Genomic DNA, 56,473 nt, shown 5'->3' with positions numbered 1-56,473 from the left:
GGAGCCGATCGACCAGCACTACGGCGTCCGGGACTGCGCCTTCCGCGACCCCGCCGGCAACATGATCCGCTTCAGCCAGCCGAGCAAGTAGCCCGACACCCTGCGGACCCCGGCCTGCCACCTCGGTCGGGGTCCGCCCGCACGAGCCGGTTCCTCCCCGGGCCGAACCGACTTGGATACCTTGGTCCCGCACCGGGCGCGACACCGACGGGGACCGCGCGGGCGGTCCCGCGCAGACAGACGCAGACGGATGGAGACACGATGAGCAGGGCCAAGAGGACGGACGCGCAGCCGTCTGCGCCGCACGTTGCCGACAGCCACGATCTGATCCGCGTGCACGGCGCGCGCGTGAACAATCTCAAGGATGTCAGCATCGAGATCCCCAAGCGTCGGCTCACGGTGTTCACCGGCGTCTCGGGATCGGGCAAGAGCTCGCTGGTGTTCGGCACGATCGCGGCGGAGTCGCAGCGGTTGATCAACGAGACGTACAGCGCCTTCGTGCAGGGCTTCATGCCGACGCTGGCCCGGCCCGAGGTCGACGTCCTCGAAGGGCTGACCACTGCGATCATCGTCGACCAGGAACGGCTGGGCGCGGACCCCCGCTCCACCGTCGGCACCGCCACCGACGCCAACGCGATGCTGCGCATCCTGTTCAGCCGGCTCGGGAAGCCTCACATCGGCTCGCCCCAGGCGTTCTCCTTCAACGTGGCCTCGGTCAGCGGGGCCGGTGCGATCACCACCGAGCGTGCCGGACAGACCGTCAAGGAGCGCCGCAGCTTCACCGTCACCGGCGGCATGTGCCCGCGCTGCGAGGGCCGGGGATCGGTCTCCGACGTGGACCTCACGCAGTTGTACGACGACTCCAAGTCGCTCGCCGAGGGCGCGCTGACCATCCCTGGCTACAAGCCGGGTGGCTGGAACTACCGGCTCTACAGCGAGTCGGGCTTCTTCGCCGCGGACAAGCCGATCCGCAAGTTCACCAAGAAGGAGCTGCAGGACTTCCTGCACCGCGAGCCGACCAGGATGAAGATCGCGGGCATCAACATGACCTACGAGGGACTGATCCCCCGGATCCAGAAGTCCTTCCTGGCCAAGGACCGCGAAGGGATGCAGCCGCACATCCGGGAGTTCGTGGACCGGGCGGTCACCTTCACCACCTGCCCGGACTGCGACGGCACCCGGCTCAGTGCGGGCGCCCGGTCCTCGAAGATCAAGCGGATCAGCATCGCCGACGCCTGTGCGATGCAGATCAGCGATCTGGCCAAGTGGGTGAGCGGACTCGACGAACCGTCCGTGGCGCCGCTGCTCACCGCGCTCCGGCAGACCCTCGACTCCTTCGTCGAGATCGGCCTCGGCTACCTCGCGCTCGACCGGCCGTCGGGGACCCTGTCGGGCGGCGAGGCGCAGCGCGTCAAGATGATCCGTCACCTGGGCTCCTCGCTGACCGACACCACCTACGTCTTCGACGAGCCGACCATCGGTCTGCACCCGCACGACATCCAGCGGATGAACGACCTGCTGCTGCGACTGCGGGACAAGGGCAACACGGTGCTGGTCGTGGAGCACAAGCCGGAGGCGATCGCGATCGCCGACCACGTCGTCGACCTCGGCCCCGGCGCGGGGACGGCGGGCGGCACCGTCTGCTTCGAGGGCACCGTCGAGGAGCTGCGGGCGGCCGGCACCCTGACCGGCCGTCACCTGGACGACCGGGCCGCGCTCAAGGAGACGGTGCGCAAGCCCACCGGCGCGCTGGAGATCCGTGGCGCGACGGCGAACAACCTGCACGACGTCGATGTCGACATCCCGCTCGGGGTGCTGACCGTCATCACCGGCGTGGCCGGCTCGGGCAAGAGCTCGCTGGTGCACGGCTCGATCCCCGAGGGCGCGGGGGTGGTGTCGATCGACCAGGGCGCGATCCGCGGCTCGCGGCGGAGCAACCCGGCGACGTACACCGGGCTGCTGGAGCCGATCCGCAAGGCCTTCGCGAAAGCGAACGGTGTGAAACCGGCGCTGTTCAGCGCCAACTCCGAGGGGGCCTGCCCCAACTGCAACGGCGCCGGTGTCATCTACACCGACCTCGGGATGATGGCCGGGGTCGCCTCCACCTGCGAGGAGTGCGAGGGCAGGCGGTTCGACGCCTCGGTGCTGGAGCACCGCCTCGGCGGCCGTGACATCAGCGAGGTGCTCGCGATGTCGGTGACCGAGGCCGAGGAGTTCTTCGGCAGCGGAGAGGCGCGCACGCCTGCCGCGCACGCCATCCTCCAGCGGCTCGTGGATGTCGGCCTCGGCTACCTGACCCTCGGCCAGCCGCTGCCCACCCTCTCCGGCGGCGAGCGGCAACGAGTCAAGCTGGCCACCCACATGGCGGAGAAGGGCGTGATCTACGTCCTCGACGAGCCGACCACAGGACTCCACCTCGCCGACGTCGAGCACCTGCTCGGCCTGCTGGACCGACTGGTCGACTCCGGCAGGTCGGTCATCGTCATCGAGCACCACCAGGCGGTCATGGCCCACGCCGACTGGATCATCGACCTCGGGCCCGGCGCCGGGCACGACGGTGGCCGGATCGTCTTCGAGGGCACCCCGGCCGACCTGGTGGCGGCCCGCTCCACCCTCACCGGCGAGCACCTCGCGGCGTACGTCGGCGCCTGACCGGGCCTGCCGCCGCGCCGGGGCGGCCCGTGCACGGTCTGCCCGCACCGCACCGTCCCGCCGGGGCGGCGGTGCGGGCAGACCGGGTGATGCGGGCGGAGTGTGCGGGCGGGTCGCCGACTCACCCGGCCACTCCGCCGGGCGCGATCCTCTCCGGTTCCTCATCCGAACTCCCTTTGATGACGGGTGAATTCGCTTCTGAGGTGCTGGGGAAGGCGGCCTCAGCCCGGCAGCTTCCACTCGGGGCTGAGCGCGATGGCCTTCAACTGCTCGGTGGTGAGCACCGGGGTCTGACGGGTGGCGGCCTGACCGAGCCCGCCGCTGTTGTACGCGATCACCACGACGCGCAGACCGTCCGCCCGCAGCACCTCTGCGGTCCAGTGACCGGGATTCTGTCCTTCCTGGCTCTCGACCAGGCGGCTGCCGTCCGGCAGGACCTGCCCGTTGGCGTACTGACCGGAGATGGTACTGCCCGAGGGCTGCGCGAGGTCCTGGCGCCAGTCCTGGACGTTGATCTCCACCAGGCTCGCGCCCTTGCCGTCGTTGATGGCGAAGTTGGCGTAGCCGTCCGTGTCCGTATTGGTGTCGGCGGGTGCGAGTCCGGCTGGGAGGAGCCTGGCTGCGGTGGCGACGATCTGCTCAGCCGGGAACTTGACCTGGCCTACGGGCGCCTGGCCCACGACTGCGGGAAGCTCGGACACGATCGCGTCCCAAGTGCGTGACGTCGCCACGGCGGTCAGCTGATCGGTCGTCAGCGGTGGTGTGGGACGGGTGCTCGGGGCTCCCATGTCCTCGGCGGCGTTCCACTCGGTGACCTCGATCAGCCGACCGTCCTTCCCGGACAGCGTCGCCGACCACCGCTTGGTGTCCGCCGGGCCCTTCGGGTACTCCCGACCCTGGAAGAGGGTCAGCACCGATCCATCGGCGAGTGTGGTGGTCTGGCAGGCCTCGTACGGCTCGATCTTCTGGTCCGGGCACTTGAGCCCGGGGGCTGAGGCGAGCGTCTGCCGGGTCAGGTGCCTCACCGAGACCGCCAGCCGGCCGATGCCCTTGCCGTCGTCGAAGCGGATCCGGACCATCGCGCCGTCCACCGGGACGCCCCGGCCCTCCATGCCCTGGACGCCGCTGACCGAGCCCGCGGGTAGCGCCGCCTGCAAGGCCGTCAGCACCCGCTCGGTGGGCACCAACACCTGACCGGCCGTCCCGGTGCTCCCGCCGGCTGACGCGGCCGCAGCTCCGGACGCCGGCGTCAGACCTGACGGAACGACGGAGACGGCGGGATCGAACGAGGAGGCGGGACCGCTGCCCGCCGCCACCAGGAACGTGCCCCCGCCGGCCAGGGCGAGCGCGGTCGCGCCGCCAGCCAGCACCGCTGTGCTGCGGCGCCGCCAGGCACGGCGGCCGCGCTCGAGACCGACCAGGTCGAGCTGGGTCGTCTCCGTGCGGAACGCCTCTCCGGCGCGCGACATGGCGTAGGTCAGATCCTCTTCGAACTGCTGGTCACTGGACACGCGAAAGCCTCGTCACTGTCGTCATGGTCTTCCTCGGGGCCCGATGAGCGGGGCCTGATAACCGGGCCGGTTGGGTGGGCCGGAACGGCCCGTGTGCTGGAGCGCCGTCAGCGGGACGCAAGCTCGGCGAGCGAATCGCCGAGCAGCGGACGCAGCCGGGCCAGCGCCCGCGTCGTCCTGGTCCGTACCGCACCCGGGGTCGACCGCATCATCTCGGCGGTCTCCTCGATGCTCCGGTCCTCCCAGTGCCGCAGCACCAGCACGGCGCGGTCCTGCGGGCTGAGCTGTGCGAGTGCCTGAAGCAACGTCAGCCGCAGGGCGCTGTCCCGGCCCTGATCACCCGTCTCCGGCAGCTCGCCGGTCGGCATCTCGCCGCTGGATCGTCGTCTGCGGTGGGCGAGGAACATGCGCACCAGCACCTGGTGCGCGTACGCACTCGGATTCTCGATCCGCGAGCGGCCCATCAGCCAGGAATTCTGCCGCCGCCAGATCATGTACATCCGGGCCAGCGTGTCCTGGACCAGATCCTCCGCCAGGTGCGTGTCTCCGCCGGTCAGCAGGCAGGCCGTGCGGTACAGCTGCGCCGTCCGCCCGGCTGTCAGCTCCAGGAACCCGGCGTCCCTGGTCTCTGCAGCGGTATGGCTGGCAGCCATGGTCACTCCCCCCTCACGGTACGTACAACTATCAAGAGTCACCGGGGGCGTCCGAATGTTACACACGACTTTTCGAAGTGCCCTGACCCCCTGCGGCTGAACACCTGTCAGGCTGCGCCCGCGCGGTGAGCTAGGCGAGCTCGGCGAGCTGCCGCCGCAACCGGTCGGCGGCCGCCCGGCGGCCCCGGGCGTCCTTCGCGGCGCGTTCCGCGCGGGCCCGGGCCGGTCCGACCGCGGCATCCGCTGCCCGCCGGGCCTGCTCGGCCGTCGCGAGCTCGGCCTCGGCCTCCGCCAGCGCGGCCCGGGCGGTCTCGACAGCCGCCTTGGCGTGGTGCTCGTGCCGCACGGCCTCGGCTCGGTCGCGCTCCGCACCTTCCGCCTGCTCCTGCGCCTCGGTCGCCGACTCCTCGCACCGGCGAGCCGCTTCCTGTGCTTGGCCGGCCTCCTCCCGCAGCCGATCGGCCTTCCGGCGCAGCCGCTCCGTTTCGCGGTGCCGCCCGGCCGTCCCCTCAACCGGGGTGGGCTCGGCGGTCCTACGGGTCCTGGTCTTCGGCCCGGCTGCTACCGGCGGAGCCAAGGAGATGACGATGTCGGGCAGTGCGACGCCCGGGTGAAGGGCCGTCGTCAACCGGCCGGTCAGCAACGCTCGGGCAGCCTCGGGGTCGGCGAGTGCGGCGAGCAGCGTCCCGGTCAGCTCCTGCTCCGCGGATTCGCTGAGATTCACCCCCGCGTCCCGGGCCAGCGCCTTGGCCTGGTTCACCAGAGCCGCCACCACCTGCCTCCGCTGAACCAGCAGGTCCTTCAGCTGCTCGCCCTCCAGGTGCTGCTGGGCCTGCCGCAACGACTCTCCGAGAGCGGTGAACCGTTCCATCGCCGGGCGGTCCTCGCGGACGAGCTGGTCGGCCACCCAGGCGGCCGTGTTCGGCTTGCGGAGCTTCTTGATCCGTTCGGCCAGGGTTCGGTCGCCGCCGCGCCGGGCGTTCAGCGCGGCCTCGTCGCGGGCTCGGGTGAAGTCACCCGGCGGCAGCGCGTACAGCCCGTCAATCACCTGCTCGGGGTCGGCTGGCACCCGCCCTGCGCCGGGTGCCGGGTTACGCCGCGCCATCGGCCGACCCGAGCGGGTCCGGCACCGGCTCCAGCAGTTCGGGGCCGTTGCTGCGGACGGAATTGACGGCGGTCGACACCGCCCGGACGGCGAGTTCGTCCCCGGCCGGGGTGTGAAGCAGGTGGCGGGCGCCGGCCGGGTCGGTCAGCTCCGGATCCAGCCAGGCGTCCACGTCGGTGCGGCTGATGGTCAGCGGCATCCGGTCGTGCACCCGCCCGGCCGCGTCGCTGGCGGCGGTGGTGATCACCGTGGCGGTCGCCAGCCACCCCGCCGGATCGTCGTCCGGTACCGAACGGTCCCGCCAGAACTCGTACAGCCCGGCCATCAGCAGCGGACCACCCGACACCGGAGACAGGTAGTACGGCTGCCGGTACGGCTTGCCACCCGCAACGGTGGGAGCGGCCACCCATTCGTAGAAGCCGTCCGCAGGAATGACGCACCGGCGGTTGGCGAACGCCTTCCGGAACGCGGGCTTGGCATGGACGGTCTCGGCTCGGGCGTTGATCATCCGCGCGGCCCCCGCCGCGTCCTTCGACCAGGACGGTACGAGCCCCCAGCGCAGCACCCTGGCCTGCCGCACCACCTCCCCGGTGCCCTTGTCCACGCGCTCCAGCACCGCCGGGACCGGATCGGTCGGAGCCACGTTCCAGCTCGGCGCCAGTTCCTCCAGGGCCGTCCACCGGGTCACCCCGAGCAGCTCGACCAGATCCATCGGCGAGGTGGTGGAGACGAATCGACCGCACATGGATCAACCGTGCCACTCCCGGGCTGCAACAGCATCCTTCGACAGGCAGACGGCTCGGAGTGGCCTGACGACGCGTCATGCACGCTCGACGCGGAAGGCCGCCCGCCGCCCGCCCGCCGCCCGCCCGCCGCCCGCCGCCCGCCGATGGTTGTCGGTATCCGCCGAGAACGGGACCCGAGCGGACGCTTCCGTCAACGGGGCCCGACCGGGCGGCAGCAGGTCAGGTCGCCCCGGGACGGGCCTTGCTCATCTTCACGGCCCTGGCCTGTACCCAGCGCAGCAGCAGGACGGCCACCACCACCGCCATCAGGGCGGCCTTGGCGACCGGTACGGCCGTCCCGGCGCGCAGCGCCGAGGAGAACATCGGGGTCAGCACCGCCACGCCCACGGCAGGCCCGGCCGCGTACCAGGCGGCGAACAGCAGCGGGCCGCTCCCCCCGCCCGCGCCCTGGGCCGGGGAGTACATCAGGTCCTTGCGCAGCACGCCCCGGCAGGCGTTCACCAGTCCCGCGGCGACCAGCGCCGGGGCCGCGGCCGGGGCCAGCCAGGCCGCCGGGCCCGTACCAGCCGCCAGCAGCGCCACGGCGCAGGCCAGCCCGAGCAGGGCGCCGACCAGCGTGGGGACGATCGCATGACGCAGCATCAGAGCGCCGAACGGGTACGGCGACCAGGACGCCCGCCGGACGTCGTCCGTCTCGATCCGGGCCGGCTCCAGCAGCTGCGCCACGGCCAGGTAGGCGAACACCAACGCCACGGCGGTGGCCAGCCAGGAGAGCGCACCTGCGGAGCCGTGCGCGAGGACGGCGCAGAGCAGTGCGGGCACCGTCAGCACCACCGCGCGCCCCAGCCGGGCCGGGGCGCGGAGCAGCGCGAGGGTGTCGCGCCACGGCACCACCTGCCAGGGCCGCCGAGGCGCGGGCAGCCGGACCCGGCGCTGCCGGTCGCTGCCGTTGGCGCTGTTCACCGCCAGCCGCGCGCTGCGCAGCTCGACCGTCCGGAGCGCGGCCAGCACTCCGGCGGCCGTCCTGGCCCGCTCCCGCAGCCGGGCCGGCGGCACCGTCGCGGCGGCCCGGTCGGCGCATACCAGCGCGGCCCCGGTCGACACCAGCAGGAGCGCGGCGGCCACCCAACCGCCCGTCACCGCGGCCGGGGTCGGCGCCAGCGCGGCGATCGCGGCCCAGCCCCACGGGCCCGACCACAGTTCGGCCGACTCCAGCCAGTGCACCGGGTGACCGGCGACGGCCAGCCCGCTCTGCAGCGCCAGCGCGATGATCAGCACCGTCAGGTACGGCGTGAGCCGGCGCACCCACCGGGCTGCCCGGTCGCTGCGCTCCACCACCAGCGCGGCGCAGGTGGCCAGCAGCGGCACGCCGAGCCCGCCGAGCAGACACCAGCCGAGCGCGGCCGGCAGGCCGACCCGGACGGTCAGCCCGAGCGCGACCATGCCGCCGACCGCCGCCACCAGACCGGGGAAGGCGGCCACCGCGCAGGACAGCCAGAACCAGGGCCGGAGCACCGGACGTGGCCGGACGGGGTGGATCAGCAGCCAGTCGGCCGCCGCCCGGGGCGGCACCACGGGCCCACGCCACAGGCCGTCCCGGACCAGCAGCAGGAAGGTGGCCAGCCCGATCGCGGTGATGCCGGCGGGCATCGCGGCGAGCAGATCGCCGCCGTGGCCGGTGTAGTCGGCGCCCATCGACGCCTGCAGGAAGAGGCCGAGGCTGGGCACCCCACCCCAGATGACCAGGATGAGCACCACGCAGTAGAGCGCGAAGCCGACCGATTTGGCGCGGCTGCGGCGGTGCGGGGCGCGCAGGGCGCGGAGCAGGGCGAGCGTCTCGTCGGTCCAGTCGTCGTCGTCCGTCCACTCCCCGACGGCGGGGTCGTCCTGGACGACGGGGTCGATGTCCCGGGCAGGCACGGCCTCGACTGCGGGCTCGGCCCCGGGGCTGGTGGTGGTCACCGGGCACCCACCGGGCTCGCGGTGGCACGGGCTGCGAACTCCGCAGCCAGCACCTTGCGGGTCGCGCCCTGCTTCAGGATCTTGCCGTCCTCCAGCACCACCACCCGGTCGGCCACGTCCAGCGCGAGATCGGTGTGGTGGGTGACCAGCAACACCGCGACGCCGTCCGCCAGTTCACCCTTGAGCAGCTCGGCGAGCCGGCGGCGGGCGTCCGGGTCGAGCCGCTGCTCGGGTTCGTCCAGCAGCAGCAGATCGCGCGGGCGCACCAGCGCGCACGCGAGCAGCAGGGCCTGCATCTGCCCGGAGGAGAGGGCCGAGGGCAGCGCGTCGGCCCGTTCGGCGAGCATCCGGTCGGTCAGGACCTGCGCGACCCACTCGGCGGCGTCGGCGACCCCGTGCGCGACCGCGACCAGCAGCAGGTGCTCGCGGACGGTCAGGTCCGGGTAGCAGGCGACGGTGTCGCCGACCACGGCCACCCTGGCCCGGATCCTGGGGTCGCTCTCGTCCATCGGGAGGCCGTCGAAGCGCACGGTCCCTTTACTGGGCACGTCGCGGCCGGCCGCGACCCTGAGCAGGGTCGACTTGCCCGATCCGTTGTGCCCGAGCAGCGCGACACACTCGCCTGCGGCCAGCGACAGGCTCATGGGGTGCAGCACCTCGCGCTCGCCGTACGAGCGGCTGACGCCGGTCAACTGCAGCAGGGCCTTACGGGCTGCGGCACGTGGTTCGGCGGCGTTCTTGGCCATGGGGAGGGTGCCTCTCGACGGGTTGTCCGCCCACAGTACCGACCGGCCCGCACCCGACCGGCCCGCGCCTGCCCCGAACCGGCAAGCGCGGTCAGCGCAGCAGGACGGCCAGCAGTTCGGCGAGCGTCGGGCCGTTGTCCGCGGGATGCCGCAGCGGCATGCCGTCGCTGACGCTGTAGTGGTTGGTACGCCCTTCGCGTCGGTGGCTGAGGTAACCGGCCTCTTCGAGGTCGACGATGATCCGCTGGACCGCACGTTCGGTGAGCAGGCAACGGGTGGCGATGTCACGGACGCGGATGCCGGGGTCGCGCGCGATCTGGACCAGGACCCGGGCGTGGTTGGTCAGGAAGGTCCACTGTCGCATCGTCTCCGCGTTGTTCATGACCAAAGGATAGGAGGCGGTTTCACGACGGTTAAAGCACGACTTTGGTTTCACGTATACCTTGACATGCCACGCCGGTCGGCGAAGAGTGGACCCGGTCCAGGACAACGGCTGCCCTCATGCGGCCCCGTGCAGGAGGTGCCGCAAATGGTGCGCATGACCCGCGAAAGCCTGGACGAGCTCGCGGCGTTCCTCGCGGAGCGGATCGGCGAACCCGCGGAGGATGGCACCGACCCCCAGCGGGTCGAGCCGCTCCGTCGCCAATTGCGGCACGCCGTCGTCGGCATCGAGGCCTACCTGGCCGCCGTCGACGCCGGCAGCAGCGCCGTCGTCCACCTCCGCCGACAGGCGGACGACCTGTGGGACACCCTGGAGCAGATCGCCGCCAGATGGCCGCGCACCACCGTCCTACCGGCAGTGCCGGCCATACCGGGCCCTGCGGCCTGAAACTTCCGGCCGGCTCGGCGAGTCACCCGTGCCCCCGGCCGCGCTCAGGCGTTGAACCGGCTATGAAGAAGCGCAGCCTGCTCGCCGCCGCATCCCTCGCCACCGGCGTCGCCCTCTCCCTGACCGCACCGCCCGCCCACGCCACCGCTACCGCCACCACCGGTCCGGCCGGCGCCACCGGCACCCAGGCCGTCACGGCGGCGCTCCCCATCGGCGACGCCGACACCCTCCGGGGCACCGGCACGGCCACCACCCTGCTGGCGCCCACTCGGCTCGCACCGGCCGCCGGCTAGGTCCTGTCCGGCGGTGCGCTCACCGTCCGTGCCCCGGACGCCGTGCCGAGCACCGTGACAGCTGCTCGCTGCTTGAGCCCCGAACTCCTGACGTACCGAGGGGAGTTCGGGGCTCTCTGACGCACGTCTACCAGATCGCGTCGACCCACTCCGGGTGGTCGATGAACGGGTTGCGGTTCTTCTGGAACGTGTCGAAGATGACCTGGTTGCGCTTCTCCTCGAAGGCGCTCGGCGGGTCCTGCTGGTTCCACTGCTTCAGCACGGACAGCCGGCCCATGTACGGGACGCTCCCGTTGGGGACCGTGTTGTTGGGCTCCAGGTCGGCCCAGCCGTCGCCGCCCTCGTAGCGGACGGCCATATAGAGGATCATGCGGGCCACGTCGCCCTTGTCCGCGTCGCGCGGCTCGAACGAGTCGGCATCCGTGAAACTGCCGGGTGCGCCGCTGACCGCGCTGCCGCCGTTGTCGAAGTCCTTGTTTCCGCGGATGCTGTTCACCTGAACGTCCGCCGGGCGCAGGTGGTGCAGGTCGGTGCCGGGGCCGGCCGAGGTTCCGAAGTTGCCGTGGGACTGGGCCCACACGTGCTCACGGTTCCAGTCGCCCACGTCGCCGCCGTTGAGGGACTTGCTGCGGGACGTGCCGCTGTACAGCAGGATCACGTTGTTGCTGTTGGCCGGGTCCTGGTCGGTGACCTTGAGCGCGTTCCAGACCGCGTCGTAGGAGATCTTGTTCTGGCTGCTGATGATCGTGTGCAGCGAGGCCTTGAGGCTGGCACCGGTCTTGCCGATCGCGTTCTTGTAGTACGTGCTGTCGTACGCGGTGGTCGTGGCGCTCGCCGGAGTCGCGGCGACCGTCGGAAAGGTGAGGCCGACGAGGACGGCGGATATGGTTGCCGCCAGGACCTTCCATCTGGCTTTCTGCGCAACGGACATGGGGGTGCCCTTTCCCGGGAACCGGCACGCGCCGGAACGTGACCCCTACTCAGGGGAGCCACGATCTACGCGTGTTGACTTTATGTCCACGCGAGCATGACATGTGCCGAGGGTCCGTCGTGTAACCGGGAGAAAGCCTTTCTGTGACGTTCTCGCATACGGCCGGATCCCCGCCTCCGCGCCAACCTGCTTGTGCGACAACGGGATTGACACCTCCGGCGCAGCCCGGGGCCACGTGCTGCCCGGTGGATCAGGTGATCTCCGGAGGGTCGGATCGTTGCTTTTCCCCGGGCGGGGTCATCTGACGAACGGCCGGTCCAAGCGAACTCCGAATCCTGCTGCGCTCATCAACACGGCGCGGAGCTCGTGCGACATCCGGGACATGACGGCCCATCAGCGGCCAAACCCTGCGGACGCCTGCGGGCCGCCGTCCGGCCATGTGGCGGTCACCTTGCCCGGCTACTGTCCCCGGCTGGAGGCCCGCCAGGGACCCGACGGTGCACCCTGCGCCCGCACTGTTGACGAAGGAGTCCCATGAGCGACGACGAGCCCGTCGAGCTGCAGCGCATGGCCGCGGTGAAACGTTCCGCCGGGCCCGGCGAGGGCAGTGCCGGGACGGGGTTCCAGGTCAGCCCGGAGCAGTACCGGGCAGCGGTGTCACCGCTGTTCGCCGCCTCCGAGCAGGTCCGGGCGCTGTACACCTCGTTGAGTGCCTTCCTGCCTTCGTCGGAGGCGCAGAACCCGTGGGGCAACGACGAGTCCGGCAAGCAGTTCGCCGAGGGTGACCAGGGCTACCTGAAGTTCAGCAAGGACACCCTGGAGGTCGTCAAGGGCCTGCCCGACGCCCTGAAAGGCATCGCCGAGGGCATGAAGGCGATGGCCGAGGGCTACCAGGGCGCGGAGGACTCGATCATCGAGACGCTCAGCTCCCTGGACGACATCGAGATCGCGGTACCCGCCGCGCCTTCGCTGACGAGCGCTCGGGTGGACAACCCCGTGCACATCCCGATGACCCCGCGGATCACCCGGAGCGGAAGGCACTGACCCGATGGCCGTCGAACTCCCCGAACCGCTCCAGTGGGTCCTCCTGCTGCTCGCCGGATGCCGCTGGCCCGAGGCGGACGAGGGCGTGCTCCGCGACATGGCCGAGCACTGCCGCCAGGCCGCCTCGGACCTGACGGACGCCGCAGCGAGTTCCGACGCCGCGATCAAGCGCGCACTCGACGGCCAACAGGGCCGCGCCGCCGAGGCGTTGGGCACGTACTGGGCCCGCTACGCCACCGGAAAGGGCACCCAGGAGGAGCCCGGCTACCTGCCCGGCGCGGTCAACTCCCTCAACGCCATGGGCGACATGTTGGAGCAGATGGCCAACTCCGCCGAGACCGCGAAGATCCAGATCGTCGCGCAGCTCGGCATCCTCGCCTTCGAGATCGCCACCGCCGAGGCCGAGGCCCCGTTCACGGCGGGAGCCTCGCTGCTCGAGGTGCCCGTGATGGTGGGGGCCAGCCGGGCCGTCGTCTCCGCCATCCTGAAGACCCTGCTCAAGGAAATGATCGAGATGGCGGCCAAGCAGGCCGCCCAGATGGCCGCGATCAACCTGCTGGCCCAGGGCATCGAGGTCGCCGAGGGCCACCGCAAGGGCCTGGACATGAAGGAGCTCGGCCAGAACGCGCTCGGCGGCGCGGTCGGCGGAGCCTCCGGCCACCTGATCGGCAAGGGCATCGGCGGGGCAGGTGCGAAGCTCGGCGCGGAGCGCGCGCTGAACTCCACCGTCGGGAAGATGGCCACCGGTGCGGCGGTCGGCGTCGGCGCGGACGTCTCCACCCAGCTCATCACGACCGGCAAGGTGGACGGCGAGTCCCTGCTCGGTTCCGGCCTCTCCGGCGGCGCGGGCGCGGGCCTGCACGCCGGTGCCTCGGCGATCAAGGGCCACCTCAACGCCCCCAAGCCCGGCGAGACCCCGCACCTGGACGGCCTGGACAGCGCGCCGACCTTCTCCAAGCCCACCAGCCGCTCCCTGGACGGTGGTTACCACGGCCCGAGCGGCGAGGGTGGCGGCGGTTCGACCAGCCGGTCCCTCGACGACGGGAACGCTTCCGGGACAAGTGGCGGTTCGAGCCCGACTCTGCGTTCGAGTTCGAGTGCGGGCTCGGACGGCTCCCGGGTGAACGGGCTGTCGCCGTTCGGCTCGGCGCGGGCCGTCGCGACTCCGTCGGAGGGCGGCACCGAGCACCCGGCTTCGGCAGCGACCGTCCACGGTACGGAGAGCGGCAGTTCGGGCGGCGAGCGTGCGCGCAGCATCCCGACGACCCCGCACGAGTCGACGCTGCGCCAGGAGACGGGCGTTCAGCAACCGTTGGCGCAGGAATCCACGCCCAGGCAGACCCAACCCTCCCACGAGCCCGTGGCGCAGCGCAGCATGCCCGAGCCCACCACCGTCCGCCCGGATGCGTCCCCGGTGACACCCCACGAACCGACGCTCCGCCAGGAGAGCACCGTAAATGAGCCCGTGGCGCAGCGCAGCATGCCCGAGCCCACCACCGTCCGCCCCGACGCGACCCCGGTGACACCCCACGAACCGACGCCGGCGCTGCACGAGCCGCCGGCGCAGCGAACCGTGCAGGAGCCGACGGCCCGGCTCGACCAACCGACCGTAAGTCAGGAACCGGTCTCGCAGCGGCCGGCCCCGGAGCTCGTCGCCCACGAGGACGTGCCGACACAGTCCCAGTCCCCACACACCGCAGCGCCCGTCGACCGCAGCGGGCCCGAAGGTACTCAGCCGGAGCGCACCCAGGAGAACGCACCTCGGCAGGAGCAGCCCGTCCGGTCCGAGGAGACCAGGCCGAGCGCCCCCGTGCACGAGCAGTCTCCGGCAGCCGTCGGCGCCTCCTCCGGGCACGCCGCTCCGTCAGTGGTGCGCGAGCCCGTCGCCGTATCGTCCGACATCCCGTCACAGCGCGGCAGTGCGACGCCGAATCCGTCCGGCCTCGGTTCCCACACCAATATCGACGGCGGTACCCGGATCGCAGGTGGTCAGGCCCCGGTCCGCACCGATCAGGAGCAGGCGCCGGGCAACCGGACCGTGCCCGAGGCGGCCACGCCGTCCACGGCCTCCCAGAACCCGGCCGCCACCGCCCCGCCGACAGGTAACGGGTTCATGCTCGGCCCGGTCGCCGGTGGAGGCCCCGCCGGTCACCGGGGCAGTGGGGAGTTCCGTCCCGGCTCCGACCCTGCGTCAGCCGCGTCCGCTCCCAAGCCGCTGATGCCTCAGGGCAGTGCGACCAGCCAGCCCGGCGGTGGCACCATCCGCCCCGGCACCGGTCGCGAGGCCAACAGTCACCCGACGCTGCCGCGCCGTACCGCCCCGACGGACAATCAGCTGTACGACAGCTTCCGGGAGTTCATGGACCGCGTCGACGGCGACGTGAGCCCCACCCCGAACCACCAGCAGCCGCCGAAGGCCGAGGACACCACCGGAACGGCCCTCACCCCGACCGCCCACCAGCCCGTGCCGGAGGCTGCCTTCCCTCCGCCCGGGCCGCGGGTCACGGTGGCGGGGGACGGCCTCTGCCTGCTCAACTCCCTGGACGTGAGCACGCCCGGCCTCACGGGGCAGCTGCCCGCCGGGTCCGGGGGCGCCGCCCGGCGGCTGCAGTCCGCCGTGGAGCACCACTTCGACAACCTGCCGTCGGAGCACTGGCCGTCCGAAGTGGTCGCGAACTACCGGGGCCACGTGCTGAGCCGGCCCGACCTGACCGCGAACGACCTGCTGGCCTACCTCCCGGTCGACGTCCGGGACGGGTACGCGGGGCTGCCGCTCACGGATCTCCGGCAGATCGTCGGCGACCACCTCGTCGAGAACTCGCCCCCGCCGACTCCCCGCGAGCGGGAAGCGCTGATGCGGACCGTCCGGGACTGGCGCGACCGCTGGCTGACCACCGAAGGGGAGATGCTGCCGGCGGCAGCGGCCCACGCACTGGACCTCCGGATGCGGGTGCTCGGCCACGACGGCACCCCGTTGGCCGTCTTCGGGCCGCCGGACGGGCGACAGGTGACGGTGTACCACCAGGGCAACCACTACGACGGCAGCCAACCGGTCACCCCCGCGCCGCCGGTCACCCACACACCGAGCACGACCCCGGAAAGCCCGAAGGCTCCCGCTCCGGAGGCATCCGCCACGAAGCCGGTACCGCCGAAGGACCCCGTCCCGGAGAAGCCCACCTCGCAAAGCCCCGCCCCGAAGGCCCCTGCCCCGGAGAAGCCCACCCCGAACGACCCCGCCCCGGAGAAGCCCACCAACGAGCCCGAGGCACCGAAGGGCCCCGCCTCCGAGGAGACCGGAACGAAGCCCACGGTCGAGCCGGAGCCCGAGGTCAAGCCAGATCCCGAAGCCGAATCGAAGCCCGAGCCGAAGCCCGAACCCGAGCCGCTCCCGAGCACCTCCTCCGCGCCCCGCCCGATCGCGGCCGACGACCTGGTGGTCGGCCTGACCGGGAACGAGGCGGCCGTCCGGCAGAAGGTCATCGACGTCCTCGCGGGGGTGGTGCCGGGTGACCGGGCGGCGGCCCGGGCCTTCGCCGATACCCACTTCGGGCCGGCCACCCTGCGCCCGATGCTCAGCGCGCTCTCCCGTGGCGAGACCTGGACCGTCCCGCTCGACGGCAACGGCTACAGTGGGAACATCAGACTCCGTGGTGAGGTCACCGGGTCGACCCGTCTCCGCACCGAGAAGATCGAGTTCGAGAACGGCGCCGACCGGACGGTGACGATCGGCTCCGGCCGCGACTCGCAGTGGCAGTACAACATCGGTGCCCAGGCCAGGCAGTCCGCCGGCGGCGCGGAGCCGGCCGAGCTGGCCGCCTACTTCCACGACCGTGGCCAGGGCCGGGTCGACCTCGACCTCGGCGGGATGGTGGCGCGGTCCAAGACCTCCGAGCTCGCCGACGTGTTCGACACCAGGATGAAGCTGGAGCTCGACTTCGGCGCCCTGCGCCACGACCACCAGCCGGTGACCACCGGCCCCGGCCGGCACACCGAGGACCTTGACCTCAGCCTCCACGTCGCCGTACCGGTGCGCCCTGACGGTGACTCGGTCGGGGAACTGCGCACACCGCCGCAGCGCCTGCTGGACGGCCGGGTCGGAGGTCAGGAGATCGTGCTGGACCTCTCCCCGCACGGCGGGGCCCACGAGCAGCGGCCGGTGGAGGCCCTCCTCGACCAGGTCGACAGGGCGGCGAAGCAGGAGTTCGGCAGGGACTGGCCCGCGCTGCGCGAGAAGGTGCTCGCCGAGGTCGACTTCCCCCGGCTCCAGCGGGACCTGAAGTCCATGACCGCGGGTGAACCGACCACCGTCACGCTCACCGACCGCCGCGGCAAGGTGCTCGGCACGGTCGAGATCAGTGCCCGGGTCGGAGACCTGCACCAGACCGGCACCACCAAGGAGACCGAGTTCAACATCGGTACCACCGTCCAGCAGGTCCGCAGCACCGCCACCAGCCGTGGCAACGCGGGGCAGTTCGGACTCGCCAACACCCTCCGTCCGGCGCCCGCGGCCCTGGGCATCGGCGGCGCCGGGCGGCTCGGACGAGACCGGATCGAGATCTCCGGCGACAGCCGCACCGCCCAGCTGACCAGCAAGTCCAAGGTACCGGGCGTCCGTTACGAGGGTCCCGTCCACTTCGAGATGACGTTCAACGGCAAGCCGGACACCCACGAGGCGGGCACGGCGGACGTCCGACTGCTGGTGGACCGCGCAGACACCACGACCCCGGACACCACCCCCGAGGCCGCGAAGCCCGAGACCACGACCCCCGAAACCACCCCGCCGCCCACCCACGAGGTCACCGGCCCGCCGGACTCGGTCTGGCACGGCGGCGACGACCGTGGCGGTCTCGGCGAGACCGTCGTGGTGCGGGACCTGGAGAGCACCGCCGCACTGCGCACGGCCGTGGACGCCCAGGGGCGCGAGCGCTTCGGCAAGGACTGGGACACCGTCAGGGACCAGGTCCTGCAGAGCTTCAGCCAGCCCAACCTCGCCGCCAAGCTGACCGGGATGACCCGCGGCGAGCCCCTGATGGTGAAGGTCCCCGGTAAGGAGGACCTGGTCGTCACGGCGACCGCCCGGGTCGAGTCGATGACCTACCGCCGCGAGGACGGCAAGGCCGAGCTCAACACGGTGAACGAGACGGGCGCGTTCAGCGTGGACCGCCAACTGCTCTCCCGTACCGTCGCCGCCAACGGCCTGGCCGGCGGCGCCGTCGCCAAGGCCACCTCCGGCGCCCCGGGCGCGGACCTGTTCGGCAACGTCTCCGGCCAGCAGCGCGAGCGCGTCGGCGGCCAGGGCCGCCAGGCCGACCGGGTGTACGCCAGTGGCAAGTACAGTGCGCCGCAGGTGATTTACGGTGCGCAGCTGGCCGTGGACGTGCACTTCGGCAGGCCCGGCGAGACGAGTGGCGGCCGGTCCGACACCTCGGCGCCGCTCCGGATCGAGGTGGGCCTGGACGCCCGGGACACCGTCAAGGTCGAGGTGCCCCGCAGCGAGGACGGCACCGTCGCCTTCAAACCCCCGACCACGCCCGCCACATCCGCCACATCCGCCACGCCCGCCGAGCCCGCCGCCCACCCGGCCGCCACCCCCGAGGCGACCCACACCGCGCCGCGCCGGATGCGTGAGCAGCACGAGCTGAACGCCTCCTACGTGGTGCACAGCCTGACCGGTGCCGACAAGGTGCGCAGCACCGTGGAGGACGCGGTCCGGTCCAAGCACGGTGAGCCGTCGGACGAGGTGAAGCAGAAGCTGGACGCCGCGTTCGACCGGGTCGCGCTCAAGACCCAGCTCTCCCAGCTCACCCGTGGTGGGAAGATCACCGAGACCGTCTCCGGTGCCACCTGGAAGGCCGAAGTCACCGTCACCGCGCGGCTGGGCGAGAGCACGTACCACTCCAAGGCGGAAAAGTACGAGTTCGAGTCCGGCACCCGCACCTCCCGTGGCCAGGGCAACCTCCGTGACCGGCGCGACCGCTTCGACGGCGGTGGGCTGCTGCGGATGCGGGCTCCGGGGGCCAATGTCGCCGCCGGATACGCCTACCGGATGGACCGCAGCTACGGCCACGGCGCGGAGACCGTCGGCTCGGCCTCGAACCGGGGCAAGCACGTCGAGCCGGCCGTGTTCTTCGACGTCCACACTGCCTACGACGTCAAGGTGGAGTTCAAGCGGCTCGGCATCGATGACGGCTCGGTGACCACGCCGGTCGACACCGTGGCCCGGGTGGCCGTCCCGACGCGTGACGCCGTCCCGGTGGGCGGGCCGGTGGATCGGACCACCGACCAGCAGCCGAAGGGCTTCGTGGAGGGCCGTCGGCTGGACTCCTCGGCCATCGTCACCGACGTCCACGCGCTGCCCGGCACGACCGTTCCGGCCGAGGGGCCCCGCAGGACGCTGGGTGAGTCGGTGCTCTCCCAGGTGGAGTCGGGCTGGAAGCCGGGTGGGTTCCACCGCACGCCCGAACGACCTCCCGGTGCAACGAAGTTGGAGCGCAACCCGTTCGGCGGCGACTGGCCGGGCCTGCGCCGCAAGCTGGACGCGGAGCTCACCCCCGACCGGCTCCAGGCCCGTCTGAAGGGCATGACCGCCGGGGACGAGATCGTCGTGCGGCACGGGCGCACCACCGTCCGGGTCGGTGCCGTGCTCCGCGACTCGATGGAGCACCTGGGTGACTCCGGCACCACCGAGTTCAACACCGGCACGGACGTCCAGCGGTCCTTCGCGGACTCCGGCGGCACCGCCCACGGCCACCAGGGGCGACTCGGCGTGACGACCGCCGTCCCCGTCGCCGGTGGACCGGTCTCCGTCACCGCAGGAGTCACCGGCACCGGCGGCCGGGGCCAGGACCACGCGGACGTCCGGAACACCAGCACCTCGGCCGGCTCCGCCACCAAGGCCAAACTGCCCGGCAGTGCCTACCGCGGTGAGGCCGAGCTGCAGTTCACCTTCTCCCGGCAGCCGGTGGTCGGCGCCTCGGTCTTCCAGCGGCGCACGGCGGCGATCGGCTTCGAGACTCTCGTCGAGTCGGGCGAGACCGTACCGGTGCCCTCGAAGTCGCCGGTGCCCCCGAAGTCCTCCGACGACCCGTCAGCTCCGGAGCAGCCGCCCCGTACGCTCCTGGCCGGGCCGCCTGCCTCGGCCGAGGTCCGGGTCCCGCCGGAGCGGGTCTGGGAGGGCGGCCTGCGCGACAGCGACGTGCTGCGCTTCCTCGGGGACGTCGGCGGCGTGCAGGACCTGGTACGGCTGCGCGGACCGGAGTTCTTCGGCAAGTCGGACTGGAAGTCCATGGAGCCCGTCGTCGGGACGGCCACCTCGCACAGCCACCTCTCGGCGATGTTCGGCACCGCGACCCAGGGCACCGAGGTCTCGGCGACCGTCCCCACCAAGCGGGTCACGCTCGGCGGCGGCAAGGGCGTCGAGGTCAGCCTGAAGATCATCTCCCTCGAGCACCGCGACACCGCACCCGCCAACGAGTCGAGCCCGTCCAACGCCGCCGCCTCCGGCACCGTCCACTCGGACCTGTCGGCGAAGAACGGCGGCGTGCAGGGCCAGGTCGGCGCCCGGATCACCGGGGACGTCACCCACAACCCGGCGGTCACCGGTGGTGCCCATCGCTTCCGGCGCGAGGGCGGCTCGCACGCCGACGCGGGCCAGATCATCTCCAACGGCAAGTACCCCGTCCCGATGGCCCGTTACCACGGCGCCGCCGAGGTGGAGGTGACCCTCTTCGACGGGAACCGCAACCCGGTGAAGGAGAAGGGCATCGTGCCCTTCACCGTCGACATCCCGCTCTCCGACACCACCAAGGTGGACCTCCCGGGCGACCACTACCTCGCCTTCACCCCGGACCACCACGGCGGCGAACTGCGCTCCACCGAAAGCTCCGGGCTGCTCGACGACGTCCACCGCTCCCTCTCGGGTGGTGACCGGCCGTTCGACCACGCCACCGCCACGCCCGCCGAACGCGACCAGCTGACGGGCACCCTCAGGGTCGGACGGGCCGCCTTCGGCAGCGAGTTCACCCCCAGGGCCGAGGGCGGCGACGCCCACATCCGCGCCACCCACCGGCTGGTCGAGCTCTCCGGCGGCTCCTCCGCCGCCACCTCCGCGATGCTCGGCGACCTGCTCGGCGCCGCGGAGGGCACCGCCCTCAAGGGCGAGGAGCTCCGCCGGGTGATCGACTACGTCGAGCGGAAGTCGGCCGAAGGCCCCGTCACCCTCGACGACCTGGTGGCCGGCGCACAGGACGGCTGGCCCGCCCAGGAGCCGTACGACATCCACCGCGAGACCTGGACCGACCACGGCCCGGCCAACGAACTGGTCACCGCCGCCATGGCGACGGCCGCCGCCGCAGCCGGCCCCCTCCTCCGGAACGGCCTGCCCTCCGGCGGGCAACTCCACCTCACCGTCTCCGGCCAGGGCACGGACCTGCCGCTGCGTCAGTCCTTCGAGCTCACCGGGGACCCCGCCCGGCAACTCCGCACCATCGAGGAGGCCACCTACCTCAAGCCGGGTACCCGCCCCACCGAGGTCACCGTCCGCCTCGCCGCCACCCCCGACACCGGCCACCCCTGGGACTACCGCATCACCGCCCGCCCCGAGGGCAGCCGCGAACTGACCATCCGCCACCCCCGCCCCACCGAGGACCAGCCCCCGGACCACGCCCACCGCGCCGCCACCACCACAGCCGCCACCGACTTCGTCACCGCCCGGTCGAAGGTCCCCACCTAGCGCCTGTCCGGGTGGAATCCATCGGCGGATCGAAGTGACGGTGTCGTGGGGGACGTGGGCCACCGGACCGAACCTGGTGCGGCCCCGAGGGGGTCCACACGTACTCCATCTGGTGCGCCGTGCGGCGTGCGAGCTGTTCGCCGAAGAGCCGTCCCACGAGGTGCAGGCTCGCGTCGATACCCGCGCTGATGCCTGCCGAGGTGACGACGTCGCCGTCGTCGACCCACCGGACGTCCGACCGCACCTCGGTCCCCGGCCAACGGCGGGCCAGCTCTTCCTGGTCCTCCCAGTGGGTGGTGGCCGCGCGGCCGTCCAGGGCACCGGTGGCGGCCAGCAGGAAGGCGCCGGTGCAGATGCTGAACGTCAGCGCGGCGCTCTGCCGGCGCCGGGTCAGCCAGTCGATCACGGTTGCGTCCGCCTCGACCGCCGTCGTGACGCCGCCCGGGACCACCAGCACGTCGAAGGGCGGATCCTCCGCGAGGGTGTGATCCGCCATTACCTTCAGTCCGCCACGGGCCCGGACCACGCGGCCGGCCGCCGCCACGGTCAGGACCCGCAGCAGCGGCTCGTCGTCGGCGGTACGGGCCAGGCGGCCGGCCGTACTGAAGACTTCGAACGGGCCGCCCAGGTCGAGCACCTCGACCTCGTCGAAGACCAGTATTCCGAACGTCAGCGGGGCGGTGGTGTCACGGTTCATGCCACCAGCCTCCGACCTCACGGGCGCCGCCCGACAGTGTCGGAAACGGCGTGCACCGCTAGGATTCCGTCATGCACCCCCACCGGATCGCCTGCCTGGCCTTCGACGGGCTGGCGCCGTTCGAACTCGCCACCGTCGCCGAGGTGTTCGCGGTCCCCCGGCCGGAACTGGACGTGGACCGGTGGTACCGCTTCGAGCTGTGCGCCGAGACACCCGGGCCGCACCGGGCCGTGGGCGGCTTCGACATCGTGGTGCACCACGGCCTGGACCGGCTCCGCTACGCCGACACCGTCATCGTCCCGGGGGTCCCGGACGTGGGTCGCGCGGTCTCCCCCGCCGTCCTGGACGCGCTGCGGACGGCGCACGCCCGGGGAGCGCGCGTGGTGTCCATCTGCAGCGGGGCCTTCGCCCTGGCCGCCGCCGGTCTGCTGGACGGCAGGGAGGCGACCACGCACTGGCGCCACGCCGGACTGCTCCAGGAACGCCACCCTGAGGTGACGGTCAACGCGTCGGTACTCTACGTCGACACCGGATCGGTCGTCACCGGCGCCGGTACCGCGGCCGGTATCGACGTCTGCCTGCACCTCGTCCGCCGGGACCACGGCACCGAGGTCGCCGCCAGGGTGGCCCGCCGGATGGTGGTGGCCGCACACCGGGAGGGCGGTCAGGCGCAGTTCGCCGAGCATCCGGTGAACCGGGCGCCCTCGTCCGACGACCCGGTGGGCAGCGCCGTCCGGTACGCGCTGGAGCGCCTGCACCGGCGTCTGACCGTCGATGAACTGGCCGCTGTCGCCCACCTGTCGGTCCGCCAATTCGAACGTCGCTTCGCCGACGCGACCGGTCTGCCGCCGGGCCGCTGGATCACCGGGGAGCGGGTCAGTGCGGGCGCCGCACTACTGGAGAGCACGGACCAGGCGGTCGAGGCGGTCGCCGACCGGGTCGGACTGACCGTCGCGGGGTTCCGCCGTCACTTCCGGGAGGCGATGGGGGTCAGCCCCTCGGCCTACCGTCGCCAGTACCGGCGCTGACCAGCCACCCAGGGTGCCCGGTGCCGGCCGGCTCCGGGCACCCGGACCGACCGTCAGCCCTGGAGCACGGCCTTGCGACGACGGTCCACCACGGCTGACGCGACCAGCACCACGGCCGCCGCCACCAGCGACAGGTACATCTGGGTGCGACCGTCGGCGTCCGTGAACATGTACACCATGACGAACCCGATCAGACCGATCGTCGCCCAGGTCAGGTACGGGTACAGCCACATCCGGACCAGGAGGCGCTCCGGCGACTCCCGTTCGATGATCCGGCGCATCCGCAGCTGGGAGAAGCAGATCACCAGCCAGACGAAGAGCGCCACCGCGCCCGAGGAGTTGATCAGGAACTTGAAGATGGTGTCCGGCGAGGTGTAGTTGAAGAACACCGCGACGAAGCCGAAGACCACCGAGGAGAGGATCGCCGTCCGGGGCACCCCGCGCGCGCTCACCCGGGCGAACGCCCGGGGCGCGTCGCCGCGCTGGCCGAGCGAGAAGGCCATCCGGGAGGCCGTGTACAGACCGGAGTTGAGGCAGGACAGCACGGCCGTCAGCACGATCACGTCCATCACCCGGCCCGCACCGGGAATCCCGACGTGTTCGAGCACCGCGACATACGGGCTGCCCTTCACCGAGGCGTCGTTCCACGGCAGCAGGGTGACCACGATCGCGATCGAGCCGAGGTAGAAGACGCCGATCCGCCAGATCACGCTGTTGGTGGCCTTGCTGACGGCCTTCTCGGGGTCGGCGGACTCGCCGGCCGCGAGCGTGACGATCTCGCTGCCCATGAAGGCGAAGACCACCGTCAGCATGCCGGTGAACACCGCGCCCACGCCATGCGGCAGGAAGCCGCCGTTCCCGGTCAGGTTCGTCATGCCGACCGCGTCGGTGCCGGGCAGCAGACCGAACACGGCCAGGCCGCCGACCACGATGAAGGCGGCGATCGCCACCACCTTGATGCCCGCGAACCAGAACTCGAACTCGCCGTAGGACGCGACCGAGAACAGGTTGGTCGCCGTCAGCACGGCCATCACCGCCAGGGCGAAGGCCCACTGCGGCACGCCGGGCACCCAGCTGTTGAGGATCTTGGCACCGGCGGTGGCCTCCACCGCCAGCACCACGACCCAGAAGAACCAGTACAGCCAGCCGATGCTGAACCCGGCCCAGCGGCCGAGCGCCCGGTCCGCGTAGGCGGAGAACGACCCGCTCTGCGGATCGGCGGCGGCCATCTCGCCGAGCATCCGCATCACCATGACGACCAGCACGCCGGCCAGCGCGTACGAGAGCAGGATGCCCGGGCCGGTGGAGGCGATGCCCGCGCCGGAGCCGACGAACAGGCCGGCTCCGATCACGCCGCCGATGGCGATCATGGAGAGGTGACGGTTCTTGAGCCCGGCCTTGAGCTGGCCGCCGTCCGATCCGCCGGTGCCCGGGGTCTCCGGGGGCGAGGCGGTCTGGGAGGTCGTGTTCGCACTCATGGGTGAGGGTGCCTGTACCTTTCCCGCGCGGCTGGCCCCTTCGGCGTGTGGTGCCGAAGGGAGGGGGACACGTCCGCGCATTGCGAGGCAACCTAACTTCTCCTGCGGAGTATCGGAACCGCCTACCTCGAAATGCTCACGCAATCTCGACATAAGCCCAGCTCAGACCCGGTCCGTCCACTTCGGCGAAAGCTCAAATCTGACAGACCGTCAGCCGGATGCCCTCAGGTCGGTCACCGGCCCTCCAATGACTTGACGTTGTCGCCGAAGGTCCAGCCCTTCGAGCCGTCCCAGTTGATCGACCACGTCATGAGGCCCTTCAGGGCACCGCCGTAGGCGTTCCACGACTGGCCGACCAGGCTCGGGGTCATGTAACCACCGCCCGCCCCCGGCTGGGCCGGCAGACCGGGCACCTGCCTGTCGTACGGCACCTTGACCGTGGTGCCCTGGATCACCAGTCCGTTGTTCAGGCAGGTGGTCTGCGCGGTGAAGCCCTGGACGGTGCCGGCCTGGTAGGAGTCGCCGGAGCAGCCGTACATGCTGCCGTTGTAGTACTGCATGTTCAGCCACCACAGGCGGCCGTTGTCGACGTACTTCTTGATGATCGGCAGGTAGGAGCCCCAGATCGATCCGTAGGTCACGCTGCCGCCGGTGACGTACGCGGTCTCGGGGGCCATCGTCAGGCCGAAGCCGGCCGGCATCTGGGCCAGTACGCCGTCGATGATGCGGATCAGGTTGGCCTGCGAGGCGGAGAGGGTGGTGATGCTGCCGCTGCCGGACAGGCCGGTCTCGATGTCGATGTCGATGCCGTCGAAGTTGTACTTCTTCAGGATCGGGACGACGGTCGCCACGAATCGGTCGGCGACGGTGCTGGAGCTCAGGTCGATGCCTGCGGCGGCACCGCCGATCGACATCAGGATCGTCGCCCCGGCCGCCTTGGCCTGGCACATCTCGGCGGGGGTCGAGACCTTGACGCCGGCGTCCATGCCGTCCTGCCACAGGACGGTGCCGTCCGAGAGGATCACCGGGAAGGCGGCGTTGATGACGTTGTAGCCGTGCGCGGCGATCCGGCTGTCAGTGATGGGGACCCACCCCAGACCGGGGTGGACGCCGTTGGCGGCGCCGTCCCAGTTCTCCCAGTAGCCCTGGAGGACCTTCCCCGACGGCCTGGGCTTGGTGGCGCAGGTGTCACCCGACGGGCTGCTGGTCGGCGTCGGACTCGCGGTCGGCGTGGGGCTGGTCGTCGGCGTCGGGCTGGGCGACGGCGTGGGACTGGTGGACGGCGACGGGCTGACAGTCGGCGAGGGGCTGCTACCACCGGGGCCGGCGAGCGACACGTCGTCCGCCAGGTACGCGGGCTGCCCGTACCAGCCGTGCAGGTAGACCGTCACCGAGGTGGTGCTCGGCCCGGTGGTGAAGGCGACGTTGAGCTGGCCGTACGACGGGCTGCTGGGCGTCCAGGTGGACGTGGTGCCGGTGAGGCCGGTGCCGGTGGCGCCCAGGTAGACGTAGCTGCCCAGGACGTAAGCGCTCAGTGTGTACTGGGAGTTGGGCTGCACGCCGACGGTCTGCGTGCACTGCGCGCTGTCCTGGCCGGTCGGCATGGCCCTGAGCGCCGAGGCGCCGGAGTGGACCGGGCTGCTGACGGCCGTACCGGAGCCGCCGGTGCAGGTCCAGCCGGAGAGTCCGTTCTCGAAGCCGGGGTTGGCCACCAGGTTGGGGGTGGCGGCTCCGGCCGTGACGGCGTCGGCCACGGCGAGGCCGGCACCGAGGACGGCGGCGGCGCTCACCCCGGCGAGGGAACGCCTCAGAACGGTCGATCCGTGCCCGGCGCGGCCGGCCGGGTTCAGCCGAACCGCGCGGTGCACGGTCGCCTGACCAGGGCGGACCTCATCTGACGGACGTGGCGTACGGGACCTCCGACGGAACATGCTGTGCTCCCTTCCCGCCAGGCGCCATGGACATGACCAGGGCGTGGGGGCGTGACGCCCGGCCGTGGGTGAGGTGGGGACATGTGGGGGCTGTGCCGACCGGATCGTAGAAGCGGCGGCGAGGCGCGTCAATAGGTCTGGACCACTGACCCGAACCGGGGACGGACCCGCCCGCCGTGAGGACGAACACCGGCGTGGGCCGTCCCGACCGGAGTCTCCGGTCGGGACGGCCCCACGTGACTACCCGGCCGGCGCCGGAGCGTAGCCGGTGGCCCGGGTGGTGAAGGTGCCCCAGCCCTGCGTACGGCTGCGCAACCGGGTTGCGTAGTCGAACAGTTCGGCCAGCGGAACGGTCGCGGTCAGCACAGCCGTACCGGCCCGGGCTGTCGAGGCGGAGACCCGGCCGCGCCGGGCGGTGAGGTCACCGAGGACCCCGCCCACGGCGTCCTCCGGCACGATGGCCGTGAGCTCGACCACCGGTTCCAGCAGCGCCGCGGTACCGGCCCGCAGGGCCTCCCGCAGAGCGAGCCGCCCGGCCGTCCGGAGGGCGAGCTCCGACGAGTCCTTGCCGTGGGTGGCTCCGTCCGTCAGCGTGACCCGCAGGCCCACCACCGGGTGCCCGCCGAGCGGACCCTCGGCGAGCGCGTCCCGGCAGCCGGCCTCGACCGCCCGGACGAACTCGGCCGGGACCCGGCCGGGACCCGGCCGCCGGTGACGGTCGAGCGGAACTCGAAGCCCGTCGACTGCCCGACGCCCTCCTCCAGCGGAGCCGTGTCGATCACCACGTGGGCGAACTGCCCCGCCCCACCGTCCTGTTTGACGTGCCGGTAGACCAGACCGGTCACGCCTCGGACCACCGTCTCGCGGTACGAGACCTGTGGCCGTCCGACCTGTACCTCCAGGTCGTGGGCGCGCCGGATCTTCTCCACCGCCACCTCCAGGTGCAGTTCACCCATCCCGGACAGCACCGTCTGTCCCGTCTCGGGATCGGTGCGGACCAGCAGCGACGGGTCCTCCTCGGCCAGCCGGGCCAGCGCCGTGGCGAGCCGGTCGGTGTCCCCACCGGTCCTGGCTTCCACCGCCACCGAAACCACGGGCTCGGCGGTGGTCGGCGGTTCGAGGGCCAGCGGCGCCGTCGGCGCGCACAGCGCGCTGCCCGCCCGGGCGCCCTTGAGCCCGATGACGGCCACGATGTCCCCGGCCACCGCCCGGACGCAACCGGATTGTGACCTTCCGTCAGCGGGTGAGTGCCCGTCAGCCGGAGGTCGCGGGCAAGGTCACGTAGTCGGGCCGCCCGGTCCGGCGGGCCTCGGCGGCGGCGCGCAGGACCAGGCCGCGCCGTTCGTCGGCGAGGGCAGTCAGCTCCTCGACGGTCCGCAGGGTGAACGCGTCGTGCTCGACGGGGTCCAGGGCGATCCGGCCGATCTCCGGGTCGGTGAGGACGCCGCCGTCGAAGAACGCGCCCACCCGCCAGGGCCACGGGGGCTCAGGGGCGGAGAAGGCCAGCACCAGGAGGCGGAGGTCTTCGGACCGGGCGGCGGCAGGCAGGAAGCCGAGCTCCTCGACCGTCTCCCTGCGGGCACAGCCGAGCAGGTCCTCCCCGGCCTCCAGGAACCCGCCGGGCAGGACGTACTGGCCCGGCCCCCGGACGGAGCGCAGCGCGAGCATCCGCCCGGCGGCGTCGGTGAAGAACAGCCCCGCGCAGGCGAGACCGTGCGGCAGTGTCGGCACGAACTGCTCGGGCGGGAGCCAACCGGGCGGCAGGGCGGTGGTCATGTCTCACGGTAACCGCAGGTGGGGCCGCAACTGAGGAGGCGTCAGCACGACGACACGGATCGGGATTAAAGACCTGCGATCAAGACAGAGCAGGGCGTATGGTCATGAACCCCCCGAAGGTGGAAGGAGGTTCACCACACCATGGGACTCTTCAAGGACGCGCCGCCCCGGGAGCATCCGGACTATACCCAACTACGCTTCATGGCGGCCGGTTCGCCGTCATGGTGGAAGAGCAACCGCCACAAGGTACTGGCCGTCGCCGGCCTCCTGACCGGCTTCTGGCTCGCAGGCCACCACGACCCGGCCCCCGCCACCAGCCCCGCACCCCCACCGCCTGCCGCCACCGCCCGCTGACCCCGGCCGTTGGCCCCGGCGCACACCGCGCTCCGCGCGCCCCCTGGCCCCGACTTCGGCTGAGCAGCTGCCCCCGCTACCCGGGTGGGGCTTCCGTCGGCCGGCAGGAGGGTGGCGCGGGCCGGCGCCGCACTCCTGCCGGCCGACGGCGTAATGCGCCTCCCGCGCGGTCGCGGCCGTCGGTCCAGCGCACATGGGTGTCGGCATACTGTCCCCTAGAACGGCACGACCGAACCGCCGCAGCCTCACGACGCGTCCACCCGGTCCGGACGGCCCGGGCGCGCACGTCGTGAGGCTGCGGCGGCGGCGAGCGCTCGCTCAGCGGGTCGAGGTGAGGTGGGCGAAGACCACGACGTTGTTGGAGTATCCGGTCTTCTTGTCGTACTTACCGCCGCAGGTGATGACGCGCAGTTCCGGGCGCTCGGTCGGGCCGTAGACCTCGGCATCGGGGAAGGCCGCGCGCGGGAACATCCGCACCGCGTCGACGGTGAAGACCGCCGTCCGCCGGTCCTGGCGGACCACCTCGACCTGGTCGCCGGGCCTCAGCAGTCCGAGCCGGTAGAAGACGGCCGGACCGGAGCGGGTGTCCGCGTGGCCCGCCATGATGGCGTTGCCGGGCGCCCCTGGGGAGGATCCCTTCCGGTACCAACCGGCCTGGTTGGGCTTGGCGGCCGGTGGGGCATCCAGGCGGCCCGTGCCGTCCAGGTCGAGCCCGAGCAGCGGGGCGTTCACCTTGATGGCGGGGATTCTGACGGTGGTCGGCACGGAGGGCGGCAGTGGTTTGGGAGGCGGGCCGCCGGGCGTGACGGCGGGGCTCGGCGAACCCGGCCCGATGGCGCCGTGCTGCCCGCCCGGCCCGGTGGCGGCCGAGGCCGCCGGGGTGCCGACGGCGGCCGGTGCGCCGACGACGGCCGCCCCGAGCGGGGGCGGCCCGACGACGGGGGCGCCGTCGTAGATCAACCAGCCGCCGAGGACGAGGGCGACCGCCACGACTGCGGCGGTGACCCGCCCACGGTCGTGGCGGTGCGAACGCCGGATCGGGACCTCAGGATGCGGCATTGCGGGTAGCGCGGCGGCGGACGGCCCGGACACCGAGGCCCGCAGCGAGCACCAGTAGCGCCGAACCGGCGCCCACCTCAAGGGGGTTGAGGCCCTGCGACGTCCCGCCGCCACCGGTGTTCAGACCGCCGTGCGGGCCGCCACCGGCGGCACCGCCACCCGGCGTACCGCCGTTGGGGCCACCGCTCGGGTTACCACCGGCACCACCGCTCGGGCTGGCGCTGGGGCTGCTGTTCGGGGGGCAGTCGACCCGGAAGACCTTGTGCTTCCCGCTGCCCTGCTCGCCCTCGAAGGTCCAGTTGACCTTGTACATGCCGTTCGGGAGGGTCATGTCGGCCGTCCGGCCGGTCCCGCTGGCCAGCGTGATCTCGCCGGCGGCCGCCTGGCCGCCGTCGGCCGGCTGGTGCTCGATGTTCCAGGTGACCTTCTGGACGGTGTCGAAGTTGAACGCGTCGAGGTAGAAGGTGCAGACCTTGGGCTCGTCGCGCTGGTCGTCGGTCGGCGTGGTGGACTCGTGCACCTTGATGTCGCCGTTGTCGCCGGGCGCGGCGAAGGCCGTCGGCGCGGTCCCGGCCGCGGCCAGGACGACCATCGCGCCCGTCGCGAGCAGCCGTGCGGCACGGGCAAGGGGAACGGGATGACTCGTGGAGATCACGTCAGTACTCCAGGTGTGGGGGGGTACTCCAGGCCACACACCCTCAGGCCGTCACCACGTCCGACGAAGCACCCCACGCGCACTCACCTGACAATTCATCAGTTCAGCTCTGTGATCAGGGAGTTCACGTCCCCCGTTCGGCGCTCCGGGGTGGCGGGATCAGCGTTCCGATGCCAGCGCAGAGCAGCTCCAGGCTCCGGACGAACTTCTCGTCGGCGCCGTATGCGGCCGCGGCCGCCACGGTCAGCGGAAAGCTCCGGTGGAGGGCGGCGGCCTCCTCGGGCGTCACCGGTACCGCCGGTGGCTCGCTCTGCTCCTGGAGCACGTAGCCGGTGACGTGGCTGAGCACGGTGTCTGCGGCGGCACCGTGGTGCTCCGGAGGCAGGCCGGCCTCGGCGAGGGTGGCGAGCAGCCGTTCCATCAGCGAGAGGGCGCCGGGGCTGAGGGTCTTCGGGCTGCCCGCGAGCATGATCGCCCCACCGGGGTGTCGACGGATGCTCTGCCGCAGGGCGACGGCCTGCGCCGTGATCCGGTCCGGCCAGGCCGCCCGCGCGGGTAGCGCGGCCAGGGCCTCGGTGCCCGCGTCGTACGCCTGCCGGGCCACCCGGTCGGCCATCAGCTGGAGCAGCGCGGCCTTGCTGGGCACGTGGTAGTAGAGGCTGCCGGCGTGCACGTCGAGCCGGTCGGCGACCTGGCGCACGGAGAACCCGTGGTAGCCGGTCACGGCGAACACCGCCATCCCTGCCTCGACGATCCGGTCCGCGGTCAGCTTCACGGCCGCAGTCTAGCGAGGAGGGCCGCTTTTCGAACACTGTTTGAAATGCTACTCCGCGTCACGCTACCGTCATGATCAGCGAAATCGCACACGGCTCGGAGGGGGGTGGTGACGATGGACGTCCTGCTGTTCAACGTGACCACGGCAGCACTGATGGTCCTGATGTTCAACAGCGGTCTGGCCCTGGTCGGCCAGGGCACGCTCGGCGGGCGGCGGATACCCTGGGCGGCGGTCGGCCTCACGGCCCTCGCGCTCGGCGGAGTGGCCCTCCAGCTCTACTGGTCGGGGGCGATGGGAGCGCTCGACGCCGACCCCGCGAAGTCCGGCTGGTGGCGCGTGGTCACCTCGGTCTTCATGCAGAACGGCGGCTTCGGCGGCGCCGCCTGGAACATCGCCACCCTCGCCGCCGTCGCGGCCTTCGCCGACTGGTTCTGGGGCGCGCCGCTGACCCTCGGCCTCTTCGCTGCGGGCATCCTGCTGCCGGAGCAGATCGACAAGCTGTGGGGCCAGACCTCGCACAGCACCGATCCCCGTAACTTCGCCGGCAGCTCGGGCACCACCTACTTCCTGGGCGCGACGCTGGCTGCGACCCTGCTGCTGCACGGCGCTTCGGACCGAGCCGCGGGCCACGGGGGCGCCAAGGCCGTCCGGAAGATCCGGCTGCTGGCCCTCGGCGTCCCCGTGCTCGGGTTGGCGATGTGGATCGCCCAGGAGAACGGACACGGGCTGGTCTCCGTGTACGGCTTCGTCCTCGGCGCCCTCGCCTGGGCCGCGTTCCGCACCCTCCTGCGCCCCGACCTCGCCGCACAGCGGCCGACGGTACTCACCGTCACCTCCCTGACCCGGCTCCTCGGCCGCCGCACCCGCAGAGCCGAGGAGCCGACGGTCTGACGGCCTGGCGCCCGGCTAGGACCTGTCGGCCCCGGCGAACTGCTCGACCAGGGCGCGGTTGAAGGCGGGCAGGTCGTCGGGCTTGCGGCTCGACACCAGTACGTTGGGGCCGGACCGGTCGATCTCGACCTCGGAGTCCACCCAGTGCGCCCCGGCGTTGGTGAGGTCGGTGCGCAGGCTGGGCCAGGAGGTCAGAGTGCGGCCGCGCAGCACCCCCGCCTCGACCAGGGTCCACGGACCGTGGCAGATCACCGCGACCGGCTTCGACCGGCTGAAGAAGCTGCTGACGAACTCCACCGCGCGCGGGTCCATCCGCAGGAAGTCCGGATTCGCCACGCCTCCGGGCAGGACCAAGGCGTCGTAGTCGGCAGCCGAGACGTCCGCGACCACCGCGTTCACCGGGAACTCGTCGCCCTCGTCGAGATGGTGGCGGGCCCGGACCTTCCCGGCCTTGGTGGAGACCAGCACGGGGGAACCGCCGGCCTCGCGGACGGCCTCCCACGGCTTGGTCAACTCGTCCTGCTCCGCTCCTTCCGGTGCGACCAGGAAGGCGACCCGCCGACCGGCGAGCGGCGCCCCGTCCGAACGGTCCGAACCTTCGGCGCCGGCCGGGCCGGGGCTCCCGATCCGCGTCTCCGGACCCTCGTCCTCATGGTGCAGCGGCACGCCTCCGGCGCCTCCCTGCGGGCGGTCCTCCATTGTTCCTCCTCAGTACGGACGGGCGGTTGGAGGGGCGCGTGCCCGCCCTGACCGGACCCAAACTCGGACGTGGACAGACCACGGCGGGCCCGCCGTCCGATCGGACGGCGGGCCCCGCGCTGCAGTCTCCACTCACCAGCGGTACCAGCGCCGTCGACCACCGGACGCAGAGGCGCCACCGAAGACGAATCCCAGCAGCCAGAGCACCAGCACCGCCAGTGCGACCCACCAGAGGATGTGCCAGGCAAACCCGGCACCGCCCAGGATCAGAGCAATCAGCAGAACAACGATCAATAGAGCCATGACATCCGCACCTCCGACTCCACCGTCTGCCCGATTCCGCGAATCTCACGCCTGACCTGCGAGAAGCTTTCAGCGGCCGTTTGATCCCGGCCCGGTGGGCCAGACGCCCGGTATGGACAGAACCACCGTCTCCCCCCTGCCCCGCTGGCTCGACGCACCCAGCGGCTGGTCCGGGCTCGACCGGGCCTCCGACCGGATCCAAAGCCTGGTCACCGGACTGCCGTTGGGCCGCCTGCGGGACGTCCTGCACGGGACCTGGCTCGGCCATCCGCTGCACCCGGCTCTGGCCCAGGTCCCGACCGGCTGCTGGCTGTCGGCCACCGTCCTGGACCTCACCGGCGCCCCACCGGTGGCCGCCCGCCGACTGACCGGACTCGGCCTGGCGGCCGTCCCCCCGACGCTGTGGGCTGGTTGGGTGGACTGGGCAGGACTCTCGGCCGAACGCCGGCGCACCGGCCTGGTGCACGCGGCGTCGGCGGTCACCGCGACCGCCCTCCAGCTCAGCTCGTACCGGGCCCGACGGCACGGCCGCACGACCGTCGGCATCCTGTGCGGGCTGGCCGGCACCACTGTGGTGAGCCTGACCGCCGCCCTCGGCGGGCACCTGGCCTACCGTCAGCCCGGCGCACCCACCGCGTCCGAGACCAGCACGCCCGTCACCTCCGAGGCCGGCGCGCCCACCGCGTCCGAACCCGGCACGGCCGACGAGAAGGTAGCCCCGGACGCACCGCCGTCCCGGACCGACCCCGCCGCTCACCCATGGCAGGCGGGCTGATCTGATCCACCGTCGGACCGGGCACCCTGAGGGAGTATCCCGCCGTGCCCGGCCCCCTTCGGCGTGCTGAGCTGAGAGCCCGTCCGAAGGAGAATTCCCTTGTTCCGCCTGACCCGCCGCCCCGTCGGCCTCGCCGCCGCCTCACTGGCGCTGACCCTGTTCTCCGCCGCCCCGGCCGTGTCCGTGGCACCGCCGCTCTCGGCTCCCCACGTGCTCGCGCACCTCGACCTCGCCGCGGGGCAGATGCCGGAGAACATCGTCCTCGAGCCCGACGGCTCCGCCGACGTGACGTTCATCAGCGCGCGGCAGATCGCCCGGATCGGCCTCGATGGTCACACCACGGTCCTCGCCACGCTGCCCGCCCCGGCCGTGCCGGCCACCCCGCTGGTCGGGTTCGCCGCCGTCACCGGGATCGCCCGGGCCGACGACGGCACCCTGTACGTCAACTACGCCACCGGGACCGACGATCTGACCGGCGTCTGGCGCCTCACCCCGGGTGGCGTGCCCGAACGGATCGCCGCGCTCCCGGCGAACGGCCTCCCCAACGGCCTGACCCTCGACCGGCAGCGCGGCAACCTGTACGTCGCCGACTCGCTGCTGGGCACCGTCTGGCGGATCTCGCTGCACGACGGCACCCGCACCGCCTGGGCCACCGGGACCGAACTCAAGCCGAACGGCTTCATCGGCGCCAACGGCATCCGCAAGCACCACGGTGCCATCTGGGTGACCAACACCGACAACGGAACGATCCTGCGGATCCCGATCTGCCCGGACGGCTCCGCCGCGCCGATCGAGACCCGGGCCACCGGACTCGCCGGGATCGACGACTTCGGCTTCACCGGCGAGAGCGACGACCTGCTCGCCGCCCTCAACTCCGCCAACGAGGTCGTCCACCTGCCCCAGGGCGGCACCCCGACCGTGGTGCTCACCGGGCAGGACGGGCTGTCGAACCCCACCTCCGTGGCGGTCTGCGGCGACACCGTCTACGTCACCAGCGCCGCCTTCACCACCATGCAGGACCCGAACCTCCTGCTGGCCCGGTACAACGCCTGACCCTGCGGACCCGCCGGGTCCCCGGTGTCCCGGCAGGGGACGCCGGGGGCCCGACGGCACGGTGCCTACCGGAGGCCACCGGTGAGGGCGAGTCGCGCGAACCAGTCGATCGTCATCCTCAGGCCCTTGTCGAAGTCGACGACCGGCTGCCAGCCGAGCACCGACCTGGCCAGCCCGATGTCGGGCCGACGCAGCGTGGGGTCGTCGCCCGGCCGCTCGACGAACTCCACCGGCGACGCGGAGCCACACAACTCCCGGATGTGCTCTGCCAGTTCGAGAACGCTCAGCTCGACCGGGTTGCCCAGGTTGATCGGCCCGTGATGCTCACCGGCGGCTGCGGCCAGGATGCCGCTCACCGTGTCGTCGACGTAGCAGATCGACCTGGTCTGCGTGCCGTCACCGGCCACCGTCAGCGGCCGTCCGGCCAGCGCCTGGGTGATGAAGGTCGGCACCGCCCGCCCGTCGGTGGGCCGCATCCGGGGGCCGTAGGTGTTGAACAGCCGGACGATCACCGTGTTCACGCCCAGGGCGGTGCGGTAGGCCGTGGTCAGCGCCTCCGCGTAGCGCTTGGCCTCGTCGTACTGGCTGCGCGGGCCGACCGGGTTGACGTTTCCCCAGTAGGACTCGGTCTGCGGGTGGACCAGCGGGTCACCGTAGACCTCCGAGGTGGAGGTCAGCAGGAAGCGGGCGTCCTTGCGGCGCGCCAACTCCAGGGCGTTCAGGGTCCCGTGGGCTCCCGCCCGGAGGGTCTCGACCGGATGCCTCGCGTAGTCGTGCGGCGAAGCAGGTGAGGCGAGGTGGACTACCAGGTCGACCGGGCCCGCCACGTCGAACTCCTCGGAGACGTCCCGGCGCTCCAGCACGAAGCCGGGGTCGTCCGCCAGGGCGGCCAGGTTGTCGACCGAGCCGGTCAGCAGGTTGTCGAGGCAGACCACCGAGACGCCCTCCTCCCGCAGCCGGTCGCACAGGTGCGAGCCGACGAAGCCCGCACCGCCGGTGACCACCGCCCGGCGCACTGTCCGCTTCATCCGGTCCTCCTCTTCCCTCGTACCGCGCGTCATGGTCAGGACTCCCGCAGCGAACGGCCGGTCCTGGTGAGGAACACGTCGTCCAGGGTCGGGCGGTGCAGTTCGATGGTGGCCAGCTCGATCCCGGCGTCCGCCAGCGCCCGCATGATCTGCGGCATCGCCGTCTCGCCGCCGTCCACCGACAGGCGCAGCCCGCCGCCCGCACGTACCTCGGCCGACCGCACGCACGCCTGGCCGGTCAGCAGCTCGGAGGCCTTCTCCGCGTCGGCCACGCCGACCGTGACCACCTCGCCCTTGATCGAGCGCTTGAGCGCGGCCGGGGTGCCGTCGGCGACGATGCCGCCTCCGTCGATGATGGCGATCCGGTCGCAGAGCGCGTCGGCCTCGTCCAGGTAGTGCGTGGTCAGGAAGACCGTCATGCCTTCGTCGCGCAGCCTGCGGATCTCCTCCCACACGTGGGCCCGGCTCTGCGGGTCGAGGCCGGAGGTCGGCTCGTCCAGGAAGAGCACCTTGGGCCGGTGGACCACCCCGAGGGCGATGTCCACCCGGCGGCGCTGGCCGCCGGAGTAGGTGCGGCAGTGCCGGTCGGCGTACTCGGTGAGGTCGAAGGCGTCCAGCGCGGCGACCGCCCGGCTCTGCGCCTCGGCCTTGCCGATGCCGTGCATCCTGGCCTGCATCACCAGCTCCTCACGGGCCGTCACGTCGTCCCAGGTGCCGCCGCCCTGGGCGATGTAGCCGATGTTCCGCCGGACCTCGGCCTGCTGGGTGCGCAGGTCGGCGCCGGCCACGACGGCCTCGCCGCCGTCCGGCCGGAGCAAGGTGGCGAGCATCCGGAGCGTGGTCGTCTTGCCCGCGCCGTTGGGGCCGAGGAACCCGAAGATCTCCCCCTCGGCCACGCTGAGGTCCAGGCCCGCCACCGCGTCCACCGAGGCGGTCTTCCGGCGGCGCCCGGTCTGGAAGGACTTCCGCAGTCCGCTGGTCTCGATCATCGGGAGGTCCTTGTCATGAGGGGTACGGGCGTCACCGGACGGACCGGGCGAACTGACGGGCCGACCAGGTCAGCGCCACCACCGCCACGGCGGCCATCAGCGCGATGCTCTGCCCGACCGCCGGGTCACCGGCGTGACCGGCGAACAGCTCCCGCATCCCGACCACGGCCCGGCTGAACGGGTTCCAGTCGGAGACCCGGCGCAGCCAGAGCGGCGCCAGCGCGAGCGGCAGCAGGGTGCCGGAGAGCAGCATCAGCGGCTGCGCCAGGTTGTTGACCAGTTGGCCGAGCACGTCGGGGTTGCTCACCTTGAGCGCGATGCCGTACGAGACCGAGGCGCTGCTGACCGAGATCAGCGCCAGCAGCACGTAGGCGAGCAGCAGGTCCTGGATCCGGACGAAGAGCCCGAGCGGCATCGAGAGCACGGTGATGATGGCTGCCTGGATCACCAGGGTGACCACGTCCCTGAGCGCCCGACCGAGCAGCAGCGCCACCCGGCTGACCGGGGTGACCCTGGCCCGCTCGATGACGCCCGAGGCCAGCTCGCCGAGCAGGCCGAAGCCGACGTAGAGGCCACCGCCGAGGGCCAGCGCGACCAGCATGCCGGGGACGTAGATCCGGTAGGCGTCGGCCATCGAGCCCGCGCCCATCGAGGCGAGTGCCGGTCTGAGCAGCGGCGCGAACAGGGCGAGGTAGACGACCGGTTGGGCCACGCCCAGGACGATCGAGAGCGGGGACCTCACCATCAGCAGCAGGTGCCGTTGGAACACCAGCCAGGTGTCGCGGAGCGTCTTCATCTCGGTGCGCCTCCCAATCCTTCGGTGAGCAGGGTCTCCAGGTGGTCCGCCGCCACCCGCGCTCCCCCGGCGGCGGCGAACGACTCCCCCACCCGCCGGGCGGCGGCCCGGTATGACGGATCGTCGAGTACGGCCAGCAGCTCCGCGCGCAGCGGCTCCGGCCGTACGCTCGCGAACCGGACCCGGCGGCCGGCGCCGGCCGCCACCACCTGGGCGGCGTTGATCGGCTGGTCCCCCTTGATCGGGGCGACCACCAGCGGCACCCCGTGGGCCAGCGCCTCGCAGACGGTGTTCAGCCCGCCGTGGCTGACCACCGCGTCCAACCGGGGCATCAGCTCAAGCACCGGCACCCGGGGGCGGACCAGGACGTGGGCCGGCGGGTCGTGGACGGTGCCGTCCGGCGCCGCCACGATCGCCTGGACGCGGTCGCCGAGCGGACGGAGCGCCTCGACCACCCGGGCGTGGAACTCCCGGGCCAGGTCCAGCGACAGCGTGCCGACGGTGACCAGCACCTGGCGCCGCCGGGGGTCGAGCCAGTCCCAGGGGAACGTGGCGTCCGGGGCCCTCGGCGCCAGGGCCGGGCCGACCAGGACGGCGTTGCCCGGCCACTCCAGCGGGCCGGTCAGGGCCTCGCCGGTGAAGCCGACCAGCAGGTGCGGTGAGAAGCGCAGGTCGTGCGGCGGCTCGCCGGGCAGCCCCGCGGCGGTCCACATGGCCGCCATCCGCCGCTGGATCCATGCCTCCACCTCGGGCAGGGCGCGGTAGGGGCGGGTCAGTTCCATGGTGGTCGGCGCCATCGAGGCCCACGGCAGCCCGGCCCGGTGCGCGGCGAGCGCGCCGGCCACCGCGTGCTGGTCCACGGCCAGCACGTCGGGGCGGAAGGCGGCCACCGCGCGTTCGATGCCGGCCAGCGTGCTTTTGGCGTGCGGGACGATGTAGCCGTCCCAGCGCGACTTCGCGGCGGCCATGCCCCGGTCGGCCTGGCCGCGGTGGGCGCGCAGCGGGATCGGCGCGATCGCGGCGCCGGGGCCGAGCAGCGGGCGCAGGAAGGACTCGGAGCCGGCCCACAGCACCTGGTGCCCGCGCCCGACCAGTTCTCCGGAGACGGCAGCCAGCGGGTTCACATGGCCGGTCAGTGGCAGCGAGACGAAGAGGTATCGCCCCATCAGGATCCGGCCGTCACGTGGTCGGCGACCTCGCCGACGGTGAGCCCGATGATCCGGTCGATGGTCAGCCCGGCCACGTACCCGACCAGGTCGACCCGGTCGCCGAACTCGCGCCGGAGCGCCACGTTCCAGGCCGCCAACTCGTGGCTCTCCAGAAGCAGTTCGCCGTCAACGAGGCTCCCGGGGCCGATGGCGTCCAGCCACACTCGGTCCTCGCCGACGATCTCCCGCAGGAGTTCGGCGATCCGCCGGACCGGGCCGTCCGCGCTCACGGCGCCTGCCGGGGCTTGGTGGCCCGGAGCGCGCCGTAGGTGATGACGCCGGTGTCGAAGCCCCTCGTCATCAGCGGCCCGGCGTGGAAGAAGCCCAGCACGTCCACGCCGCGTTCGCGGGCGAGGTCGCGCATCACCGTCCGGCCGCGCGCGAAGCGCTGGATCTGCGCGAAGCCGGGATCCCAGGAGTTGGCGACGGCACCGCTCCAGTCCACCGTGGCGACCTCGGTGAAGCCGGCCGCGCCGGCCAGCCGTTCGTGCTCCGGCAGGGAGGAGAAGTCGGGCATCACCTGGTGCACCAGGATCTGCCGGACGAGCTCCCACTCGTCCGCGTCCAGCTCGCCGTCGCGGACCGACCAGGTGGCGACGGCGAGCGTGCCGCCCGGTACGAGCAGCCGGATCGCCTCGGCGAAGAAGGCCGCCCGGTCCGCGATGTGCATCAGGCTCTCCAACGCCCAGACCACGTCGAAGGATTCGTCCGGGTACCCGGTGCCGAGCGCGTCCAGCCGGTGGAAGCGGGCCCGTTCGGCGACGCCCGCGGCCTGCGCCTTCTCGTTGGCCCGTTCGGCCTGCCGCGCGCTGAGGGTGACCCCCTCCACGGTGCAGCCGAGCACTCCGGCGAGGTGCAGCGCCGGTCCGCCGATGCCGCAGCCGACGTCGAGCACCCGCGCTCCGGCGGGCACCCGGGCGTAGTCGACCAGCTCGCGGACCAGCCGGTCGGTGGCCGCGTGCCGGTCCGCCCCGTCGGGGCCGGGGATCTCGCCCGGATCCCAGAAGCCGTGGTGGACGTGCTCGCCCCACAGGTCCTCGTACAGGTCGAGGGTGATGTCGTAGTAGCGCTCCACGGCCGTGTTCAGGCCGGAGCCGATTGCTGGTTCCACTTGGCCGATCCTCGAAAAGTTGGCATGAATGCGTTCAACAAGGCAGCGGGAAAGGACCGGGGAATGAAACCCGGAAGGCCGTTCTGGTCTGATCCACCGTGCGGCGCAGCCGCCGGAGCAGACGTCCGTAAGCATGCGGGGGGCGCGCCGTCTTTGCGGCAGCACCGAAGGGAACGAGCCGCCTGGCCAGCGCTGCTGACGGGCGGTCAGGTCTGGACAACATGCCGCTCGACCACGGAAGTTGACCAACCGGCGGTCACACTAGTGGGGCGGCGGACTCGCGTCAATGCACCAAACAAATCCCGCCGCCGGGCCGGATCCGGCGCTCGGTGGACGCCGAAAATGCCGCCGTGAGTTCGGACACTTGACACCGGGCAATGGAGAGTTGAAAGTTCGGCGTGGGAATTCCACCAGTTCCCTCCGATCATGACCAGGAAGAGGTTGTGGTTCTCCATGAAAGTCGCAGCCACACCCCCGCCGAGCAGCATGGGAGCGCTCCCACTCGATCCCTCCTGGGTCGACGAGGTCCTCCTGCGGGGTCCCGGCGCCGAGCCCTGTCTCTTCTTCGGCCCACCGGTCAGCAGGGACGAACTGCGCCGGCTGGTCCGGGCCCGGCAGACCGCGCTGACCACGGCCGGCCTCCGGCCTGGCGGCTCGGTGGCGCTCTGCCTCGCCCCCTCGCTCGCCCTGGTCGCCAACCTGCTGGCGAGCTGGCGGATCGGCGCCCAGGCCGCACTGCTGGACCACCGGCTCACCCCCTTCGAGACCGACCGGGCTCTCGCCCGACTGGCACCGCAGGTACTGGTGACCGCCGACCGGCCGGTCAGCCACGGCCCGGCCCACGGCTTCCACCAGCTGCGGGAGACGGTCACCGCCCGTCCGGGCCGTCCGGCCCGCACCCCACACGCACTCGTGCAGCTCAGCTCGGGCTCGACCGGCCCATCGAAGATCATCGGACGTACCGCGGCCGACCTGGTCGCCGAACTCGACCGGTACGCCCGGATCGACGGCACGCCACGAGCCGGTGAGCGGATCGTCTCGCTGGCCTCGATGGTGCACGTGCTGGGGCTGGTCGGCGGCCTGCTGCACAGTCTGCACGCCGGGGTCAGGCTCGCCGTCCCCGAGCGGCTGACGGCCGAGGGCATCCTCGCCACGGTCGCGGCCGGCCCCGAACCGACCACCCTGCTCGGCGTGCCGTTCCACCTCGAACTGCTCAGCTGGACCATGGAGTTACCTGACCTTCCGCAACTCACCGGCATGACCACCGGCGGCGAGCTGGTCCGGAGCCAGGTGCACGACGCTTTCGTGGACCGGTACGGCATCCGCCTCGGCTGCATGTACGGGATGACCGAGGTCGGCGTCATCGCCACCGACCTGTCCGGCGAGCAGCGACCCGAACTGACTCCGGCCCCCGGCCTCACCCTGCGCGTTGCCGACGGCGAACTGCTCATCGCCAGAGCGCAGTCGCCCTACCTCGACCACGGCACCCCACCCGCCCCCGGCCAGGACCGCTGGGCCGACGGCTGGCTGCACACCAAGGACGGTGGCACGGTCGACCCCGGCACCGGACGGATCCGGGTGCTCGGTCGGCTGGACTCCCAGGTGTCGATCGGCGGCCTGAAGGTCGACCTCACCGAGGTCGAGCACACCCTCGCCGCCCTCCCCGAAGTGGCCGCCGCGGTGGTCGTCTTCGGAACCTCGATCGAGGCGTACGTCGTGCCCCACCCGGGCGGCACCGCAGAGCGGATCGAGGCCCGGCTCGCCGAACGGCTGGCCACCTACAAACGGCCCCGCCGGCTCCACCTGGTGGACCGACTGCCGCGCACCGCCACCGGGAAGCTGGTCCGCGACCGGACCGCACTGGGCAGTGCCACCCTCCAGCAACCCTCCGACCGAGAAGGAAGTACCCGCGATGTCCACTGAGGCACCGTCAACCGAGCAGATCCGCGCGTTCGTAGTCTCCGCGCTGGGCGCGATGAACTACGACACCACCGGCGTGGACGACGACACCCTGCTGGGACCGGCCGGCGCCGACCTCGAGTCACTCTCCTTGGCCGAGCTGGGAGTCCGGGTCGAGGAGGAGTTCGGCGTCAGGTTCGACGACGACGAGGCGGAACTGCTGGGCACCATGACGGTCGGGGAGTTCGGTGCCGCCGTGGCCGCCCGGATCGGTTCCGCGTCGGCCGCGGGCCACTGAGCGTGCCGACCGGCCCCGGACGGGACGAGGTCCTCGCGCTGCTCGCCGCCTTCGGCGACCGAGCCCCCGAGGAGGTGCCCGAGGGCATCGACTCGATGGAACTGGCCTGGCTGGCTTACCAGTTGGAGCAGCATCACGGTCGGCATCTGGACGACGACACGCTCGCCAGGATGACCACCGTCTCGGCCGTGGTCGAGGTGCTCGGCGGGCTCTCCGACCAATGACCTTGCTACGGCTACGGGATGAGGTGAACGAAGTGAAAGACCCGGTCCCGACTGTCCGTCGCGGCCCGCACGCCGTGGCCGTCACCGGTTCGGCCGTGCTCAGCGCTCCCGGCCGGGGCGTCCGGCCGCTGCTGGCCGCCGTGCTCGACGGCGCACCGGCGTTCGCGCCGGTGCGGCGCTTCGACGTGGCCGGCCGAAGAACCACCTGGGCCGCGGCGCACTCCGGCGACCCGGTGCTGGCGGACGAGCTGGACCGGGCCGTCACCGAGGCCTGCGACCAGGCCGGCCTGTCCACCGCCCAGCGCGCCGACTGCCCGTTGTACCTCGCCGTGCACGGCGATCCGGCGCTCCCCCGGGTCCCCGGGCCGGACCGCACCGCCCACGGCGTCGACGCCTTCGCCGCCGCGGTCGCCCGGCGCGCCGGGCTGTTTGGGAGGTCCCGCGCGTACACCTCCGCCTGCGTGGCCTCCGGCACCGCCGTCGCCGACGCCGCCGCCGAGCTGGCCCACGGGCAGGCCGAGCGGATCGTGGTGGCGGCCGGCTACCTGGTCGAGGCGGACCAGTTCGCCGTCTTCGAGGCCGGGCGGGCACTGGCCCGCGACGGCCGGGTGCGCCCGTTCAGCTCCGGCCGGACGGGGCTGCTGCTCGGCGACGGCGTGGTCGCCGTGGTGCTCGAAGCGGCCTCCTCCGCCCGGGCGCGCCGGGCCGAGTCCCTGGCGCTGCTCGCTGGTTGGGGCCGCGCGGGTGACGCGTACCACGTCTGCCGACCCCGGCCGGACGGGGCCGGGCTGGCCCGGGCCATCACCGACGCGCTGCACCGGGGTGGGATCGGCCCGGAACGGGTCGGCTATGTGAACGCCCACGGTTCGGGCACCCTGGTCGGCGACACCGCCGAGGCCGCCGCCCTGCACCTGGCGCTCGGCGAGAGCGCCGCGACCGTACCGGTCAGCTCGACCAAGTCGGTGCACGGCCAGGCGCTGGAGGCGGGCTCGCTGCTCGAACTGGTCGTCACCATCGAGGCGTTAAGGGCCGGTCGGCTGCCGGTGAACGCGGGCCATCTGGGCCCTGACCCGGCCTGCCCGCTCAACCTGATCCTCGACCGAGCCGTCTCCACCGACGCCGACCATGCGCTCAGCCTCAGTTCGGCCTTCGGCGGAGCGAACACCGCACTCCTGGTCGGCACGCCGTGACCACGACCGCCACCGTGCCGGACGTCTCCGGATCCCGACCAACGCTCAGCCTGGCCGCCTCCACGGCGGGCCTGCGCGTACTGGCCTCGGCCGAATGGCCCGAAGCCGCCGAGGACCGGGTCGTACCGGCGATCGCCGGGTTCGTGGTCTCCTCGTTCAGCCCGCTCGCCGCCGAAGCGACCCGGCGGTGCCTGCTGCGACGGCCCGCGACCTCCCAACGTCCCGTCACCGCCGTGGTGTTGGTCAGCCCGCTGGGCGACCTGGCCGGTGCGGTGCACGTGGCCGAGGCCGTGGACGGTGCCGGCCGGGTCGGGCCGCTGCTGTTCTTCCAGGCTGTCCCCAACGCCGTGGCCGGGCACCTGGCCGCGCGCTGGCAGCTGACCGGTCCGGTGGTGAGCCTCGGCGACACCGCCGCCGGGCTGGCCGTCACGGCCCTGCTGCTGGCCGACGGGGACGCCGAGCAGGCCCTGCTGGTCCGCGTCGACCAGGCACCCACTCCAGGCGGCCAGGACCGCGCCGCCGCCGTCCTGCTCGCGCCCGGCCCGAGCAGGCACCAGCAGGGAGCACAGCCGTGAGCGAAGTGAGCCGCCGGAACGCCCGGCGAGCGGATGTCGTGGTCAGCGGGATGGGTCTGGTGACCCCGGCCGGCTCCAGCGCCGAGGAGCTCATGTCGGCGATGTGCGAAGGCCGATCAGGGCTGGTCCGGCCGGATCCTGACGGACCGTTGGCCGACTCGCTGGAGGTGGCCGGGTTCGCCCCGCCGATCGACCCGGGGTCGGTTCTGCCGGCGCCCGAGGCCCGGCTCGTCGACCGCTGCATCGTGCTGGCGATGCGGGCGGCGGCTGACGCCCTGGCCGACGCGGGCATCGAGGTGGGCCGGGACGTCGACCCGTACCGGATCGGGGTGATCCTCTCCGGGACCGGCGGGCTGGCCACCCTGGAGTCCCAGGTGGTGCTGCGCACCGAACGCGGCCGACTGGCCGTCAGCCCGTACCTGCTGCCCGCGATGCTGCCCAACATGGCCTCGGCCAGGGTGGCGATCCGGCACGGCATCCGGGGCTACAGCTCCGCCATCGGGACGGCCTGCGCGGCCGGGGCCCAGTCCGTCGGGGAGGGGCTGCGGCTGCTGCGTGCCGACGAGGCCGACGTGGTGGTGGTCGGCTGCGGCGAGGCACCGCTCTTCCCCACGCTGGCCGACACCTTCGGCAACGCCCGCGCGCTGGCCCGTGGTTGGACCGACGATCCGGCCGGTGCCAGCCGTCCCTTCGACCGCCGCAGGAACGGTCTGGTGCTCGGCGAGGGCGCCGGGGTGCTGGTGCTGGAGCGTGCCGGGCACGCGGACGCCCGCGGCGCGGCCGGGTACGCCGACGTGCTCGGCTGGGGCGCGACCAACGACGCCCACCACCCGACCACCCCGCACCCCGACGGCGAGGGCGCAGCCGCCTGCATGCGGCAGGCGCTGCGCGCCGCCGGGATCGGCCCGCGCGACGTCGGCTACGTCAACGCGCACGGTACCGGCACCCGGCTGGGCGATCTGGCCGAGGCGGTCGCGATCCGCAAGGTGTTCGGCGGCCACGGCCCGCCGGTCAGCGCGACCAAGGCGGTCACCGGCCACCTGCTCGGCGCCTCCGGGGTGGTCGAGTCGGCGGTCTCGGTGCTGGCGCTGCGGCGGGAACTGCTGCCGCCCACCCACAACCTGGACGACCCGGACCCGGCCTGCGAGCTGGACCACGTCCGCAAGGGCCCCCGCCCGGCCCCGGGGATCAGCCATGTCATGTCGAACTCGTTCGGGTTCGGCGGCCACAACATCAGCCTCGTCTACGGCCTGCCGAGCACCCGGCTGGCCAGGACCGTCTGACGAATCGTCGGAACAGAGAAGGAACGGCTACCGCAATGGACTTCCTCGGCGTCGATCATGTCGAGTTCTACGTGGGTGACGCGCGCCAGGCGGCGTATCTCCTGTGCTCCGGCCTCGGCTTCCGCCTGTACGGGCAGGGCGGCCCCGAGACCGGCCTGCCCGGCCAGCGCAGCCTGTTACTGGGACAGGGCGACTGCCGGGTGCTGCTGACCTCGGGCCTGACACCGGACCACCCGGCGTCGCGGTACGTCGCCCGGCACGGCGACGGCGTGGCCGTGATCGCCTTCGGCACCCGGGACGCCACCGCCGCGTACGCCGCCACGGTGGCGGGCGGCGCGACGGCGGTCGAGCCACCCCGGACGTACGGGGGCTCCGTGGTCACCGCGACCGTCTCCGGCTTCGGCGACGTCGTGCACCGGCTGGTCGAACGGCACGGCGCGGACGACGAGTTCCTGCCCGGAGTGATCGAGATGCTGGAGGTGGGGCCGCCCACCGGCCGCGAGCTGGTGCAGGGCATCGACCACGCCGCGGTCTGCGTGCCGGACGGGCAGCTCGACCGCACCACCCGGTACTACCGCAGGGCCTTCGGCTTCGAGGTGATCTTCGAGGAGTACATCGAGGTCGGCGGCCAGGGCATGTTCTCCCAGGTGGTGCAGAGCCCCGGCGGCGGCATCACGCTCACCCTGATCCAGCCCGACCTGAGCCGCTCCCCCGGCCAGATCGACGACTTCCTGGCCTGGCACGACGGCCCGGGCGTACAGCACCTGGCCCTGGCCAGCCGTGACATCGCCACCGCCGTCGACACCATGGCGGAACGCGGCATCGGCTTCGCGTTCACCCCGGACGGCTACTACAGCGCGCTGGACGGCCTCCCGGTGGACCGGCTGCGCGAGCGCGGCATCCTGCTGGACCGCGACCACTGGGGTGAGCTGTACCAGATCTTCGCCGCCTCGATGCACGTGCGGCGGACCTTCTTCTGGGAGCTGATCGAGCGTCACGGCGCCCGCACCTTCGGCACCAGCAACATCCCCGCCCTGTACGAGGCCAAGGAGAGGGAGCTCGCACGATGACCACCACCCTGCGGTTCGATCTCACCGACCGGGAACTGGCCCTGCTGCCGGACGCCCACGACGTGGCCTTCTACGCCGAGCACGGCTGGTACCTGACCGGAAAGCTGTTCACCGACCAGGAGGTGGACCTGCTGGCCGCCGCCGCCGAGCGCTACTACGCCGGCGAACGCACCCGCGTCCTACCCGTCCGCCCGCCCCGGCTGGCCGCCTGGCAGCCCTCGGACGGGCCGGTCCAGCGCCACAACGACTACGTCCACTACGAGAGCGACCCGATCGCCCGGGTGCTCTGCAAGCCGCTGGTCGGGGCGGTGGCCGCGCTGCTGGCCGGGGTGGACGAGATCCGGGTGTTCCAGTCCACGCTGATCCTCAAGCCGGCCGTGGCCGGCGAGCCCAGCAACGTCGTGCCCTGGCACTTCGACAAGCACTACTGGTCAACCTCGACCTCCGAACGGATGCTGACCGCCTTCGTCCCGTTCCACGACTGCGACGAGGAGATGGGCACCCTCACCGTGGTGGACGGCAGTCACCGGTGGCGCGAGACCGGCCGCCAGGACTCGATGACCCGTCACTTCGCCGACCGCGACCGGGCCGACCTGGAGCGGGTGCTCGCCGAGAACGCCGCGTACAACGGCGCCGAGATCCGCAAGGTCCCGCTGGTCATCCCGAAGGGCCACCTGAGCTTCCACCACTGCCGGACGTACCACGGCAGCGGTCCCAACCTCAGCGACCGGCCGCGCCGCGCGGTCTCCTTCCACCTCCAGGACGGCGCGAACGAGTACCGCGACTTCGCGCTCAGCGACGGCAGCTCCGCCGCGTACAACCACGACGTGCTGGTCCGGCGGCTGCCGGACGGCCGGCCGGACTACGCCGACCCGGAGTTCTGCCCGGTGCTCTGGCGGGCCGAGGGCCCGGTGCACCGTGGCTGACGCGGCCGCCCTCTACCGGACGGTCGCGCTGATCCGGGGCTTCGAGCAGCGGGCGATCGAGCTGGTCAGGGCGGGCGTGGTGCTCGGCGGCATTCACCCGTACACCGGCCAGGAGGCGATCGCGGCGGGCACCTGCGCCGCGCTGCGCCCCGACGACGTGATCACCAGCACCCACCGGGGCCACGGCCACGTCCTGGCCAAGGGCGCCGATCCGGCCCGGGTGATGGCCGAACTGGCGGGCCGCACGACCGGTTCGAACCAGGGACGCGGCGGCTCGATGCACGCGGCCGACTTCGGCGTGGGCGTGCTCGGGGCGAACGCGATCGTCGGCGCCGCCGTGCCGATCGCGGCGGGCGCCGCCTGGGCGTTTCGGCGTGCGGGGTCGGACCGGGTCGCGCTCGGCTACTTCGGTGACGGCGCGGTCAGCCAGGGCGTGGTGCTGGAGAGCTTCAACCTGGCCGCGCTCTGGCGGGTGCCGGTGGTCCTGGTCTGCGAGAACAACGGCTTCGCGACCTCGATGCGGACGGCGGACACGGTGGCCGGCAGCATCACCGGCCGGGCCGCCGCCTTCGGCATCCCGGCCCGCACCGTGGACGGGGCGGACCCCGAGGCGGTCCTCGACGCCACCGCCGAAGCGGTCGCCCGGGCCAGGGCGGGCGAGGGGCCGACCCTGCTGGAGTGCACCACCTACCGCTTCGACGCCCACCACACCTGGGAGCACACCGCCCGCCCCCGCTACCGGACGGACGCCGAGGTCGCCGCCGGGCGGGCCCGCGATCCGCTGGAGATCCAGGGTGCGCGCCTCCCGGGCGCCACCCGGGCCGCGATCGACGCCGACCTGGCGGCGCTGCTCGACCGGGCGGTGGAGTACGCCTGCGCCGGCCCGCACCCCGACCCGGCCACCGCGCTGGACCACCTCTACGCCACCGGCCTGCGCGGCCGAGCGGGGGTGCGGTGATGCCGAAGCTCTCCTACCTCAAGGCGCTGAACCGCGCGATCGGCGACGAAATGGACCGCGACCCCGACGTCTGCGTGTTCGGCGAGGACGTCGGCGTCGCCGTCACCCACGTGACCGCCGGGCTGCTGAAACGATTCGGCCCGGGCCGGGTGCTGGACACGCCCATCTCCGAGCAGGCGTTCACCGGATTCGCCACCGGCGCCGCGCTGGCCGGGCTACGGCCGCTGATCGAGTTCCAGATCCCGGCGCTGCTGTTCCTGGCATTCGAGCAGATCGTTAACCAGGCCCACAAGTTCTCGCTGATGACGGGCGGTCAGGCCCGGGTGCCGGTGACCTACCTGCTGCCCGGCTCCGGCTCCCGGGAGAGCTGGGCCGGCCAGCACTCCGACCACCCCTACAGCCTGTTCGCGCACGTCGGCGTGAAGACGGTGGTGCCCGCCACCCCGTCCGACGCGTACGGGCTGCTGCTGACCGCGATCAGGGACGACGACCCGGTGGTGGTCTTCGCCCCCGCCGGCGCCCTCGGGGTCCGCCAGGACCTCGACCTCATCGGGCTCGCGCCCGTGCCGCTGGGAGTCGGCCGGATCCACCGCGCCGGCACCGACGTCACCGTGGTGGCGGTGGGCCACCTGGTCCACGACGCCCTGGCGGTGGCGGAGGACCTGGCCGGCGACATCTCGGTGGAGGTCTTCGACCCGCGCTCGCTGTTCCCCTTCGACTGGTCCGGGTTGGCCCGGTCACTGGAGCGGACCGGGCGGCTGGTCGTGGTCGACGACTCCAACCGCACCTGCGGCATCGGCGCGGAGATCCTCGCCACCGCGGCCGAGGAGATGCGGCTGATCGCACCGCCCCGCCGGATCACCCGTCCGGACGGCGCCGTGCTGCCCTTCGCCCGGGCCCTCGACCTGGCCTGCCAGCCCACCCGGGCCCAGCTCAGGGCGGCGATCGAGCGGACGGTCCACGGCAAACCCTCAAGGAGAGCAGAGTGACGGGCACCAACATCAGAGCGCGGCTGGCCGCCGACCCCGGCCTCGGCACGGGCAACGTGCTGCCCAAGCTGTTCGAGCACGGCGCCGACCCGGACGGTCCCGGCGCCGCGTTCGACGTCCCCTTCGACGGCTTCCCGGCCGGGCACGGGCTGACCCTCGGTCAGCTCCGCGAACGGGTGGCGGCCCGCGCGGCCTGGTGGCACGGACAGGGGATCGGCCCGCGCGACCCGGTCGCGGTGTACGTCTCCGGCTCGGCGGACTGCCTGCTGAACTTCCTGGCGCTGACCTGGCTCGGCGCGATCCCCGCCCTGATGAACCGTCACCTCCCGGGCGACATCGCCGCCGAGTACGTCCGGCGGCTGCGGGGCGTCGCCCTGCTCACCGACCCGGAGCACCGGGCCGTCCTGGCCGGCCACGACCTGGGCGTACGCGTGCACGCCGACACCGCCGCCCCCGGCACCGGGGACCCGGCGCAGGCGCCGGCGCCGTACCGGCACCACGCCGACGACCCGGTCGTCGTCACCCACTCCTCGGGCACCACCCGGATGCCCGCCGCCGTGGTGCACTCCCACGCCAGCCTGTTCGCCGCCACCCGGCTGTTCCGGCTCGCCGCGCCACGGGCCAGGGGCGCGGCCCGGATCCTCAGCGCGCTGCCGGCCGCCCACGCGGCGGGCGTCTCGGCGCTCAACCTGGCCCTGTGCAACCGCAGCGAGCTGCTCTTCCTCTCCAGCCAGAACGACGGCGCGGCGGTGCTCGACACCATCGAGCGCTGGCGGCCCACCGGCGTCTTCGGCTTCGCGGCCACCTGGGCGCAGCTGGCCCGCCACGACCTGAGTACGCGCCGACTCGACTCGGTGGCCCTGTGGTTCAACACCGGCGACTGCGCGCACGAGCCGCACATCCGCCGCCTGGTCGCAGCCGGCTCCCGGGAGACCGTCACCCGCGAGGGGGTGCGACGGCTCCCCGGCTCCAGCTTCGTGGACGGCCTGGGCTCCACCGAGATGGGCCACTCCGCGTTCCACCTCACCCACAGCACCGGCACCGAGCGGTACGGGCGCTGCGTAGGGGTGCCGCACGGCTTCGCCGAGGTGGCGCTGCTGGACGTCCGTACGGGGTACGAGGTCCCGGTCGGCGAGGTGGGCCACTTCGGTCTCAGGGCGCCGACGCTGGCCCCCGGCTACTGGAACGACTCCGGCGCCACCTACCGCAACCGGCTCAACGGCTGGTACCTGACCGGCGACCTGATGTACCGGGACGAGGAGGGCTACTACTTCCACGTGGACCGGGCCGTCGACGCGGTCGAGCTCGGTGGCGGGGAGTGGCTCTACACGGCGATGAGCGAGGAGCGCATCCTCGCCAACTGCCCTGACGTGCACGACTGCACGGTGGTGTCGCTGGAGGTCGAAGGGCGGGTGGTCACCGACGTCCTGCTCACCCTGCACTCCACCGCCGACCCGGACGCCGACCGGACCCCGGCGGTCCGCGCCGCGCTGACGGCGGCAGCGGCGGCGACCCTGCGCGAGGTGCTGGTGATCTCCGAGGACGAGCTGATCCTCGGGCCGACCGGCAAGGTCCGCAAGTTCCTGATGCGGCAGCGGCACCGGGCCGGGACGGCAGCGGTCTGATGGGCGACCGGTTCGAGCGGGTGCCCGTGCACTTCGCAGGGGAGGGGGCGGGCGTCGACGAACTGTCCTGGGGGATGTGGGAGATCTGGCACGCGATGGTGGGTCAGCGCGGTTCGCTGCCGATCGGCGGCCGGGCCGCGCTGCCCGCCGGTACCACCGTCGCCGACGTGGCCGAGGAACTGCGGTACCTGATGGGCCGGTTCCCCTCCATGCGGACCCGGCTCAGGATCGACCCGGCGGGGCACCCCACCCAGGAGCTGTTCGACTCCGGCAGCACCGCGCTGGAGGTCTACGACGCCGGGCGGGCCGATCCGGAGCGGGTCGCGAACACGGTCGAGGAGCACTACCGCTCCGTCCCCTTCGACCACACCGGGGAGTGGCCGGTGCGGATGGCCGTGGTGCGGCGGGACGGCCTGGCCGTGCACCTGGTCAGCATCATGAGCCACCTGGTCACCGACGCAGCCGGCGGGGCGATCATGCTCCGGGAGGTGCAGCAGCGGTCCACCGCGCCGGTCACCGGCCTCCAGCAGCTGGAACAGGCCGCCTGGCAGCGCTCACCGGCGGGGCTGCGGCAGAACGAACGAGCCCTGGGTCACTTCGAGCGGATCCTGCGGACGATCCCGGCCCGCCGGTTCCCCGCCTCGACGGACCTGCGCACCCCCCGGCTGTGGACCGCCGAGTTCCACTCCCCCGCCCTGCGACTCGCGCTCCCGGTGATCGCCGAACGCACCGGCACCGACACCCGGACCGTCCTGCTCGCCCTCTACGCCGTCGCACTGCGCCGGATCAGCGGCACCGACCCGGTGGTGTTCCGACCCGTCGTCAACAACCGGTTCCGATCCGGCCTGCGGGACGTGGTCTGCATGGTCGCCCAGGCCGGCCTGACGGTCCTCGAGGTCGGGGACGGCACCGTCGACGAGGCGGTCGAACTCACCCGGCGCACCACCATGACCGGCTACAAGCACGCCTACTTCCACCCGGAGCGGCTGAACGAGCTGATCGCCCGCGTCTCCGCCGAGCGGGGTGAGGCCGTCGACGTGCAGTGCTTCTTCAACGACCGCAGCACCCACCGGCCGCCGGAGCAGGACGGCCCGCCCGACGCCGAGCGGTTGGAACGGGCGCAGGCCGAGGGCGTGTTCCGGTGGGTCCGCCGGACGGAGGCCGCGATCGACTCGCTGCTGGTGCACTTCGACGACGCCCCCGACGGCCTGCTGATGGAGATGCTGACGGACATTCACCACTTCTCCGCCGAAGACGCCGAGGCGCTGGCCCGTGGCCTGGAGGCGGTCGCGGTCGAGGCCGCGCTCGATCCGGCCGCCCGGACGGAGCTCCGGTGACCGCGCTGTTGGCCGTCTCCGACCACCTGCCGCCCGGCCGGGTGGCGATCGAGGAGCTGGCCGAGGAGTTCGGGCTGACCTCGATACAGCTCAGGATCTTCCGCCGCTACCACGGGCTCGGCACGGTCGGCCGCGATCCGGACGGCAGCCTGCTCGACCTGCTGCGCGGCGCGGTGGCGGGGCTGGACGCCCTGCGCGGCCGGGAGCACCGGGTCCGCTACGTCCTGCACGCCCGCAGCTTCCCGACCGTGGTGCCCTACCCGCACGACCCGGTCCGGGAACTCTGCCGGGAGCTGGGCCTCGACCGGGCCACGGTGTTCGCGGTGGGTCACCACGCCTGTGCCTCGGGTCTGCTGGCCGTCGACGTGGCGGGCCGGCTGCTCGCCGCCGATGCCGACCCGGACGGCCTGGCCCTGGTCCTGGCCGGGGAGAAGACCTTCACCGCCGAGGCCGGGATGGTGCCTGACACCTCGTTCTTCGGCGAGGGCGCCGCAGCCTGCCTGGTCGCACCCGGCGGGGACCGTGACCGGGTGCTGTCCTACGCGGTCGACGTCCGGGGCGAGTTCGACTCCGACGAGCCCGATGTGGCCCTGGCGTTCCAGCGGATCTACGCGGAGGCCCTGGCGGCGGCCGTCCTCGCGGCCGTCGAACGAGCCGGGCTCGGCATGGACGCCATCGGCGTGATCCTGCCGCACAACGTCAACCGCGTGGCCTGGCACCAGGTCTGCCGCCTCCTCGGCTACCCCCGCGAGCGGGTCGTGCTCGACAACGTGGCGACCACGGGTCACGTCTTCTGCGCCGACAACCTCGTCAACTACCGCACGGCACAACGGCGGGGGCTGCTGCGGCCGGGCGAGCCCTATGTGATGGCCGCCGCCGGGGCCGGACGCGGGGCCACCTTCTCGGCCATGGTCCTCCAGCACTGACCACCCCTCCACGAAGGATCCCCCATGACCGACCACCGCATCACCGGCCCTGCTCTGCGCGAGCACCTGGTCGACACCATCTGCGCCCTGCTCCCGCACGTGCTCGGCCGCGAGGTCACCCACGCCACCGTCGACACCACCCTGATGGAGGCCCTCGGCATGAGCTCCACCACCGGCCTGGAACTCGTCCTGGAGCTGGAGGACCGCCTCGATCTGGAGATCAGCGTCGAGGAGCTCGGCCGGGACGACTTCGGCACGGTCGGCTCACTGGCCGACTACGTCGCCGCGAACCTGCTTCCGGAGGCATGATGATACGAACTTTCTCTTACACCAACACAGTTGACGCTCCGTCAGCTCCCTGGGGCATTCGCCGCACCGCCCGGCTGGCCTTCCCCGAACCGGCGGCACTGGCGGGCGATCCCGTCCACGCCGAGCGCCTCGAACGCTACCTGACCGACCTGCTGAACCCGTACGGGCTCTCGCCGACCCCCGCGAAGCAGGACGGCCACTCGTACGGCGAGATGGGCGCGGCGCTGATCCGTGCGACCGTACCCGCAGGCGAGTCGGTCGACCTGCTGGTGCTCGCGTACTCGATCCCCGACATCACCCCGGGCCGCGCCACGGCCGCCCACCTGAGCCACGCTTGCCCCGGCACGCCGCTGGCCTTCGCGGTCACCGACCAGGGCGGTGCGGGAGCGATCACCGCCCTGCGACTGGTAGACGCCTACGCGCGGTCGGGTGGACTCCGGCGGGCACTGCTGCTGGTGGTCGAGCAGCACTCGCTGCCGTACGACCCGGGCCTCCCGGTCACCGTTCCGGCGGAGAGCCGGGGCGTGGCGCTGCTCTTCGGCGAACCCCTGTCGGGCGAGCGGGTCGCCGAGCCGGCGGAGCTCCTGTCGGCGGACCCCGGAGCATGGTGGGAGCGGGCGGGTGTCCTCGCCGAGGTGCTCGGATGATCCCGCTCACCCTGACGGACCACCGCGACCTGGCGCGCCACCAACTCTCCGACACGGTATGGGACTTCGTCGAGGGTGGCGCCGGGGCCGAACGCACCCTCCGGGCCAACCGACGCGCCTTCACCCGGGTGACACTCCGGCCGCGCGTCCTGGTCGACGTCTCCGACTGCGACACCCGGACGGAACTCCTCGGCGCCCGGATCGCCACCCCGGTGGGTGTCGCGCCGACGGCCTACCACCGGCTGCTGCACCCCGACGGCGAGCTCGCCACCGCGCACGGTGCCGGGACGGCCGGGGCGCTGTACGTGGTCAGCCTCTTCGCCAGCCGCACGGTCGAGGAGATCGCCGCCGCGGCCACCGGACCGCTCTGGCTCCAGCTCTACTGGCTGCGCCGCCGCGAGGTGCTGGCCGGTCTGGTGGACCGGGCCGCAGAGGCCGGCTACCGGGCGGTCGTACTCACGGTGGACGCACCGCAGTTGGGACGGCGCCACCGGGACGCCCGCAACGGCTTCGCCGTCCCGTCCGGCGTCTCCGCCGTCAACCTCGACCCGGCACTGATGGCGTCCGCCCACCGGTCCGACGCCGGTCGCTCGGCGCTGGCGGTCCACACCGCGGAGGCCGTCGACCCGTCGGTCACCTGGGCCGACCTGGCCTGGCTGCGTGGGCGCAGCGAACTCCCCCTGGTCCTGAAGGGCATCCTCACCGCCGAGGACGCCGCCCTCGCGGTCGGGCACGGAGCCGATGCGATCGTGGTCTCCAACCACGGCGGCCGCCAACTCGACGGCGCGGCAGCCAGCTTGGACGCGCTGGCCGAGGTGGTGGATGCGGTCGGGTCCGCCGACTGCCCGGTGCTGTTCGACGGCGGGGTCCGCAGCGGCACCGACGTGTTCGCGGCGCTCGCGCTGGGCGCCAGGGCGGTCCTGCTCGGCCGCCCGGTCCTCTGGGGGCTGGCCGCGGACGGCGCCGCCGGAGTGGCCGGGGTTCTCGGCCTGGCCACCGGGGAGCTCGCCCACACCATGGCCCTCACCGGACGACCGTCCCTGGCAGCCGTCGACCGGTCCGCGATCGCCCTCGCCCCGGACGGACGGTGACGGCGATGCTGGCCCGCGAAGACCTGCACGCCTCGGTCACCGACCCGGCCTCGGCGTCGATGAACTTCCTGAACGAGGTCTCGGCCCGCTTCCCCGACGCCATCTCCCTGGCGGCCGGGCGCCCGTACGAGGGTTTCCACAGCACCGACGACCTGCACCGCTACCTCCGGACCTACCTCGCCCACCTGGAGCGGCTCGGTCTCGACCCGGAGCAACGGCAGCGCCAACTGCTCCAGTACGGCCGTACCAACGGCCACCTCGGCCCGCTGATCGCCCGGATGCTCGCGCTGGACGAGGGCATCGAGGTGCCCGAGCAGGCCGTGATGGTGACCACCGGAGCCCAGGAGGCCATGGTCGTCGCACTGCGCGGCCTCTGCGCCGGGCCCCGCGACGTGGTGCTGGCCGTCGAGCCCTGCTACGTCGGGTTCACCGGGGCCGCCAGGCTGCTCGGCATCGAAGTGGTGGCGGTCCCGGAGACGGCGGACGGCCTCGATCCGGAGACCGTACTCGCCGTCGCCCGCGCCGTCCGGGCCGACGGCCGACGGCCGCGCGCCCTCTACCTGGTACCGAACTTCGCGAACCCGTCCGGCGCCTCGATGCCGGTACCGACCCGGCGGCGACTGCTGGACGTCGCGGCGGAGGCCGACCTGCTGGTGCTGGAGGACGACCCGTACGGGCTGTTCGGACTCTACGACGAACCCCGGCCCGCCCTCAAGGCACTCGACACCGAACAGCGGGTGGTCTACCTCGGCTCCTTCGCCAAGTCCTGCTTCCCCGGCGCCCGGATCGGCTTCCTGGTCGCCGACCAGTCCGTGACGGACCGTCAGGGGCGCCGCACCCTGCTCGCGGAGGAGCTGTCCACGGTGAAGAGCCTGCTCACGGTGAACACCTCGCCGGTCGCGCAGGCCCTGGTCGGCGGCTTCCTGGTGGAGTCCGGGTGCAGCCTGAGGAACGCGGTCCAGGAGAAGACCCGGTTCTACCGCCGCAACCTGCGCACTCTGCTGGCCGCCCTGGAGCACTCCTTCGCCGAGCAGCCCCGGGTCCGCTGGAACGCGCCGGACGGCGGATTCTTCGCGGTGCTGGAGGTACCGCTGACCGCCGACCGGAGCCTGCTGGAAACCTCCGGCCGCGACTACGGGGTGTTGTGGACGCCGATGAGCTTCTTCCACAGCGGCGAGGGCGGCCGGCGCGCCCTCCGGCTCTCCTGCAGTGCGCTGGAACCGGCGCAGATCGAGGAGGGCGTACGCCGCCTCGCCCGCCTGGTCAGGGACCGTACGGAATGACCCGTCCTCACGACACGGTGCGGCTGTGGCTGGT

General features: G+C 72.5%; 52 protein-coding genes and 1 pseudogene (2 of these 53 running past the window's edge). 29 read left to right on the top strand and 24 right to left on the bottom strand.

Annotated elements, in window-relative coordinates; translation table 11 throughout:
• Window positions 1-91: the end of a VOC family protein gene (locus ACKUU6_RS30780; RefSeq protein ID WP_407991835.1), read on the top strand. It extends 323 nt beyond the left edge of the window; the window shows 91 of its 414 coding nt (coding positions 324-414); its start codon lies beyond the left edge, outside the window; the stop codon is at window positions 89-91.
• A gap of 170 nt (window positions 92-261) precedes the next feature.
• Window positions 262-2,652, top strand: a complete 2,391-nt coding sequence (locus ACKUU6_RS30775) for an ATP-binding cassette domain-containing protein (RefSeq protein WP_407991834.1) — start codon at window positions 262-264, stop codon at window positions 2,650-2,652.
• 221 nt (window positions 2,653-2,873) lie between these two features.
• On the opposite strand, the gene ACKUU6_RS30770 is transcribed toward ACKUU6_RS30775, so the two are convergent.
• The 7 genes from ACKUU6_RS30770 to ACKUU6_RS30740 all read right to left on the bottom strand — a co-directional run bounded on the left by ACKUU6_RS30770 (window position 2,874) and on the right by ACKUU6_RS30740 (window position 9,757).
• Window positions 2,874-4,163 carry a hypothetical protein gene (locus ACKUU6_RS30770; RefSeq protein WP_407991833.1) on the bottom strand — a complete coding sequence of 430 codons (1,290 nt, stop codon included), beginning with the start codon at window positions 4,161-4,163 and terminating at the stop codon, window positions 2,874-2,876.
• Between the two features lie 107 nt (window positions 4,164-4,270).
• Window positions 4,271-4,816 (bottom strand): sigma-70 family RNA polymerase sigma factor, encoded by a 546-nt coding sequence (locus ACKUU6_RS30765; RefSeq protein WP_407991832.1) that lies wholly within the window; start codon window positions 4,814-4,816, stop codon window positions 4,271-4,273.
• Window positions 4,817-4,946: 130 nt separating this feature from the next.
• Window positions 4,947-5,885 carry a hypothetical protein gene (locus ACKUU6_RS30760; protein ID WP_407991831.1) on the bottom strand — a complete coding sequence of 313 codons (939 nt, stop codon included), beginning with the start codon at window positions 5,883-5,885 and terminating at the stop codon, window positions 4,947-4,949.
• Window positions 5,886-5,907: 22 nt separating this feature from the next.
• On the bottom strand, window positions 5,908-6,666 hold the full coding sequence (locus ACKUU6_RS30755) for an SOS response-associated peptidase (RefSeq protein WP_407991830.1): 759 nt from the start codon (window positions 6,664-6,666) through the stop codon (window positions 5,908-5,910).
• A gap of 220 nt (window positions 6,667-6,886) precedes the next feature.
• Complete coding sequence (locus ACKUU6_RS30750; RefSeq protein WP_407991829.1) at window positions 6,887-8,629, bottom strand: hypothetical protein; 1,743 nt, start codon at window positions 8,627-8,629, stop codon at window positions 6,887-6,889.
• The gene (locus tag ACKUU6_RS30745; RefSeq protein ID WP_407991828.1) at window positions 8,626-9,375 is read right to left on the bottom strand and encodes an ABC transporter ATP-binding protein; all 750 of its coding nucleotides are present in this window, start codon (window positions 9,373-9,375) and stop codon (window positions 8,626-8,628) included. Before ACKUU6_RS30745 ends, ACKUU6_RS30750 begins: the two co-directional genes overlap by 4 nt.
• A gap of 91 nt (window positions 9,376-9,466) precedes the next feature.
• Window positions 9,467-9,757 (bottom strand): helix-turn-helix transcriptional regulator, encoded by a 291-nt coding sequence (locus ACKUU6_RS30740; RefSeq protein ID WP_407991827.1) that lies wholly within the window; start codon window positions 9,755-9,757, stop codon window positions 9,467-9,469.
• A 156-nt stretch (window positions 9,758-9,913) separates the two neighbouring features.
• Here ACKUU6_RS30740 and ACKUU6_RS30735 point away from each other — a divergent pair, with 156 nt between their 5' ends.
• Together ACKUU6_RS30735 and ACKUU6_RS30730 are read left to right on the top strand one after the other, a co-directional pair.
• Window positions 9,914-10,204, top strand: coding sequence for a hypothetical protein (locus ACKUU6_RS30735; RefSeq protein ID WP_407991826.1), 291 nt, complete (start codon window positions 9,914-9,916; stop codon window positions 10,202-10,204).
• A 62-nt stretch (window positions 10,205-10,266) separates the two neighbouring features.
• Complete coding sequence (locus ACKUU6_RS30730; protein WP_407991825.1) at window positions 10,267-10,497, top strand: hypothetical protein; 231 nt, start codon at window positions 10,267-10,269, stop codon at window positions 10,495-10,497.
• Window positions 10,498-10,624: 127 nt separating this feature from the next.
• On the opposite strand, the gene ACKUU6_RS30725 is transcribed toward ACKUU6_RS30730, so the two are convergent.
• A complete protein-coding gene (locus tag ACKUU6_RS30725) occupies window positions 10,625-11,428 on the bottom strand; it encodes an endonuclease I family protein (RefSeq protein ID WP_407991824.1) in 804 nt (267 codons plus the stop codon).
• A gap of 534 nt (window positions 11,429-11,962) precedes the next feature.
• On the opposite strand from ACKUU6_RS30725, the gene ACKUU6_RS30720 reads away from it, so the two are divergent.
• Window positions 11,963-12,472 carry a hypothetical protein gene (locus ACKUU6_RS30720; RefSeq protein WP_407991823.1) on the top strand — a complete coding sequence of 170 codons (510 nt, stop codon included), beginning with the start codon at window positions 11,963-11,965 and terminating at the stop codon, window positions 12,470-12,472.
• A gap of 4 nt (window positions 12,473-12,476) precedes the next feature.
• Window positions 12,477-21,203: a hypothetical protein gene (locus tag ACKUU6_RS30715; RefSeq protein ID WP_407991822.1), complete on the top strand. Its 8,727-nt coding sequence runs from the start codon at window positions 12,477-12,479 to the stop codon at window positions 21,201-21,203.
• On the opposite strand, the gene ACKUU6_RS30710 is transcribed toward ACKUU6_RS30715, so the two are convergent.
• Entirely contained in the window at window positions 21,175-21,900 is a 726-nt protein-coding gene (locus ACKUU6_RS30710; RefSeq protein WP_407991821.1) for a DJ-1/PfpI family protein, read from the bottom strand. The two genes, ACKUU6_RS30715 and ACKUU6_RS30710, sit on opposite strands and share 29 nt — an antisense overlap.
• Before the next feature lie 71 nt (window positions 21,901-21,971).
• Here ACKUU6_RS30710 and ACKUU6_RS30705 point away from each other — a divergent pair, with 71 nt between their 5' ends.
• Window positions 21,972-22,928, top strand: coding sequence for a helix-turn-helix domain-containing protein (locus tag ACKUU6_RS30705; RefSeq protein ID WP_407991820.1), 957 nt, complete (start codon window positions 21,972-21,974; stop codon window positions 22,926-22,928).
• A 53-nt stretch (window positions 22,929-22,981) separates the two neighbouring features.
• Here ACKUU6_RS30705 and ACKUU6_RS30700 read toward each other — a convergent pair whose 3' ends face one another.
• The 4 genes and pseudogenes from ACKUU6_RS30700 to ACKUU6_RS30685 form a co-directional block, all read right to left on the bottom strand.
• A complete protein-coding gene (locus tag ACKUU6_RS30700) occupies window positions 22,982-24,406 on the bottom strand; it encodes an amino acid permease (RefSeq protein WP_407991819.1) in 1,425 nt (474 codons plus the stop codon).
• 233 nt (window positions 24,407-24,639) lie between these two features.
• A complete protein-coding gene (locus ACKUU6_RS30695) occupies window positions 24,640-26,196 on the bottom strand; it encodes a carbohydrate binding domain-containing protein (protein WP_407991818.1) in 1,557 nt (518 codons plus the stop codon).
• A gap of 381 nt (window positions 26,197-26,577) precedes the next feature.
• A pseudogene (fusA, locus tag ACKUU6_RS30690) lies at window positions 26,578-27,605 on the bottom strand (elongation factor G); the annotation flags it as partial.
• Entirely contained in the window at window positions 27,592-28,113 is a 522-nt protein-coding gene (locus tag ACKUU6_RS30685) for an NUDIX domain-containing protein (RefSeq protein ID WP_407991817.1), read from the bottom strand. The gene ACKUU6_RS30685 and the pseudogene fusA, both read right to left, overlap by 14 nt.
• A gap of 141 nt (window positions 28,114-28,254) precedes the next feature.
• Here ACKUU6_RS30685 and ACKUU6_RS30680 point away from each other — a divergent pair, with 141 nt between their 5' ends.
• A complete protein-coding gene (locus ACKUU6_RS30680) occupies window positions 28,255-28,467 on the top strand; it encodes a hypothetical protein (RefSeq protein WP_407991816.1) in 213 nt (70 codons plus the stop codon).
• Window positions 28,468-28,785: 318 nt separating this feature from the next.
• Here ACKUU6_RS30680 and ACKUU6_RS30675 read toward each other — a convergent pair whose 3' ends face one another.
• From ACKUU6_RS30675 to ACKUU6_RS30665, 3 genes are all read right to left on the bottom strand, one after another.
• Complete coding sequence (locus ACKUU6_RS30675) at window positions 28,786-29,526, bottom strand: class F sortase (protein WP_407991815.1); 741 nt, start codon at window positions 29,524-29,526, stop codon at window positions 28,786-28,788.
• A complete protein-coding gene (locus tag ACKUU6_RS30670; protein WP_407991814.1) occupies window positions 29,513-30,181 on the bottom strand; it encodes a hypothetical protein in 669 nt (222 codons plus the stop codon). Before ACKUU6_RS30670 ends, ACKUU6_RS30675 begins: the two co-directional genes overlap by 14 nt.
• 124 nt (window positions 30,182-30,305) lie before the next feature.
• Window positions 30,306-30,956, bottom strand: a complete 651-nt coding sequence (locus tag ACKUU6_RS30665) for a TetR/AcrR family transcriptional regulator (RefSeq protein WP_407991813.1) — start codon at window positions 30,954-30,956, stop codon at window positions 30,306-30,308.
• A 114-nt stretch (window positions 30,957-31,070) separates the two neighbouring features.
• Here ACKUU6_RS30665 and ACKUU6_RS30660 point away from each other — a divergent pair, with 114 nt between their 5' ends.
• Entirely contained in the window at window positions 31,071-31,847 is a 777-nt protein-coding gene (locus ACKUU6_RS30660; protein WP_407992288.1) for a hypothetical protein, read from the top strand.
• A gap of 15 nt (window positions 31,848-31,862) precedes the next feature.
• On the opposite strand, the gene ACKUU6_RS30655 is transcribed toward ACKUU6_RS30660, so the two are convergent.
• Complete coding sequence (locus tag ACKUU6_RS30655) at window positions 31,863-32,393, bottom strand: type 1 glutamine amidotransferase domain-containing protein (RefSeq protein WP_407992287.1); 531 nt, start codon at window positions 32,391-32,393, stop codon at window positions 31,863-31,865.
• A 285-nt stretch (window positions 32,394-32,678) separates the two neighbouring features.
• The gene (locus ACKUU6_RS30650; protein ID WP_407991812.1) at window positions 32,679-32,849 is read right to left on the bottom strand and encodes a hydrophobic protein; all 171 of its coding nucleotides are present in this window, start codon (window positions 32,847-32,849) and stop codon (window positions 32,679-32,681) included.
• Between the two features lie 112 nt (window positions 32,850-32,961).
• On the opposite strand from ACKUU6_RS30650, the gene ACKUU6_RS30645 reads away from it, so the two are divergent.
• Window positions 32,962-33,624 carry a DUF2231 domain-containing protein gene (locus tag ACKUU6_RS30645; RefSeq protein WP_407991811.1) on the top strand — a complete coding sequence of 221 codons (663 nt, stop codon included), beginning with the start codon at window positions 32,962-32,964 and terminating at the stop codon, window positions 33,622-33,624.
• A 93-nt stretch (window positions 33,625-33,717) separates the two neighbouring features.
• Window positions 33,718-34,677: an SMP-30/gluconolactonase/LRE family protein gene (locus tag ACKUU6_RS30640; RefSeq protein ID WP_407992286.1), complete on the top strand. Its 960-nt coding sequence runs from the start codon at window positions 33,718-33,720 to the stop codon at window positions 34,675-34,677.
• A gap of 65 nt (window positions 34,678-34,742) precedes the next feature.
• Here ACKUU6_RS30640 and ACKUU6_RS30635 read toward each other — a convergent pair whose 3' ends face one another.
• From ACKUU6_RS30635 to ACKUU6_RS30610, 6 genes are read right to left on the bottom strand one after another with little or no spacing between them, the layout of a single operon-like run.
• Entirely contained in the window at window positions 34,743-35,705 is a 963-nt protein-coding gene (locus ACKUU6_RS30635) for a UDP-glucuronic acid decarboxylase family protein (protein WP_407991810.1), read from the bottom strand.
• Window positions 35,706-35,740: 35 nt separating this feature from the next.
• Window positions 35,741-36,694: an ATP-binding cassette domain-containing protein gene (locus tag ACKUU6_RS30630; protein ID WP_407991809.1), complete on the bottom strand. Its 954-nt coding sequence runs from the start codon at window positions 36,692-36,694 to the stop codon at window positions 35,741-35,743.
• A 31-nt stretch (window positions 36,695-36,725) separates the two neighbouring features.
• Window positions 36,726-37,490 carry an ABC transporter permease gene (locus tag ACKUU6_RS30625; RefSeq protein WP_407991808.1) on the bottom strand — a complete coding sequence of 255 codons (765 nt, stop codon included), beginning with the start codon at window positions 37,488-37,490 and terminating at the stop codon, window positions 36,726-36,728.
• Complete coding sequence (locus ACKUU6_RS30620) at window positions 37,487-38,656, bottom strand: glycosyltransferase (RefSeq protein ID WP_407991807.1); 1,170 nt, start codon at window positions 38,654-38,656, stop codon at window positions 37,487-37,489. Before ACKUU6_RS30620 ends, ACKUU6_RS30625 begins: the two co-directional genes overlap by 4 nt.
• Entirely contained in the window at window positions 38,656-38,928 is a 273-nt protein-coding gene (locus tag ACKUU6_RS30615; RefSeq protein ID WP_407991806.1) for a hypothetical protein, read from the bottom strand. The genes ACKUU6_RS30620 and ACKUU6_RS30615 overlap by 1 nt, the downstream gene beginning before the upstream one ends.
• Window positions 38,925-39,809, bottom strand: a complete 885-nt coding sequence (locus ACKUU6_RS30610) for a methyltransferase domain-containing protein (RefSeq protein ID WP_407991805.1) — start codon at window positions 39,807-39,809, stop codon at window positions 38,925-38,927. Before ACKUU6_RS30610 ends, ACKUU6_RS30615 begins: the two co-directional genes overlap by 4 nt.
• 453 nt (window positions 39,810-40,262) lie before the next feature.
• On the opposite strand from ACKUU6_RS30610, the gene ACKUU6_RS30605 reads away from it, so the two are divergent.
• The 18 genes in view from ACKUU6_RS30605 to ACKUU6_RS30520 are tightly spaced (at most 35 nt apart) and all read left to right on the top strand, a layout consistent with a single transcriptional unit that may run on beyond the window.
• Complete coding sequence (locus ACKUU6_RS30605) at window positions 40,263-41,732, top strand: class I adenylate-forming enzyme family protein (protein WP_407991804.1); 1,470 nt, start codon at window positions 40,263-40,265, stop codon at window positions 41,730-41,732.
• The gene (locus tag ACKUU6_RS30600) at window positions 41,722-42,006 is read left to right on the top strand and encodes an acyl carrier protein (RefSeq protein ID WP_407991803.1); all 285 of its coding nucleotides are present in this window, start codon (window positions 41,722-41,724) and stop codon (window positions 42,004-42,006) included. Before ACKUU6_RS30605 ends, ACKUU6_RS30600 begins: the two co-directional genes overlap by 11 nt.
• A 2-nt stretch (window positions 42,007-42,008) precedes the next feature.
• On the top strand, window positions 42,009-42,230 hold the full coding sequence (locus ACKUU6_RS30595) for an acyl carrier protein (RefSeq protein WP_407991802.1): 222 nt from the start codon (window positions 42,009-42,011) through the stop codon (window positions 42,228-42,230).
• Between the two features lie 32 nt (window positions 42,231-42,262).
• Window positions 42,263-43,420 (top strand): beta-ketoacyl synthase N-terminal-like domain-containing protein, encoded by a 1,158-nt coding sequence (locus ACKUU6_RS30590; RefSeq protein WP_407991801.1) that lies wholly within the window; start codon window positions 42,263-42,265, stop codon window positions 43,418-43,420.
• Window positions 43,417-43,995 (top strand): beta-ketoacyl synthase chain length factor, encoded by a 579-nt coding sequence (locus ACKUU6_RS30585; protein ID WP_407991800.1) that lies wholly within the window; start codon window positions 43,417-43,419, stop codon window positions 43,993-43,995. Before ACKUU6_RS30590 ends, ACKUU6_RS30585 begins: the two co-directional genes overlap by 4 nt.
• Window positions 43,992-45,278 carry a beta-ketoacyl-[acyl-carrier-protein] synthase family protein gene (locus ACKUU6_RS30580; RefSeq protein ID WP_407991799.1) on the top strand — a complete coding sequence of 429 codons (1,287 nt, stop codon included), beginning with the start codon at window positions 43,992-43,994 and terminating at the stop codon, window positions 45,276-45,278. The genes ACKUU6_RS30585 and ACKUU6_RS30580 overlap by 4 nt, the downstream gene beginning before the upstream one ends.
• A 35-nt stretch (window positions 45,279-45,313) precedes the next feature.
• Complete coding sequence (gene hppD, locus ACKUU6_RS30575; protein WP_407991798.1) at window positions 45,314-46,348, top strand: 4-hydroxyphenylpyruvate dioxygenase; 1,035 nt, start codon at window positions 45,314-45,316, stop codon at window positions 46,346-46,348.
• Window positions 46,345-47,274, top strand: coding sequence for a phytanoyl-CoA dioxygenase family protein (locus tag ACKUU6_RS30570; protein WP_407991797.1), 930 nt, complete (start codon window positions 46,345-46,347; stop codon window positions 47,272-47,274). The genes hppD and ACKUU6_RS30570 overlap by 4 nt, the downstream gene beginning before the upstream one ends.
• Window positions 47,267-48,232, top strand: a complete 966-nt coding sequence (locus ACKUU6_RS30565; protein ID WP_407991796.1) for a thiamine pyrophosphate-dependent dehydrogenase E1 component subunit alpha — start codon at window positions 47,267-47,269, stop codon at window positions 48,230-48,232. Before ACKUU6_RS30570 ends, ACKUU6_RS30565 begins: the two co-directional genes overlap by 8 nt.
• Complete coding sequence (locus tag ACKUU6_RS30560) at window positions 48,232-49,221, top strand: alpha-ketoacid dehydrogenase subunit beta (RefSeq protein ID WP_407991795.1); 990 nt, start codon at window positions 48,232-48,234, stop codon at window positions 49,219-49,221. Before ACKUU6_RS30565 ends, ACKUU6_RS30560 begins: the two co-directional genes overlap by 1 nt.
• Window positions 49,218-50,846, top strand: coding sequence for a class I adenylate-forming enzyme family protein (locus ACKUU6_RS30555; RefSeq protein WP_407991794.1), 1,629 nt, complete (start codon window positions 49,218-49,220; stop codon window positions 50,844-50,846). The genes ACKUU6_RS30560 and ACKUU6_RS30555 overlap by 4 nt, the downstream gene beginning before the upstream one ends.
• Window positions 50,846-52,183 (top strand): condensation domain-containing protein, encoded by a 1,338-nt coding sequence (locus ACKUU6_RS30550; protein ID WP_407991793.1) that lies wholly within the window; start codon window positions 50,846-50,848, stop codon window positions 52,181-52,183. The genes ACKUU6_RS30555 and ACKUU6_RS30550 overlap by 1 nt, the downstream gene beginning before the upstream one ends.
• Window positions 52,180-53,109, top strand: coding sequence for a 3-oxoacyl-[acyl-carrier-protein] synthase III C-terminal domain-containing protein (locus ACKUU6_RS30545; protein WP_407991792.1), 930 nt, complete (start codon window positions 52,180-52,182; stop codon window positions 53,107-53,109). The genes ACKUU6_RS30550 and ACKUU6_RS30545 overlap by 4 nt, the downstream gene beginning before the upstream one ends.
• Before the next feature lie 24 nt (window positions 53,110-53,133).
• A complete protein-coding gene (locus ACKUU6_RS30540; protein ID WP_407991791.1) occupies window positions 53,134-53,418 on the top strand; it encodes an acyl carrier protein in 285 nt (94 codons plus the stop codon).
• Entirely contained in the window at window positions 53,415-54,065 is a 651-nt protein-coding gene (locus ACKUU6_RS30535; protein ID WP_408649648.1) for a hypothetical protein, read from the top strand. The genes ACKUU6_RS30540 and ACKUU6_RS30535 overlap by 4 nt, the downstream gene beginning before the upstream one ends.
• Window positions 54,062-55,156, top strand: coding sequence for an alpha-hydroxy acid oxidase (locus ACKUU6_RS30530; protein WP_407991789.1), 1,095 nt, complete (start codon window positions 54,062-54,064; stop codon window positions 55,154-55,156). Before ACKUU6_RS30535 ends, ACKUU6_RS30530 begins: the two co-directional genes overlap by 4 nt.
• Before the next feature lie 5 nt (window positions 55,157-55,161).
• The gene (locus ACKUU6_RS30525; RefSeq protein WP_407991788.1) at window positions 55,162-56,439 is read left to right on the top strand and encodes a PLP-dependent aminotransferase family protein; all 1,278 of its coding nucleotides are present in this window, start codon (window positions 55,162-55,164) and stop codon (window positions 56,437-56,439) included.
• A protein-coding gene (locus ACKUU6_RS30520; protein ID WP_407991787.1) for a 4'-phosphopantetheinyl transferase family protein crosses the window boundary here: on the top strand, window positions 56,436-56,473 show its beginning. The gene runs 658 nt beyond the window's last position; only the first 38 of its 696 coding nucleotides appear in the window; its start codon is at window positions 56,436-56,438; its stop codon lies beyond the right edge, outside the window. The genes ACKUU6_RS30525 and ACKUU6_RS30520 overlap by 4 nt, the downstream gene beginning before the upstream one ends.

Origin of the sequence: Kitasatospora sp. CMC57, from assembly GCF_045866025.2 — a bacterium.
Classification (GTDB): domain Bacteria; phylum Actinomycetota; class Actinomycetes; order Streptomycetales; family Streptomycetaceae; genus Kitasatospora.
The sequence above is the reverse complement of the archived record's forward strand: the minus strand, read 5'-3'. Positions and strand labels throughout refer to the sequence as shown.

Excerpts from the sequence above, each read along its gene's own strand:
- ACKUU6_RS30685 (WP_407991817.1), bottom strand. The coding sequence starts at position 28,113 with ATGACCACCGCCCTGCCGCCCGGTTGGCTCCCGCCCGAGCAGTTCGTG.
- ACKUU6_RS30660 (WP_407992288.1), top strand. The coding sequence starts at position 31,071 with ATGGACGTCCTGCTGTTCAACGTGACCACGGCAGCACTGATGGTCCTG.
- ACKUU6_RS30600 (WP_407991803.1), top strand. The coding sequence starts at position 41,722 with ATGTCCACTGAGGCACCGTCAACCGAGCAGATCCGCGCGTTCGTAGTC.
- ACKUU6_RS30535 (WP_408649648.1), top strand. The coding sequence starts at position 53,415 with ATGATGATACGAACTTTCTCTTACACCAACACAGTTGACGCTCCGTCA.
- ACKUU6_RS30675 (WP_407991815.1), bottom strand. The coding sequence starts at position 29,526 with ATGCCGCATCCTGAGGTCCCGATCCGGCGTTCGCACCGCCACGACCGT.
- ACKUU6_RS30710 (WP_407991821.1), bottom strand. The coding sequence starts at position 21,900 with ATGAACCGTGACACCACCGCCCCGCTGACGTTCGGAATACTGGTCTTC.
- ACKUU6_RS30570 (WP_407991797.1), top strand. The coding sequence starts at position 46,345 with ATGACCACCACCCTGCGGTTCGATCTCACCGACCGGGAACTGGCCCTG.
- ACKUU6_RS30540 (WP_407991791.1), top strand. The coding sequence starts at position 53,134 with ATGACCGACCACCGCATCACCGGCCCTGCTCTGCGCGAGCACCTGGTC.
- ACKUU6_RS30725 (WP_407991824.1), bottom strand. The coding sequence starts at position 11,428 with ATGTCCGTTGCGCAGAAAGCCAGATGGAAGGTCCTGGCGGCAACCATA.
- ACKUU6_RS30625 (WP_407991808.1), bottom strand. The coding sequence starts at position 37,490 with ATGAAGACGCTCCGCGACACCTGGCTGGTGTTCCAACGGCACCTGCTG.
- ACKUU6_RS30530 (WP_407991789.1), top strand. The coding sequence starts at position 54,062 with ATGATCCCGCTCACCCTGACGGACCACCGCGACCTGGCGCGCCACCAA.
- ACKUU6_RS30550 (WP_407991793.1), top strand. The coding sequence starts at position 50,846 with ATGGGCGACCGGTTCGAGCGGGTGCCCGTGCACTTCGCAGGGGAGGGG.
- ACKUU6_RS30755 (WP_407991830.1), bottom strand. The coding sequence starts at position 6,666 with ATGTGCGGTCGATTCGTCTCCACCACCTCGCCGATGGATCTGGTCGAG.
- ACKUU6_RS30605 (WP_407991804.1), top strand. The coding sequence starts at position 40,263 with ATGAAAGTCGCAGCCACACCCCCGCCGAGCAGCATGGGAGCGCTCCCA.
- ACKUU6_RS30740 (WP_407991827.1), bottom strand. The coding sequence starts at position 9,757 with ATGAACAACGCGGAGACGATGCGACAGTGGACCTTCCTGACCAACCAC.
- ACKUU6_RS30680 (WP_407991816.1), top strand. The coding sequence starts at position 28,255 with ATGGGACTCTTCAAGGACGCGCCGCCCCGGGAGCATCCGGACTATACC.
- ACKUU6_RS30635 (WP_407991810.1), bottom strand. The coding sequence starts at position 35,705 with ATGAAGCGGACAGTGCGCCGGGCGGTGGTCACCGGCGGTGCGGGCTTC.
- ACKUU6_RS30715 (WP_407991822.1), top strand. The coding sequence starts at position 12,477 with ATGGCCGTCGAACTCCCCGAACCGCTCCAGTGGGTCCTCCTGCTGCTC.
- ACKUU6_RS30645 (WP_407991811.1), top strand. The coding sequence starts at position 32,962 with ATGGACAGAACCACCGTCTCCCCCCTGCCCCGCTGGCTCGACGCACCC.
- ACKUU6_RS30730 (WP_407991825.1), top strand. The coding sequence starts at position 10,267 with ATGAAGAAGCGCAGCCTGCTCGCCGCCGCATCCCTCGCCACCGGCGTC.
- ACKUU6_RS30650 (WP_407991812.1), bottom strand. The coding sequence starts at position 32,849 with ATGGCTCTATTGATCGTTGTTCTGCTGATTGCTCTGATCCTGGGCGGT.
- ACKUU6_RS30560 (WP_407991795.1), top strand. The coding sequence starts at position 48,232 with ATGCCGAAGCTCTCCTACCTCAAGGCGCTGAACCGCGCGATCGGCGAC.
- ACKUU6_RS30720 (WP_407991823.1), top strand. The coding sequence starts at position 11,963 with ATGAGCGACGACGAGCCCGTCGAGCTGCAGCGCATGGCCGCGGTGAAA.
- ACKUU6_RS30700 (WP_407991819.1), bottom strand. The coding sequence starts at position 24,406 with ATGAGTGCGAACACGACCTCCCAGACCGCCTCGCCCCCGGAGACCCCG.
- ACKUU6_RS30775 (WP_407991834.1), top strand. The coding sequence starts at position 262 with ATGAGCAGGGCCAAGAGGACGGACGCGCAGCCGTCTGCGCCGCACGTT.
- ACKUU6_RS30745 (WP_407991828.1), bottom strand. The coding sequence starts at position 9,375 with ATGGCCAAGAACGCCGCCGAACCACGTGCCGCAGCCCGTAAGGCCCTG.
- ACKUU6_RS30630 (WP_407991809.1), bottom strand. The coding sequence starts at position 36,694 with ATGATCGAGACCAGCGGACTGCGGAAGTCCTTCCAGACCGGGCGCCGC.
- ACKUU6_RS30620 (WP_407991807.1), bottom strand. The coding sequence starts at position 38,656 with ATGGGGCGATACCTCTTCGTCTCGCTGCCACTGACCGGCCATGTGAAC.
- hppD (WP_407991798.1), top strand. The coding sequence starts at position 45,314 with ATGGACTTCCTCGGCGTCGATCATGTCGAGTTCTACGTGGGTGACGCG.
- ACKUU6_RS30705 (WP_407991820.1), top strand. The coding sequence starts at position 21,972 with ATGCACCCCCACCGGATCGCCTGCCTGGCCTTCGACGGGCTGGCGCCG.
- ACKUU6_RS30735 (WP_407991826.1), top strand. The coding sequence starts at position 9,914 with ATGACCCGCGAAAGCCTGGACGAGCTCGCGGCGTTCCTCGCGGAGCGG.
- ACKUU6_RS30765 (WP_407991832.1), bottom strand. The coding sequence starts at position 4,816 with ATGGCTGCCAGCCATACCGCTGCAGAGACCAGGGACGCCGGGTTCCTG.
- ACKUU6_RS30525 (WP_407991788.1), top strand. The coding sequence starts at position 55,162 with ATGCTGGCCCGCGAAGACCTGCACGCCTCGGTCACCGACCCGGCCTCG.